Source organism: uncultured Alteromonas sp. (assembly GCF_963976965.1).
Lineage (GTDB): Bacteria > Pseudomonadota > Gammaproteobacteria > Enterobacterales > Alteromonadaceae > Alteromonas > Alteromonas naphthalenivorans.
Genome location: NZ_CAXBMP010000017.1, coordinates 1 through 57,671, shown reverse-complemented (window position 1 = coordinate 57,671; position 57,671 = coordinate 1). Strand labels below are relative to the sequence as shown.

Genomic DNA, 57,671 nt, shown 5'->3' with positions numbered 1-57,671 from the left:
CTTCACAAGCATCTTCTACTGCGTTGCCTGCATCTGTTACAATTTCGTCTAGCTCTTCGCCTGCATCTTCTGCGTTGTTATCACCGCATGCGGCAAGTGTAAGTGCAAATGTACCAGCTGCTAAAAGTTTCAATAATGATTTCTGTGAGATCATGTCCATTCTCCTGTTTCCTAAAAGTATCTAAAAATATCTAAATGTGTGGTAAATCTATGCTCGTGGTGACCGACCGCGTAAGGCATTCGCGACTAGTGAAATGACTAGTAAAGCGATAAACACAAAGAATAAAAATTGTGCGATACCTGTTGCTGCACCTGCGATGCCGCCAAAACCAAAAACTGCTGCAATAATGGCGATAATGAAAAAAGTAATTGCCCAACCTAACATAGCTAAATCCTCTTTTTGCTCCGTTACTGACATAGGTATTAATGCGAACTCCGTGCCTTAATGTTAAGTCTATGATTTATATTTATTTTATATTAAATTCCACTGCTTTTGACCGATAATGTATTCGTTGGCTAAACAAGGTTTACAGAGCATTTGCACTTTTTACATGGCGGGAGGCATAGTAAGCAAGGCAGCATTCCCGATTTGCAAATGCTACTATCAATTTCTAACAATCGTAATTTTAAAGGGCGCAAAATGGCGAAAACTCACTCCGCATTTATAGGTTTGATGCAACGGGCAAGAAACGTGAAACGATGGCCTTTAATGGCACAGTTTCAAGAGGAGATGTTGTCTACACACATCTACGAAGCCTCTATGGTCGCTCACATGTTAGGTGCAATAGCGGCGGATGTGTTCAACGAAGCGGTTGATCCCGATCGAGTCGCTGCCATGGCTATTTTCCATGAAGGTAGCGAGATTGCTGGTATGAGTGATATTCCAAGTCCTGTAAAGTACCACGACCCTGAAACCACTGCAGCCATAAAAAAACTCGAGCGTAGGTTTGAGGCAATGCTGATACAAACCTTGCCTGAGCCCCTACAGAAGCGCTACCAGCCATTAATAGAACAAGATAAAGATGATATTCATGTACGGCTTGCTAAAGCCGCTGACGTGTTATGTGCGTATCTAAAATGTGATTATGAGTTGTCAAAATCCAATTCAGAGTTTTCAAACGCTATGTATGAAATGGAAGTGCAATTGAAACAATACCGAGAGAGGTTTCAGTCAGTAGAGTACTTTTGTAAAGTCTTCTTAGAAGATGCCAAGGGGACCTTGGATGAACAAACCAAAGATCTTGATTGGGTAGAGCGAGCCAACACATTGCATTTAGATTCTGAGCAAAGTTAAATAAAGCAATGTGCGTTGTAAACAAAAATGACCGCCATTTGGCGGTCATTTCATCAAAAATTAATTTTTTGAAGCGCCTACTTAACCTTATCTACTTGGTCAGCGAGAATTTCTGTAACAGATATAGCGTTCTTTCCCAAACTACTTTGGGTATTGCTCATTCTTACCAGAACAGAGAAATAAATGTCGTTAATCTGTGTCTGCGTCACCGTGTTTTGCCCTTGACCCGGTGCAGGTTCTGCCACCTCGGTACATCCTGACATGGTACATTGCTGATTAGTTGCAAATGGTTGGGGCTTATCTGTATTGTGGGTGACTGCTCTGGCCATAACGGGTTTTTTATCCACGTCGGTTTTGATAACAGCCAACCATTCATAGTTATGTTTGTTAGCGAGTTCAGCGGCTCGGCGTAATGCGAATTGCTGAATAATATCTGCTGGAGTGCGATCTGTAGCTTTAAATAATACTCGGTATTCATTGTCGGTTAGTTGAACGCTAGAATACCCATAGCCCTCCTTAGTGACCGCAGATTTGTAGGGTGTGGGCGAGGCGACAGGTGTAGTAGTACAAGCGGTAACAAATAAACTGCATGCTAAAGCCGCTATTTTCATTTTTATTGGTAAGCGCATGGTAATTCCTAGTATTAATTGTAGTGACTATTATTTTAGGAACGAAAGTGCGGTGGTGCGCACAAAAGTCATAATAGCTTGATTTCTTTTGCTCTTTGGAGCGTCAGTATTTATACCTTTGTAAGCCCCAGCAGCAACAATACCCAATAATACTTCAGGTTTGCCCATAAGCAGACGACAATCTCGCTTAGCCTCTTCAAATGATTCTTCAGCATGATGTTTTTGGGCTAAATAATTATGCTGGCACTGCCTGATATCCTCTAAGTTCTTTTTCAGAAAAATATTCATGATAAGTGCTCCTTAGTTTTACGCTGATTGACGGCAATCCCGTAATGAGTTTGCTGCTACTTGGTTAAAGACTGCATTAATGTGGTAAGCCGCTTTAGATTAATAAAACGAAATGCACTCTGTGCATGCATAAATGCAACGACACTTAATATGCTATTAACCAGTAACAATATAACCATAATAAGTAGTGCAGGCATGCCAGCATGGTGCATTGCTAACCCGATGCATGAATTGAGCAAAATCCAGCAAAAACCACCTAATGCAAATGCGGTAAGTGCGCCAAAAATGCTGACAAAAATCGACTTGGTAATGAGTTGAAGTTCAGCGTTAATCAGGTCGATTAATGCAAAGCCCTGATATTTTTTCTGTGCGTAAAGCGTTTTAAAAGAAGCCAGCGCCTCTTCAAAAGTAATGTCTGGGGGAATGTTATTCGACGACTCGGATGTCTCGCCGGTTGTACTTTGCTGAGGAATGCGAAATGTCGCCTGACTTCTTGGAGAAGTCAGGCGAAACGGATTTTCGCTGCTCAGCGTGTATGTGGCACTACGAAAATCTGGTAAAGGTTTCATGCTTTATTTCTTGCGAAATAATGAAGTCACTAACATACCTGCTGCGAATGCCATACCAGCAGTGGCTAATGGGTTCTCGATAGCATACTTTCGTACACCAGACGACTGCCATTTTTGCTCAGCTAAACGTTTTCTTTCAGACATATTGTCCGCAGAGCGACTTGCCGTGTTACGAATATTGTCCTCAGCTACGGCCGCACTATCAGCCAGCTTATCTACTGACGAATGAAGTGTTTCTTTTAACTGATCCGTGACTGGGTGACTAGGCTCGGTTACGCTATTCACTTTCGCTGTTTTTGGCGTAGTAGTTTGTGTTGCCATAGTACTCTCCTTAAATTTGCTAGATTGCACATAGAGAGTTGCAACGCTTATACCAACATGGCCGGATATATAAATTATTGATTTTGTTTGATTTTATTTCGTTTCGTATTTTGGTGAGGAAGCTAAGTTTTAATTAAACGTAAGAGTTGCAAGGTAGGCCGTGTAATAATTTCGTAATCGATAAGAATTCAACAGTTCCTGTGGAGGGAAAGTTAGCTACGAATGGCAGCTAACAATTTCTTTTCGTATTTTTTAGGACACCACACTGATTAAATCTTCTTTACTCACTGGCTTTAATAGCGACTGGCTAACACCTAAATGCTTCATGGTATCTTTATCTGGCTCGTTGCCACTGACAATAACCAGCTTGGCCTTGGGTTGAATTTGATTTAACTCGGCAGCTAAGTCATATCCATGGTAGTCGGGAAGGGTCAAATCCATTAATACATGATCAAATACCACTTCGTTCATACACTCGATAGCATCTGCGCCCGTATTCGCCGTAATAACATCGTGGCCTTGATGTACCAAAAATAATTGTAATAACTCAGCTGCGTCCTCGTCGTCTTCTATCACTAATACTTTTTTAGCCGTCGGTTGAGGTTGAGTACATTGAGTTACCGTTTTAACGGTTTCTATTTTCGACACGGCTGGTCCTTGAGAGCGCACCAAGTACTGGTCTAGCACCTCAGTAAGGGCAGCTCGTTCAATAGGTTTACCAATAACATTATTAAACCCGTCATTCATTAAAGATTGTTTTAACCCTTTGCGACTCGCGGCGGTAACGGCCACAACAGGTACGTTGCTCTTATGCCGTCTTATTGCATGAAGGGCTTCAATACCATTCATAACCGGCATATGAATATCCATTAACACTAAATGAAAGGGCTCGTTATCTTCTTCGGCTTGTAAAACAGCCTCTAACGCTTTAACGCCGTTTTCTGCATAAGCGACAGTAGCGTGACATTGGCTGACTAAATGCCCCGTTAAGCGACGAATCTCACGAATATCATCAACAATCAATACCTTGCCGGTAACCTGTAAATCTAAATTATTAGCTTCAGCTTTGCTAGGTGGCTTAAGCGCAAGTTGAACACGGCTCTGTTCGCTAATGTCACCGGGATCGATAGAAAACGAAAAGCGGCTGCCTTTGCCAAAAACTGAATCTACACTAATGCTTCCGCCTAACTTGGCCACAAGTTCTCGGCTTATTGCCAAACCTAATCCAGCACCGCCATGATTTGCACGCATGATATCTTCGATTTGCTCGAAAGGCTGAAAGATTTTATCTAGCTTATGTGGTGGCATGCCGATGCCGGTGTCTTCAACAATAAAATGTAACCTTTCATTGGCTTTTCCAGGTGCTGGAGGGCGAACTTCTACGGTAACGGTTATGGCGCCAGTATCGGTAAATTTCACAGCGTTACTGACTAAGTTGATTAACACCTGACGCAAACGGGTAGGGTCGGTTTCAATCACTTCCGGTATCTTAGTTTCTGCAATCACATCGAAAACAAGATCTTTATCTTTCGCTGCTAATCGCATTAATGAATGAATATCAGTAAGGAAAGGGCTTAGATGCACTTCTTTGATATTAAGCTCAAGTTTATCCGCCATAATGCGAGACATATCAAGAAGGTCATTTAACAGGCTAAGTAGGTGCTTTCCATTGGAATAAATAATAGACAGCTCTTGGGCTAATGGGTCATTACCTTTGTCGTCTAATAGCAGCTCTGTGTAACCTAAAATAGACGTAAGCGGGGTGCGAAGTTCGTGGCCTAAATGAGCTAGAAATTTATCTTTCGCTTTGTTCTGTTGTTCAACTTTGTGTCTTTCTAATCGCTCGTTTTCTATCTCTCGTCGAACCATGGCGTAGCGAATGGTGCGCATAAAACGGGGTGACTCGATTTCTGTTTTTTGCAGGTAATCGGCTGCACCCGCTCGCATCACCAATTCGTCAACCTGTGAGTCTGATTGACCGGTTAAAATAACAACAGGAAGATTGAATTGGTTTGATTTAAGCACTTCTAATACGTCTACTGCGTTTTCTGCGCCAAGTAGATAGTCGAGCAAACACAAGTCGAAATTTCGACGCTGTAACGCATCTATGGCGTCAGCACTGTTGGTTACCCAGGTAAGCTGGAAACGGGGTTCTTCACATTGAAGTAAATAATCCGATGTTAAAAAATAATCATCTTCGTCATCTTCAATCAGTAAAACCCGGATAACTTCGGTCACTGTGCGCTCCATAAAACATTAGTCGTAACGTAGCGCTAAATAACAAGCGCTTTAACACATAGCGGCACTAATGGTTAGCGCCGTGCAGCATGAGTAATAACTTACTGAGTCCTACATATGGACTCATCTCTACGTAAATTGAATTAATAAGATTCGACTAATCGTGTGGCAATTCTACAAACTCAATCCAGTAGCGACCTAGCGCGCGCATAAGCTCGACAAGTCCCTCGAAATTCACAGGTTTAGTGATATATGAAGCACAGCCTAAGTCGTATCCGCGAAGCATGTCCTCTTCTTCTTTGGATGTCGTTAAGATGACCACTGGGATCCCACGTAATTTAGGATCGGTTTTTAATTCCTGTAACGCTTCTCGGCCATCTTTTCGCGGCATGTTAAGGTCTAACAGAATTAGGCTAGGGCGGGGGGCTTTGCTAGCATCTGTGTATTTACCTTCATGGCGTAAAAATTCAAGCAACTCCACGCCATCTTCAACACAAAATAAGTTGTTTAACACACGGCTTTCTTTTAGTGCGTCTACAGTTAATAGACGATCGTCCTCATCGTCATCTGCCATAAGGATATTAATTGGTTGGGTTTGTTTACGCGTCATGTGCGATATCTCCATGATTATTTAGAGAGCCAAAAGGCTCGCTGTTTGTTGGCAGAAGGATAGTAAAGGTTGCGCCTTCTCCTGGCGAGCTTTTTGCCGAAATTTGACCATTGTGTCGTTCAACAATACGCCGGCATACCGCTAGGCCAATCCCTGTTCCTTTGTATTCGCTTCTTCCGTGCAAGCGTTGAAACGGGGCAAAAATCTTTTCTGCAAAACTTTGTTCAAAGCCAATGCCGTTGTCTGAGATTTGAATTTTGATCCAGTCATACTCGTCAGCTAACAATATGTCTTTCATATCAGCTTCAGTTGGGGTTGTAGCTGTAATTTCAATAAGGGGGTCTTTATCAGCGGTTTGAAATTTTAGCGCGTTGGACAATAAGTTTAGAAACAGCTGATCAATTTGTGATTTGTCTGCGCGAATAGTCGGAATATCCTGCACAACAACATTGGCACCTTTTTCTTCGATAGCTATTTCTAAATCACCTAGTACACCATCGATAACGTCGCCGACATTTACTTGTTCGAAGTCTTTGCCCCGTGTAGAAACCCGAGAAAAAGACAGAAGGTCAGAAATCAACATGGACATACGCTCGGCTGCGTTAAGCATACGGGCAAGAAAGTCTTGTCCACGTTCATCCATCACATCTTTGTAGCCAGAGTCTAATCGGTTACCGAAGGCGCGAATTTTTCTAAGCGGCTCTTGGAGATCGTGAGAGGCCACAAACGCGAAGTCTTCAAGTTCACGGTTGCTGCGAGCTAACTCATCGGCATAAATTCGTAGTTCTTGGGTTCGTTCAGATATTTTATGTTCTAGGTCTTCATTAACGTCTACAAGGGTATCTTTATGCTTCTCATTTTCTCGAATGTTGGCTTTTAACAACAAGAAGATTGAGATAATAAGAAACAGGGTGGTACCTGATGAAATTAGTAGCGTATTCACTGAGTCACGCCTTAGCTTCATCAAACTGGCTAAATGCGTACCTTGAATATCTCTTTCTGAGGAATCAATGCGTTCGAACATGTTTTCAAAGTCGTTGTATAAATCAAGACCTTTATCACTTTCAAGCAACGTGAAGGCTTGATCTAAATCACCCACTCTAACTAGCTCTACAATACGTACCATACCGTTAATTTTAACGCGGGTTAGGGCGAGTAGCTTATCAATCCGTTCTGATTGTTCCGGCAAATCAGACGCAAGCGCGCTCACTTCAACTTCATCGGCAAGGGCAGTGAAGTTATTCAGTGTCTGTGTGTACTCCTCCAGATAAGCTTCATCTTCAGTAAGAAGGAAACCACGTTGACCTGATTCGGCGCGCAATACGGCCACGTGCAACTTGTTCACCGCGCTTATCACGCGGCTAGTGGTAAATAGACGCGCTTCTAAGGCTGATAAGTCATCAAGGGTTTGCACCACATAAAATGAATTCGCAGTGATAATAGCAATCACGAATACCACCATGATTACCCAGCTGTATAGCGAAGAAAAAACTTTGTTTAGCATTACATCAATCCAATAATGTGTCGCCAAAATCTGAAGTCATTTCAGAAAGGGAGTCACTGCAATCTTTAGCACTGGTTATTATCTTATCCAATGCTGCCATCGCTTTTTGGGCGGGAACTTCGCCATTAAGCGCCATTTTTACCAATTCAGCTTGCATAGAAATGCGATTTAGTGGTTTGCGTGCATCGTGTACATAAGTGCTTAATCGGGCAAACTCATCTTCAGTCATAACTTTTGTCCTGCCTTACTAGTCTTCTTTGACCAAATCGCCATACGCGTGAAGTCGGTTGTATAAAGTTTTGGTGCTTATGCCGAGCATGTCAGCGGCCATGGTTTTATTCCCATTTACCTTCTCAAGCGTGGCGTAAATAAGTTCTTTCTCGACATCTTCAATAGTACGTCCCGCTTGAAGTGCTGGCGCTGTACTTTGTTTTTTAGCAAAAGGCGACTCAATCGTTTTAGGAAGCTCTATTACTTGTTTTGTCGGGTCGCTCATAATGGCTGCACGATGGACAAAGTGGCGCAATTCACGAACGTTACCTGGCCAGTCGTAAGCTTGTAATGTATTCAGCTGACTTTCTTGCCAGCTAAATTTAGAGCCGTTGTCTTTATTAAATTCTTCAATAAAGGTTTTCGCTAATAAAGGAATATCTTCTTTGCGCTCGCGCAACGTAGGTATGGTGATTGGAAATACAGCAAGTCTGAAGTAGATATCTTCACGCAACACTTTGCTTTGTGCTATCTCTTCCATGGTTCGGTTGGTGGCTGACACTACGCGGCAATTAACCGGAATAGTTTTAGTACCGCCAACACGGATAACCACTTTGTTTTCCAATACGCGTAGTAGGTTTGGCTGCATATCGATAGGCATTTCGGTGATTTCATCTAAGAATAAACATCCGCCTTCAGCTTGTTCGAAAACACCTTCTTTTCGGCCAACTGCACCCGTAAAGGCACCTTTTTCGTGGCCAAATAGTTCACTACCAATTAATTCTTTTGAAAAGGCACCACAGTTAGTCACTACGTAAGGGCCTTCACTTTGTGACGCGCGGTGAATAGCGGCTGCAACCACCTCTTTACCTACACCACTTTCGCCCAGTAGCATAACGTTGGCACTTGTTCTGCTCACTCTTTCAATTAATTTATAGAGTTCTCTCATTGGCGCAGATTCGCCAATAAGCAAATCGAAATGCTTTTCAATTTTTTCGCTGGTATCTTCAGCGACTTTAGGTTTCCCTGTTAATACTGCTTCAATGTCTTCACGTTGAATAGGTTTAACAAGGTAATCAATATTGGGGCCGCACAGACCTTTAATGACGCCTTTTACCGATGGGTGTCCGGTAATAAGGGTAATACGTGGGCGTTTAGGAAGCGCGTTAAGTTCATCGAACAAGTGTGCACCGCTGCCATCTGGCAACATGAAATCAAGTAATATGTGATCGAAGGTTTCTTTCTTTAACCAGTCACGCGCTTCACCTAATGTGGCAGCAGTTAGCACTTCGTGACCAAGAAACTCAATTATAGTGCAGGCCACCTCGGTAAACTCGGCATCATCATCTACAAGCAAAACAGTTAACACTTGAATATCCCTTTTTTAAGTTATCAATCACTCCCTGATTGCTTATCTCAGCGCACTGGGTGGGTAAATTGATCTGATTTTATAATTATTTGTGCATTATTACATTCAAACGTAGGCATTGTCGCATTCAGACTCAACTTTGGTTGAAAAGCGCAGCAATATCTCTGGGCTGACCTCATAATGCGATCCTCGCATCTCGTAAAAGAGGACTAGCTAAACACAATCCGCACAATGACATATCTTTAGCTAATAAAGCACATATTGTGCCGATAGCTACCCAAAAGCATAAATTTGAACGATGAATAACTTCAGTGGCACAGTTATCGCATTATTTACCGCATAGTCGCTTTGTAACCGAACGCGAAAATTCACCGCTTACGAGAATGCTTCTGAAAATTTATTTCAGATTTACACTGTTGGACAAGCGGAAAATAGAAGCGTTGTACACGGTGATATTGCTGAGTTAATGAAATTTTTGATGGAATACCCAAAGTGTATTGCGCTTCGCTATCACCCAAGACGCATAGGTTTCGATGGAAATAAGGCATTAGTCTTAGCCATAAATAGGGAATGAAAATGTTTAAGGAAACTGGCGCAAGGTCAATGACACTTTATGAGTTGTTGGGAAAAATGCAGCCTAAAGACACCGGCGACGTCATGGCGTTTTCCGAATTCTGGAATGCAATGGAAAAAAGGGGATTTGGACCCATGTTAGCGTTGCCAGCGTTTATTGCGGCAACGCCCATAGGGGCTATTCCTGGGGTACCCACCATCACCGGTGTGACAATTTTACTGATAGCAATGCAAATTTTACTCGGTCGACGTCATCCGTGGCTTCCCGCTACCATTATGAAAATTGAAATGGACGCAGAGCGAATAGAATTTTTGGTAAATAAAATGAAACCAGTGGCGGTGCGATTTGACCGTTTCTTAATGCCGCGCTGGTTTTTTATGCGCCAACCTGTGTTCCGTTCACTTATAGCGCTAAGTTGTGCGGCGTGTGGTTTGTTGATGGTGCCACTAGAGTTAGTACCCTTTATGGGATTAATACCGGCGTTTGCTGTGTTGATTATGGCTATTGGCATGGCAACGGATGACGGCGCTGTAGCACTATTTGGGCTATCTATCGCCTTATTTGGATTTTTATATGGTGGTCAACAGATAGCGCTAGGTATTGGCTAAGACTGCTGAGTTTTTATTTTTATATCAATGTGCTACGTAGAGCTTAGCGATAAGTAAATGACTACTGCTCACGTTACCTTTGTATAGACTCTACGCATTGTTCAAGCATGCCATCAGCAGAAGGAAGCTGCATCGATTGATATCTAAGTTCACCGATAAAGCTTCTTGCTGCTGGTCCCAGGCCGTCGCCATCCTCAAATGTGAGGTAAAGCATTGCGCGGCGTAAACCGCCATTGCTATCAAGAGGTAGTGGCAGCAATAGCCCTTCTTCTAATTCTTTTTTAATAATAGCGATAGGTAGCCAAGCAAATCCAAGTCCTTGAGAAATCATATCTACGGACGTTCTAATATGGCTAACCGTCCAGCGTTGCTCGGCGCCAAGCCAACCAGCATCAACTTTACGCTCAGCTGATGAATCTCTTACCACTATTTGACGATGTGACTTTAAATCTTCTAGTGTTAAAGCACGGTCGAGTGCGTGCAGAGGATGATCAACATGCGCTACAGCAGCAAAGTCTATTTCACATAAATCTTCACTGAATCCGCCGGGGTAGGGGAAGGGAGATATCGCGATATCTACATTGCCACTATCAAGCAAGGAGTTAGCGCCGCTCAACACGGTTTCTTCAATCTCGATACGTAGCAGAGGAAATTCTTCAGACACTTTACTTAATACATTATAAAGTAAATCGGAAGGGAAAATGATATCAACGGCGATACGAAGAAGGGTTTCGGTTCCTGCTTGTAAACTAGCCGCTACCGCTTCTAATTTCTGCGCTTCATTTAATACAAACGCCGCTCGCCGATACATTAACTCCCCTTGAGGAGATAACTTTACTTTACGCCCACTGTTTTCAAACAACACAACGCCAATGGCGTTTTCTAACTTTTGAACCGCGTGATGCACACTAGATTGGCTCTTGTGCACTAATGCGGCTGCTTGATTGAAGCCTCCAGCATCTACCACTGCCTTAAACATGCGCCATTGTTCTAATGTAGATTTTAACATCCGCTAGCTCTAATCGATTATTCTGTCACGGTATAGAGGGGTTATACCACAAGCTCCCAGAGGCTGTCAGCGCTTATGCGTCGGTAGCTTGCTTAATATCGCCTATTGAACAGGTTACCACGCTCACATTCTCATACCCCATGTTCATTAGCTGTTCGGCAGCCAATTTGGCGCGAATGCCTGAAGCGCAATGAATATAGATTGGAAATTTGGCATCTTTACATTTTTCGATAACTTTCATCTCAAGTACGCCACGAGGAATATTTAATGCTGCTTCTACAGGGCTAGATGCTGCCTCTGCGGGTTCACGAACATCAAGTAATAAACCATGATTAGAAGATATTTCCTGCATCGCTTCTTTAGCTGTTATACAACGAAGGGGAAAGGGGATATTGGCAAGTCTCGTAGTGATATCGATTAACATTAAAGCACCTTGAAAATTAATGATGAGTTTACTATATAAGGAAAGCGCTATATTTTCTACCACCTACTTTCATTATATTTTTATAAAAAAATGACATTGAGTTTTGGCGTTCGCCGCCATAGTAGTATACTTTAGTATAAGGTGGCGAGTGGTGGCCTATTTACGTAACTTTATAAGTGAGTTGTTATGACTGATAATTTAGCCGTTGATGATTTATCTGTGAACATGAGCGAAATGGCTCAATATACAATGGAAGCTGAGCTCTATCTTAAGCAGTTGGCAAATAAGACCCGTTTAATGGTGTTGTGTTCTTTAATGGACAAAGAGTTATCTGTTACTCAAATGTTGGACCATGTAGATGTTTCTCAGCCAGTAATTTCACAGCATTTAGCGCTATTGAGAGAATCTAAAATGGTAGCCACACGCCGAGCTGGACAAACCATTTATTATCGATTAGCCGATGAAAGAGTGAAGCAAACTATTGGCTTGCTCCACAAGTTCTTTTGCGCTCAGAACGATTAATTAAGTTTGCTAGAATCTAGCTCAGTAACAAACGGTAAATCACCAAAGCTTAAATAGATTTTCGACCTAACTAGACAAGTTTAGCGTTTGCCACCAATGCCTCTACATATGCAGCGTCATCCAATTTATCAAGATCAACTTCCGGTCTAGCCATCAAACCCTCATGTGTTAGGTCGACAGAGACATTGTGAGAAGACCAATCAATATTCTTGATGTCAGAGGGCAGTACTGCAAGCTTTTTACCACCAGGTAGCCAGTTGTTTGTATCTACCACTAGCATTTGAATTTGCCAGCTTTCAATATCAAACACAAAATCGCTAATGTGCCCAACGTTATCTTCTTGGGTTGCCACTTCGTAGCCACTGACCTCGCCGCAAGCTCTTAAGTGATTTTCAGGTTTATTGTCTAACTCTTCTTTACCCATAGCGGCTAACTCAGGATCCGCTAGCTGATTAGGGTGAGCGAAATCGCCCCACGCACCAGGACCAATCCAGTAATAGCCATAGCCAAAGTAACGAAATAGTGTTTCTTCGAATTCTCTTGAAACCGGTTTGTGTTCGTCAATAGATGGGCTATTTTTAAGCGTGTCTGAGGTCATGGAAACATCAACGGTTTCTTCTTCCTGATCCAATCGGGTGATTGAAATAGGTGATATCACCACTTTCCTGCTAAGTGGAAGCCATGTATTCGTATCGGCAACTACATATCTAATGACAAAATCTTTATCGTCAAAAAGTATATCTCGTACGCCGCCTATGTCCTTATCGGTAGCATGAATTGAAAAATGTTTAATTTGTTTATATGACACCATCATCGCTGCGCCTCCTTTGCCTTCAGGCTTGGGTAATTCATTAGATATTGTTCTACTATTTCTCAACAGCGTGGTTTGCGTAAAATAGCAATTTCACAAAGCTAAGTTATTAATATAGAACCATCTGTTAGAACATTACAAATATGCAAAGATTTGTTCGCGCGCAATCTAGATATGGATCAACAAAGCGGTGAAAAGCGAGGGAAATATCACAAGTAAAAGCAACCAGCACGATTTCCACCGAGCTGGTTATACATAAATCGAACGCAAAATTACGCTACGTCAAATGCTTCGTCACTGTAATCTTCATCGTAGTCTGACTGATTACTCGCAGCGGTGCTATGCAACGTGTAGAAGTGCTTCTTGCCTCGAGATAAGCGTACATACTTGGCCCAGGTGCGCTCAATAGTATTATCAGCATCCACTTTACCACTAACAAAATCTACAAAATGACGCTCATCATCCGTCTCTGGTGTTAACTCTCCGCATTCCAGTGCCAGTAGGGTTTTTCCATAACCGGTTAGTATATCTGCCTCACCAATACTGAAATCGCCAGATTTTCGAAAGCCATAAGGAAATTTTTGTCTATCTATAAAAGGTTTTTGAGAAACGCGAATTGATAAATTTTTCATGGTTGTACCCAGCCTTGAGTTGTCTTCAAGCGAACTTTTAAGACAAAAGAATCAGAACATAAAACAAAACATTTTTTCCTTATCAATAAAAAATTTTGTTGGAAAATGCAAAGTGTAAATATGTACGAATTTATTGGGTGTAAAAAGTGTATTTTTCCAAAGATATTTTCTTCTATTTTCATCTAAGGCCATGAATAAGATGTAATTTTTTATTTTTTGGATTCGGCAGTGAAAAGGTGGCTGGACGTGGGTGAATTGAAGGGATGAAGCGAAATACGTGAATGAAACCCACTATAAAAAATTATTGTCGCAACGATGATAAAAATTCGTTTTCTATTTTTGGTACCAAGACAATAATGACGACGTGGCAATAACCTAGAGATAGACATGAGTAAAGACTATCGTTACCAAAGTGAAGAATTGGACTCGGTAGAAGAGGAAGACTTTCACACCAAGAAGGTGGGCACAAAGCGCCACCAAAGCGTAAAAAACAAACAAAATCGTGACTTACAACGTCGAGAGAAACAGCGCCGTTTAATGCACGAAGGTAGTTAATACGCTTCTTAGTTGAAAATAAATACAACGCACTGCTTTTATAGCAGTGCGTTGCTGTGCTTTTGTGTTTACATGCCGTATCATCTGTGACAGTTTACAATCACTTATTTATCGGTTTTGTAAGAAGCATGGATATACGCTTTCTCACCACATTTATTGAAGTTGCAAAAACCCGACATTTTGGCAAAGCAGCTGAAAATCTCTATTTAACGCAATCTGCGGTAAGTGCGCGGATCAAGTTGCTAGAAGAATACTTTCATACCACGCTTTTCATACGCCAGCGCAACAGTATTCAGCTAACCCAATCCGGTGAAAAGCTGTTGCCGTATGCACGTCAGCTATGCAGCACGTTAAATGAAGCCAAGCAAGAACTGCAAATTCAATCTTCTGAATACGTGGTGTGCGGGGCAACGCAATTGGCCAGTGAATTAATGCTGCCAACCACCTTAAGTCACCTTCACAATACCTTTCCCGACTGGTCTGTTAAAGCAGAAGTACTCTCACTTGATGGGCTGTCTCGTCAATTACACGAACGGGTAACCGATTTGGCGTTTTCAACCGAGCCGCTCAAGTCAGAAGAAGTTAAAAGTGAAGTGTTACTAGAAAACCAATTAGGGTTATACCGAATTGGTGAAGGTAGTAATGTGGTAGACGCGGCAGAGTTTGTCGCTATTGATTGGGGTAGCAAAGCCAGAGATTTGTTACTGACGTTATACCCTCAGCTTCGTGATGCTAAACTGCGTACGAACTCACTCAATTTAGCCCTTAATAACCTACAACATGAAGGTGGTGTTGCTGTACTCCCTGAAGGAGCGGTAAATCAACTTGATCCAACTATCGCAATTTCACTAATACAGCCTTTAGAAGGTATCACCATGAAAGTTTACCTTCACACCATGAAACAAGTTAGGCGTGTAGGGCTTGAAGCCTTAATTACAAGTGTATCGGCCATACACCCAGCCAAATAGCAAAGAGAAAATTATGACGACTCAACACCCATTATTACAAATGAACGCGTTCGAACGCTTAGAAGCCAGCGTTGAACTAATTAAAACTTCGGGCAAACTTTTCATTCTTAAAGATGAACATGGTTGCGTGATGTTAACGACAGACGATGAAGATGGCATTCCTGTATGGCCAGAATCATCTCTTGCTTTGCTGTGGGCAACTGAAGATTGGTCAGACTGTGAAGCGATGGAAATCTCAACTAAAGACTTTCTTACCAAATGGGTGGGCGGCATGACACAAGACAATCTTACGGTTATGATTTGTCCGGTACCAGGAGAAGAAGGCGAAGTGATGGAACCAGAGGAATTTGCACAGCAAATTTAATGATCCCATCATTTGCTTCTAGCGTTTCAATATTAACGGATTATCATGATTGAAGAGGAGCTACCATGTTTACTGAACAACCGACTATGAGCAGTTTGTTTGAACAGTTAGGGCTAGCTAGTAGCGATGAAGCGATAGAAAGTTTTATTGAAACGCACAAAGGCTTAAATAAGAGCCAACATATTTTCGAAGCGCCGTTTTGGTCTGAAAGCCAAGCGGATTTCTTGAAAACGGCTATCGAAGACGACGCTGATTGGGCTGAAATTATTGACCAACTCAACGTACGTTTGCACTAGTCGCCTGATGCTAAATCATTAATTCTCGATTCTAGGTCGGCAAGGGTGGCTTTTACTTGAAGTAGAGCCGCCTTCAGTGTTTCAACGGTATCGGTATTGTCGTCTGTGCTTTCACTGGCACTGTTGTTCTCACCTAGCTGACAAAATGTGTGGTTATAGCGTATCTCTCTTTTACCAGACTCTCTTGGTAATGAGTAAATAAGCGCATCCGGCTGGTAAGCAAGTAAGCTGCTGATGGTTGCCTCTACGTCACTGATGTCAGCAAATTGCGCTATTCGCTGGCACCGCCCTCGCAATTCGCCAGGGGTTTGCGGCCCTCGAAGTAAAAGTTCGGTGATAATGGCTTGCTGATGGTCGCTAAGTTTTATGTCACCGAATTCAGTATTACAAAAACGGTGGGAATATTTGTCTACTCGGCTACCATAGCCAGATGAAGCTTGAACAATTCGTTTACCTTTCAATCCATCAAGTATTTTAATAACTTCGTCTTCAGTTAACTGGGTGACGGGCAATCGGTTACTTTTTTGGTTACATCCATTGGTGAGTGCATTAAGGGACAAAGGGTATTGTTCAGGCGTAGTCACTGACTTTTCAAGTAATACACCAATAACACGTGCTTCCATTTCAGATAACGTCGTGGTCATGATAAATATTCGGTCTTTAAGTATTTACGTATGAAAGTATAGTAACAACTCTCATGGAAGTTTTATATTCTAACCTGAAAGCAGTTAAAGGAGTGGTTAAGGTTTGATAACGCCGAAAAAAGAGGAACTTTGGTTTTTACCCTTAGGGGGAACTGGGGAAATAGGCATGAACCTGAACCTGTATGGGCATGACGGCAAGTGGTTAATGGTAGATTGCGGGGTATCATTCGACGAACCGCTTATTCCGCCTTATCGCTATTCTGGCACAAACAAGCAAACCCATCATAGGGTAGTTGCACCAGATCCCACCTTCATTGCAGCACAAAAAGAAAATATTGCCGGTATTGTTATCACTCATGCGCATGAAGATCACGTGGGCGCATTGCCCTATCTGTGGGCGCGTTTTCAGTGCCCCATTTATACCACCTCTTTTACTGCCGAAGTGTTGCGCCGCAAACTTGCACAAACAAAATTGATCAATAAAGTACCTATAGTAGAGATAGCTTCTGAGCAAACGCTGACACTAGGGCCCTTTGATGTTAGTTGGTTATCGGTAACCCATTCGTTGCCCGAACCATATGCGTTAAAAATAGCCACATCGGCGGGCACGGTTTTACATACTGCCGACTGGAAAATTGACGCCCAGCCAATTACCGGTAAGCCTTTTGATAGTAATACCTATCGCGCCCTAGGGAAGGAGAATATTCTTGCCATGGTGGGAGATTCTACCAATGCAACGAAACCGGGTTTCTCCATCTCTGAACGCAATTGCTACGACGGTTTGTTAAGCACAATTAAACCACTGCAGGGCAGAGTAGTAGTGACGTGTTTTGGGAGTAATATCGCGCGGCTAATTACCCTTGCTAGGGTTGCCCAAAAAACCGGGCGTTACATCGCACTGTACGGTCGCTCACTCATCAATATGTACAGCATTGCCCGCCAAAAGGGCATTTGGCCAGTAGATTTGCCAGTAGCAGATGCGTTTCACTTAGGGTACTTACCACCAAATGAAGTGCTTGCCGTGGCAACGGGTAGTCAGGGCGAGAAAAATACAGCACTTTCTCGAATGGCTAACGACAGCCACCCCCATTTACAGTTAGATAAAGGCGATACCGTCATTTATTCTGCTATTGCTATACCAGGTAACGAAGACAGTATTAAGCGAGTAAACAGTGTGCTTAGTGCTAGAGGTGTTAAAGTAATAATGAGCGAAGACAGCCAACTGCCCATTCATGCAAGCGGTCACCCGTGCGCCGAAGAGCTTAAACTCATGTATCATTGGGTAAAACCTCAAATTGCTATTCCTGTACACGGTGAAGAGGTTCACTTAAAAGCCCACGCGATGATAGCTAAAGAATGTGGGGTGAAAAAACACTACGTGGGGCAAAACGGTGATTTGTATCGCCTAGCACCTCAACCAAGTATTCGGCGGCAAGTTATTAATACTGGGCGAGTTCCTGTCCAACAAGACTAATGAAGTTAAACGGAAGCGAGTCTCAGTAACTTAATGGTACTGGCTGCAATTTACTCAAACATTCTGATACACTATAACAAATAATAATAACGATTCATTCAAACGAGTTGTCATGCGCTGGTACCTAATCTCAGTTTTATTTGCTGTTTGTTTCGTTAGCACTGTTAGCTACGCTGAGTCTCCCCGTCTTTCAAATCCCGTATTTCAATCGCTGTCCACTAAAAATGGGCTTCCACAAGACGTTGTCAACGATATCGCGATAGATGCAGATGGCTTTGTATGGATAGCCACTGATGGCGGCGTAGCACGTTGGGATGGCGTTAGAACAAAAATCATAAAAGGCCCGAACGATCTTTTCGTTAATGCATCTATAAACAAAATTAGTTTAGAAACTGACAAAGCATTATGGATAAGCACGTACGCGTCGGGTGTTTTCCGTCTTGATTTCGACACCCAAGCCATCACCAAACAAGTGGCGTTGCCTTTTTCAACTCAAGAAGATTGGTTTCAGGATGTGAGTCAGTTTTTTTGGCAAAATGAAACCACCTTATTCATTGGTATGCCTGAGCAGGTCGTTCGTTTTGACACTAACACCATGTCTTACGAGACAATCTTCACACTTAGTGACGAACTGATTGCTCAGCGGCATTTTATTCGAGATATTATCGTTGTAGACAACTGGCTGTTACTGGCTACTAGTGATGGATTAGATGCCTTCGATTTATCCAATGCCGATGCAACAGCTATCTCCGTTAGTTACTTAAACGGGATTGAGCCTGACGTGGATAACCTAAACACCAAATTTCTGATGCACGACGCACAAGGTAGAATTTGGCTCGGTACGGTTAATGGGTTATTTCAGACCACGAAAGGTGAGTTGTTGTCGCATGTTGTTAGTGGTAAGCCCTCGGGATTTCAGCGAGTAGTGAGAAGCCGTAACATTTGGACGATGGAACAACGTGACGATAATGCATTTTGGTTTGGCACCAACGAAGGTCTTTTTGAATTACAACTTAGCCAAAACAAGTGGGTGAGTGAACACATCCTTGAGCCACATAACGGCAGAACAGAACTCTCTAATAAACGCATTCTTGATATTGAAACCGATTATTCGGGGAACTTATGGTTAAGTTCGGTCTATGCGGGGGCACTGTATTTTGGTGTGAAAAGCGCCGAAATTTATGCGATTCAAAACAATCGAAATGACAAGAGTACCGCGCTAAGCGACAGTGTGGTTTGGTCTTTAGCGCAAACCGATAAGGACGTCTTGTGGATTGGTACCGAGAATGGGCTGAATCGATTTAACCTAACTACGCGCACATCAGAACAGTTCATTACCTCTGATAGTGAATTCGTCGCCGAGAGAGAGTGGCTAATCGAAAAGTTAGTTCCCGCAGGCGATGGCAGGTTGTTTGTGCAAACATACATGGGTATTCGGTTGTTCGACCCCAGCACAGGGAAATTGACCATACCACCATTGCAATCATCTTTTGATAGCGATGTGTTCAATGCATGGAACTCGAGTATTACCATCGGAGCTGACGGCGACTTATATTTTGTTGGTAATCATTACTACCGCTATAACTTAGACGTGCAAAGGTTAGATATTATCGATTTGGACGAGGATATCTTCGATATCAATTTTTCCATTGGCTTCTTAGGTGCCTCTCCTTATCACAATAATCGTCTGTTTCTCGCCATGGTTGGCGGTTTATGGTTGGTCGACCCAGTTACCCTAGAGCACGAGTTGGTATATCGTTTTTCAGAAAAACAACGAGCGAATGAACGGTCGATAACGTCGTGGGTTATCGATAACACAGGTGTGCTGTGGCTAGCCTTTAGCGGGTATGGGTTATTCGGAGTAGATGCTGATACCTTTGAGCCGCTTTACAATTTAAACGAAAGTAATTTGTTGCTCTCTAATATCGTTTACGGTCTACAAAAAGACAGTAATGGGGACATTTGGTTTAGTTCGCATTCTGGGTTGCACAGATATTCACCAGCCTCAGCCCAAGTGCAAAACTTTATTTATGGCCGCGAATTATCGGTGTCAGAATTTAATCAAGGGGCATCACTTGAGCTCATAGATGGGCGACTCGCCTACGGCTCTACTTCCGGCGTTGTGGTGTTTTCACCCGCTTTGCTGAAACAGATAGGCAACAACTCTAATCTCATTTCAAGACAAACTGCCATTACAGACGTTAGCGTAGATTCCCGGGAATTACGGCTTCCACTGGGTAATCTAAACGGACAGAGTATCACTTTGGATTATCAAGATTACGGAATGACCATTCACTTTTCATCCTTGTCGATGAATGGAGTGGGTAAAGCAAAGTATCACTACACCTTATTGCGCAACAACCAAGTGGTTAGTGATGGTGTGTCAGAAGACGATAAAATTACCTTAACTAACTTAGAGCCAGGTCGTTATCGGTTCACAGTGGGGCCATTGGCCAGCAGTGTGGAATATAACGTTTTACCCGCCACTATAACGTTTGAGATGCCCTATGTCCCGTGGCGGTCGCCCTTTGCTTATGCAGCGTATTTCACCTTAATACTGCTGATGATTATTGCGTACGTGGTTTCACGCCAGCGTCATTTATTTCGACTTCAAAAAGCGCAGCAGCAAGCGTTGCTTTTTAGCGATGCGTTTCGACAAACCCGCGACTGGGTACTTATTTTTGATAAAAATAAGGTGCCTGTAGCTGCAAACCCCGCATTTGAAAACGTATTTAATTTCAACACCAAAGAGTCGCTAGACAAGCAAATAGATAGGCTTTTTACCCGTTATCCTACATTAGAATGGCAGCTATCTGGCAAGCTCTCTGAGCTTAAAGGGGGAGAGTTCTGGAAAGACGAGGCGGTTATTGAAGGTGCTGATACAAAACAGTACGACGTTCTTATAGACATCAGCGCGGTTAAAGGGAACGAAAAAGACGAGCAAGCTGATCATTATCTACTTGTGGTGTCTGATATTACTGAACAGAAAAATGCAGAACGTAAACTATTAAAGTTAGCTAATTACGATAGCCTAACCGGCTTAGTTAACCGCAGCTTACTGTTGGACAGACTAGAACATGCTATTGCTGGAGCGCGTCAACAAAGTGCCCATGTGGCAGTGTTATTTGTCGATTTAGACCGCTTTAAAGGTATTAACGACTCACTTGGTCACGATTATGGCGATAAGCTACTTAAAGTCGTGGCGAATAGAATGCGTAACCTAGCATCTGACGCAGGTACTGTAGCGCGGTTGGGCGGCGACGAGTTTGTAATCGTCATTGAAGACATGAAAACCACGGATGGGCTAACCTCCTTTGTGGCACAATTAATCGAGTCGGTTGAAACACCTATCTCGCTGGCTAACGAAGTGCTTCGGGTGTCATGCAGTGTGGGGATTGCCTTTTACCCCGACGATGCCACAGAGCCCGCCGAGCTTATTAAGCAAGCCGATGTGGCCATGTATTCAGCAAAGAAAGACACGCTAAGTGGCTTCACGTATTTCACAAAAGACATGAACGACAGGGCTAAACAAAGGCTCATCACAGAGAACTTAATAAAACGGGCTTACTCTGAAGACAGTTTTTTCAATTATTACCAGCCAATCATTAATACCCACGAAAAAAACACGGTAGGGGTTGAACTGTTACTTCGTGGCGAGCTTGATGGTAACCCCATTTATCCTGACGTCTTTATTCCTGTACTAGAAGAGCTAAGGTATATTATTGAAGTCACTCGAGCGGCGATGCGCAGGGCTGCCGAAGACCTTGCTACATGGTATGAAAACGGCTTCACAGGGTTCGTATCAATCAATTTATCTGCCCTTCATTTTAAAACCGAATTTGATTTAGAAGGTGTTTTTTCGTTACTAAAAGAATTCAATCTGCCAAAAGAAGCGTTTCGTTTTGAAATTACAGAAGGTGTGTTGATGGATGATAGTGACAATGCGCTGCGTCAAATTGAGCGCTTTGTTGATGCAGGTTTTATTCTAGCGTTAGATGATTTTGGCACTGGCTACTCGTCGCTAAGTTATCTTAAACGTTACCCACTATCGGTACTTAAAATTGATAAAAGCTTCGTTGACGATATGGCGCCAGGCAATGCGAATGATGCTTTGGTAACCACCACTATAACCCTTGCTAGTAGCTTAAATATGCTGAGTGTTGCTGAGGGCGTAGAAACTCAAGAGCAGGCGTTAAGTTTGTCTGAGAAGGGATGTGTTTTACACCAAGGCTACTTTTACGCTAAACCTATGCCTAGCAGCGAACTATTCCCCTACCTGAACAAAAAATGGTGAGTGCATTTTGCTAATCAAGTGCATTGTTAACTTTTAAAGTGATGAGGAGATGCGTGTTTGCTTAAAATTAACGCGTATTAGATCATCATAGAAGTTAAGTCTAAACTATAAGAAATCTAAATTTCAGGCGCTATGCCACGTCATTCATCGCATGAAATGTAAACGTCCGTTTAAAAAGCTTGTTATTCATCTGAAAATAAGGCTTATTAGATATCTGTGAAATGATTGTAAAAATAAGCTACATTATAACAACATATGAGTGACCTATGCCGCTAGACATGACAGCAAATGCAAACAGCACTGAAGTGATTAAATCGCCATTAAGTATGTTGTACCACTGGGAACAAACCAGTGGGGACGACGTTTTCCTTACTCAGCCTGTTAATGGTGAATATCAAAATTATACGTGGAAGCAGGTGGGTAACCTAGCTCGCCGCGTGGCAAAACGCCTTGAAGAAATGGCATTGCCTGCGGGTAGCCGTATTGGTATTTTCTCAAAAAATTGTGCCGAATGGTTCATTACCGATTTAGGTATTATGATGGCAGGGCACGTCTCCGTGCCAATTTTCTCTACTGCTGGCCCTGATACCGTACAATACGTTCTAAAGCACGCCGACGTTCAATTATTATTCGTAGGCAAATTAGATAATACTGCAGAGCAAGTAGCCTCTATTCCAGCTGAATATAATACTGTTGCCTTTCCTTATCCGAATATCGCTACTAAGCAGCAATGGAAAGAGTTTATCGATTGTTCGCCAATAGATGACTCGCCTGTTCAAGATATGAACAGCATCATGACCATTATTTATACGTCAGGCAGTACGGGTCAGCCGAAAGGGGTAGTACATAGTTATTACACTATTTGTTGGGCTGCACAGCAATCGTTAGAGCAACTTAACGTCAACCGTGACGATAGGCTTCTAAGCTATCTTCCTCTTGCTCACATCACCGAACGTGTACTGGTTGAATTGGCAAGTTATTACAGTGGTGGCAAAATTCACTTTGTTGAAACGTTATCGTCGTTCCAACGTGATGTACTTCACTGCGAACCTACCTTGTTTATTTCTGTACCTCGCCTTTGGACTAAGTTTCAGATGGGCGTGTTGGCTAAAATGCCACAGAAAAAGCTCGATACCTTACTGAAAATTCCAATTATCAATAAGCTGGTAGCGAAGAAAGTACGTAAAGGAATTGGTATCGACAGCGCGCGATTATGGGCCAGTGGTTCAGCACCATTAGCGCCTGCCGTTATTGAATGGTTCGCTAAAATTGGTGTGTATATCTCAGAAGGTTGGGGTATGACGGAAAACAGTGCCTACGGTACTAGCAGCGTACCTTTCCGCCACGACAAGATTGGTTGTATCGGTAAAGCTTATGATGGCGTTGATGTTCGCATTTCAGAAGAAGGTGAGATTCAGGTTAAAGCGCCTTGTAATATGCTGGAATACTACTTAGAACCCGATAAAACGGCAGAAGTTTTTACTGAAGATAAGTACCTTCGTACGGGCGATAAAGGTGTTATTGATGCAGACGGTTACGTTAAGATTACTGGCCGATTGAAAGATATTTTCAAAACAGCCAAGGGTAAATATGTAGCGCCAGCGCCTATTGAAGCCAAATTCATGGAAAACCCTATCGTAGAACAAGTTTGTGTAACGGGGAATAACCTTCCTCAGCCTGTCGCCTTATTAGTACTAAGTGAAGATGCACAAAAGCATGATAAATCCAGTGTTGAAGCTAGTCTTAAAAAGACCTTCGAACACATCAATGCGAAACTAGAGAGCCATCAGGTCATGGATCGTGTAGTTATCATGAAAAATGAGTGGAGCATTGAGAACGACTTACTTACCCCTACACTCAAGGTAAAACGTCATGTGCTTGAAGAGCGCTTTGATATTGTTATTCAAGCTGAATACAAAGAAAAATTAGTGTGGGTAGATGCTTAACTTATCAGTTTAGCAGCATCAAAAATAACAAAGCCGAGCACATGACTATGCTCGGCTTTTTTGTAGGTGCTGTTAGGTAAAGCGCAACTAGCACTAAGTCATTTAGGTTACGCAGTGTATCTTGCTTGAAGCCCTTTATACACGTTGTCACTGAAACTGGCGTCAGACAGGTTCAAGTCATTCATGACTTCCACCAAATGTTCGTTATCTTCGCGGCCTTGCCACTCTTTTTTGTATGTGCCTTCTTTATAACCGTTATCTTGACGGAAAAAGTTTAAAACGTTTTTGCCCACGTACTGGCGATAAAGTTCATCGGCATGCATATCGCACTGCTCAACAATTTCCATGAAAAGGGGCACACTAAAACGTTTAGCGGCACAAAGCCCTGTCATCAATTCTAAATTGTCTAGCAGCGACTGTTGTTTGGGGTGGTAGTCTTTGCCGTCGAAAGTAACGGTAACATCACCTAACGCCAATTGCGCGGCAATGCTTTCAGCAGCAGTACTGACTTCACCTTCAGAATCAATGATGCATGCAGATAGAGCGAAGTGCCAAATATCAACCAATTCCATTTGCAGTTGTGGCAAGTCTTTTTGCTGTGCTTTCCACCATTTCCAGCCGTGGTGCTCAATAGCTTCAACGGATTCCACCATGGCTGCTCGCAAGTAACCGTAGCCTGCGTTAATCCAATCGGGATTAACTTTTGTGTTCATTTTGTCTTGTAGCGCAAGCATGGTGGCAAGTTGTTGTTGTGTAAGCATTATTTTTCCTAAAACTAAGTCTTTATCAAATTAAGCACTAGGTTGCGGTATGCGTAATTTCTAATTGAGGAAATTGTACTGCAATGCGAAGAGTCAGTGAATGTTTATTGATGACTTATTTAGCTTAAATTCCGTTGCAGGTTCAGGGTGTCAGTCCCTCGTTTAGTGCTTGATAGAAGCTTTATTCATGGTGCATAAATGGTGCATCTGCACCATTAGTAACCTAAGGAAAGACTTATATAAATTAGAGTTTTAATTAACTCGTTGTTTTAATTGAAAATAAAAGTTGGCACTTAACCTGCAAAATCAATTTTGTTAACTGTGTTATGCAGTAGCGCTAACGTGAATGAGCGCCAGGCAACGTTTATTCACGTTGCTACTGGGTAACCCGTAAACCTTACCCATACAGGTTTTTCGTGTCCTGAGGCCTGTATGGGTTTTTTTCTTTTTATTGTCTGTCCCTATTAGTTATCTACTAAATACCACCCCTTAATAATATCGCTTAAATCTGTCTAATTTCAGCTTACCTATCCAACGAATTACGATACACTCATTATCATAACGCCCGCTGAATACGACAAAGGATTTTCCGATTGCTCGCGCTTTATCCATCGAACAAACTTGAACACCTCAGCTTCCTCCTTACCACGCTAATTAAGCATCAACCCAATGGTGTTTTTACGCCTGAAACCATACTGGTAGAAAGCCCAGGTATGCAGCATTGGGTAAGTATGCAACTTGCTAAAGAGCAGGGCGTGGCGATGAATCTTGATTTTCCTTTGCCGGTTAGATTTATGTGGAACACGGCAAGGCTGGTGTTGGGTAAAGATAAAGTACCTAAGCAATCACCTTATCGACGTGAAGTCCTCGTATGGCGCATTGATGCCCTTTTACTAGAGGCATCGGGACTAGAGGTATCAGGACGAGAGGCATCTCTACAATCTTCGGCAGCGTTCGAGCAAGTTAATAAATACTGGTTACAAGCGGGAAGTGAGCAAGAGCAGGGCGTACAACGGTTGCAATTGGCAACGGCGCTTGCCGATGTGTACGAGCAATATTTGTTATATCGTCCAGATTGGCTGTTTGCATGGGAAGAAAGCCAGCGTAAAAGCAATGATGAATCTGAAATTTGGCAAAGTGAAATATGGCGCCATCTAGTCAAGCAAGAACCTTTACATCCTGCACGACTGCACCAACTTACCCTGACTGCGTTAAATAACGGCGATCATCTAAAAAGTGGTGATAGCGAATTACCTAATCGTATTGTGGTGTTTGCTATAAACACTATGGCGCCGCAGTTGATTGCCTTTTTCGATGCGCTAGCGGCGCACATTGATATTCATATTTTTCATCTGAACCCAAGTGTGAATTATTGGGGCGATGCGAAAAGCGATAGTGAACTAGCAAGGCAGCTGCGCATGGATGGGCTAGAGAAATGGATGCAGCAAGACCAAAGTAACCCGCTGTTAGGCAATTTGGGCCAGCAGGGCAGAGAGCTTTTTAATTTGCTCACCGATTTAGAGACCTTTGAAGTCAGTGCCTTCGACGCACCTATTCCTGCAGATAGCGAAACGGGTGAAACGTTACTATTAAACCAAATTCACAACGACATATTAGAAGCGTTACCCGCTATGCCTTTCGCAAGCATACAGAGCACAGAAGCAGACAACACCGATAACGCTGATGACAGTGTTACCATTATGTGTACGCATTCAGCGCTGCGGGAAGTACAGGTGTTGCACGATCATTTACTGCACTGGTTATCGCAAGACTCATCGCGAACGCCATCCGACGTGCTGGTGATGTGCCCCGCGATAGAAAACTATGCCCCATTTGTTGATACCGTATTTCATAGAGTGGGTACCAAACCGCTAGGGGGCAATGGGCCTGTACGCTTACCATGTTCTATCGCAGATAGAAGCCCCATGGATGCAGAACCTCTTATTGCCGCCTACATGACGCTACTTCATTTGCCAGATAGCCGTTTTGGCGTATCAGATATCGTGGATTACTTACAACTAGATGCGGTACAAAAGCGCTTTAGTATTGCACAAGACGATATTGATCAAATGACGGTATGGCTTAAGCAAGCCCATATTCACTGGGGATTAAATGGTAGCCACAAAGCCAATGTATCGTCAGGGGCCACCCATGAAAACACTTACAGCTGGTGGTGGGGAATTAGGCGTTTATTGTTAGGTATGTTAGCGCCAGATAGTGAAGGTGTTATTGACGACATGCTGACTATTCCTGATGTGGAAGGTCAGTCGACGGTAACGCTTGGTAAGCTTATCCATGTTATTGAGTTACTAGGCAGATTTGCCACTGAGCTTAATACCCCGCGAAGCCCGAATGCATGGGGTGCCGATTTATTGGCCCTGCGTGATACCTGCTTTACGCCAACCAAAGAACAAGAACACAGCTGGGATCTTATTGCTAAAGTTGCCGCTGATTTGTCTGCTCGATGTGAAGAAGCCGATTATACCTACGATTTAAGTTTACGTCAGGTGCGGGAATTACTGTTAAGCCGATTTTCCTCTCCCGATGCGGGTAATCACTTTATGACGGGGCAAGTCACGGTATGCTCCATGCTACCTATGCGTAGTATCCCGTTTAAAAAAGTGTGCATATTAGGGCTTAACGACAGCGAGTTTCCGCGTAAGTCTACACCGTTAGGGCTCGATTTAATGGCGGGGCCTGATAGAAGAGTGGGCGATCGTTCTCGTCGTTTAGAAGACAGGTATCTTTTTTTAGAAGCGATTATTTCGGCCAGAGAAAGCCTATATTTAAGCTACCAAGGTAACGATGTAAAAAATAACAGTGAGCGGCAGCCCAGCCTAGTGTTAGGCGAATTTCTTGATATGTTAGACACGGGCTATCAGGTAAACATTGGTCATTATTTAAAACATGCCCCATTGCACCCGTTTAGTGAAAGTGCTTTTACCGGCACACTTCCAAGCTATGAAACGGGCTGGTTGCGTCTAGCCCAATCACTACGAGACGCCGCTACGGGTGGCCGCAACATTGACACCAGCGAAGAAAGCAGCGAAGAAAGCAGCAAAGAAGCTGGGGAACAAGCACATTCACTCGCGCCTTTGGCGGTAGACAGCTCGCCTGAAAATACCAGCTTTCAGTGTATGCAGGTGGCTCGAGCGTTTAGCGACCCACTAGCGTTCTTTTCTCAGCAGCGATTGGGGGTAAATTTATCCCAATCGGTGACTTTGCTAGACAATAGCGAACCTTTTGAAACCAACGCACTAGTGCGGTACCAAGTACTCGATGCTATGTTTTCTTCCAGTGCTTCATTTGATGATGCCAATGCAGCAACCCTTCAGCACAGCGATAGGGTAGTGCAATTCGCCACGCTTCGTGGTGACATTCCCAATAACCCGGTGGCGCAAGAGGAGCTTGAGCTGTGGAAGGAAAGCGCGGTAGCTCTTACCCAAGCGATGGGACCTCATGATGCCGAACCCAAACGGGCGCAATTTGCAGGCAAACACTTTACGTTTACCGCGAGTGCGCTTGAAGGTGGAAACAGCTTGATGCAGCCGTGCGCAGGCAAGGTGAATGACATTAGAGCGTTAGGTTACTTTATGACACAGCTTGTGTTTAGCGCAAGCGATGAAGTAACACCCTATACACAATACCCGCTAGATATCTTTTACTGCGATTGGGTAAAAGGTGAAACCAAGCTAATGAAGCGTAGCTTTCCGTCAGTAGATAAAACCACAGCCTACCAAATTTTGCTAAGTATTGAATCATTGTTTGTTGAGATATTGAGCGCCCCAACACCCGTATATAGCTCATTAATGAGTGCAGTAGTCAGTGGCACAAAAAAATCCCCCGGAACTCTTCTGGCAAACAAAATCTCCTTACCCACATTTCTGGCTAGCCTTGGCGGCCACGATATAGAAGATAGAGAAAGTGTAGATATACAAGGCGGCGTTGATACTGAAGACACAGATGAATCTTGCAAGTCGCTAATACCGGATATACGTGCATTTTTTGCCAGTGATGATGCCCAGCGCATACTCAAAAATTGGCTTCAGTCATCAGGGCAATTTACTGCTGATATCGCGAGCAACCCTTATGTTAAATGGTTATTTCCTGATGGCGTGAGTTGGCATGATGTGCCAGCCACACACGCATTTTTGTTGTTTGCATTGGTGGCTAACATTTCATCACAGGAGCAGTTATGAGCTTGTCTAAAAGTGCTTCGCAATTGCTAAACGTGCCAGCCATGCCCCTAAACGGCAGGCATTTAATTGAAGCCAGTGCGGGCACGGGTAAAACCTACAACATCACCCGCTTGTACTTACGCTTATTGTTAGAGAAAAAACTTAACGTAAAAGAGATTTTGGTGATGACCTTCACCAAAGCGGCCACCGAAGAAATTAAAGGCCGTGTAGCCAAAACGCTGCGAGAAGCCTCCGCGTTTTGGGAAGCCTGTTTAGACGTTAATGACATTAATACAGCTAGTGCCAGTGCTGGTAATGATAGCGCTAGTATCGACAATGACGATGTAAAGGAAAGCGCTGACCTAGCTGCGCTATTAAACAGTGCCGATCCTGTCTATGCCCACCTCTATAGGGCCTGTTCACCGAAAGACAGTTTGGCCCTGCTAAAAGCTGCGCAATTAGAACTTGATGATGCGTCAGTCTTCACTATTCATGGCTTTTGCCAGCATGTGATTGGGCAATTAGCGTTTAATAGTGGTTTTGCAATGGCGCTGAACTTAAGTAAAGACACTAACGATCTCTATTTGCAAGCAACACAGGATTGGATAAGAAAAGTCTCCCAAAATGAAGACGACTTCATGTTGTTGGCGGAACAAGGCTGGCATGTGCCAGACAACCTATTAAAAGAATTCTCATCAAGCGTAAGAAGTGCGCTTACGCCGGTTTTGCTAGATGAAGAAACCATAGAAAAAGCGTTTATCGCTGGCCTGCACGAAAACGAGAGTACTGCGCCTGCACAGTTTACCTTTCATTATAATAATATTGTGGATAACGAAGCGCTTATTCACGCTCAACTACTTAAAAAACCTGATCATAAAGCGGTGCGTACACCTGAACTTGCTGCGCTCAAATCTTGGCTTGAAAGCGGTGAATATGAGCCGCTACCGGCAGAAGGAGCCGCGTTTCTTGATGGTCGTCGGTTTGGTAGAAATAAGTCTGGGGTAAAAGAAATTCTTGCACCCATTAAAGGCTTTGCCGATGCGATATTAGCAGCATGCAAAGACAAGCAAGATAATCTCGATAAAATTCCCGTTTTTACCCTAATCAACGATGCCATTAGCTTTATTAAAAGCAACGTAGCGGCGCAAAAGCAGCAACTTGGGGTTATCGACTTTGACGACCTTATTCGTATGCTCGCCGATGAAGTGGTTAAGCCTGATAATAGCTTAGTACCTGAGCTTAGAAAGAAATTCCCCGTTGCGTTAATTGATGAATTTCAAGATACCGATGCCAAGCAATACGCTATTTTAGATGCGGTCTATCCCAAAGCATCTATTCACGGTAGTGATGTTAGCGCTAAAGAAGATACGGGTTTCGAAACAGGCGCTGGCAATTCGAAAAGCGAAAACGCGCTTCTGATGATTGGCGATCCCAAACAAGCGATTTACCGCTTCAGGGGCGGCGACATATTTACTTATTTAAAAGCAGGGCAGCAGGCCGATTATCGCTGGGTAATGAACATCAACTGGCGTTCGGTCGCCGGTATGGTGAAGGCCTATAACCGTCTTTTTTATGGCGCGCCGGTTCCGCAAGCCCCCGTTCTACAAGAGCCTGATCTACAAGGGTCTGATCTACAAAAGCTAGGCACACAAGCGCCTAGCCCTAGAGATGTGTTCGGCTTTAATATTCAATACAATCCGGTCGAATTTACACCCAAAGCCGCGGCAGCAACGCATCCACTTAACGATCCTAATGACGAACGTGATGCAATGAATTACGTGAGCTTCAGCTTAGATGAAAAAAGTGATGCGAATACGCTACGCCGTGGTTTAGCGCAATGGATAGCGCAAGAGATTTACCGTTTGTTTAACGAGGTGACTTTTGTAGATGAAAAGGATCCCACTAAACCCGCTAGACCGGTTAAACCTGCCGATATTGCCATACTGGTAAAAAACCGTAATGAAGCTTCCGTCATTAAATATGTATTACAGCAACAGGGTTTAGCCTGCGTTTATTTAAGCGATAGAAGTAATTTATTTGCCACCCCCGAGGCTAAAGATGTGCTGCGCTTACTTAATGGTGTGTGGCACAACACAGATACCAGCAAGGTGGCCTCAAGTTTAGCTTCACCTTTATGGGGGTACACACCGCAAACCCTAGTCAATTTGTTGTATCACGAAGACGATGCGCTATGGGATGAAGCCTATGACAAGGTTACCTCACTACGTGATATGTGGCTTCAAAAAGGCTGCATGAGCGTACTGCTGCACTTAATGCAAGAGAATTACACACCATATGGTTCAGAAGTAGAGCGCGCGCTTACTAATTACCAACATTTAGCGGAAACCTTAGAAAAAGCGGGGGCAACCCATCAGCGCCCCGAGCAATTACTTGATTGGTTACACAAGCAAATTCATCAGCCTGAAAGTGATGAAGAAATGACGCTAAGACTTGAAAGTGACAGCCAGTTAATACGCTTGGTTACCCAGCACGGGTCTAAGGGCTTAGAGTACCCCATTGTGTTTGTTCCCTTTGCTACGGGTTACCGAGACCCAGCGAAAAGTGGAAAGTCGTACTCGCAAATATTCACCTATTACGATGAACAGAGCCAAGAATTGCAGCTGCAATTAGGACGCACTAATACGGCAATTGAACGGGTACGCAAAGAGGGCGACGCTGAAGAAATGCGATTAGCCTATGTAGCCGTTACCCGTGCAGCTCATCGCTGTTATATGGGCGTATTACCACTAGACGGACATGAAAAAACCGCCTTGGCCCAAGCTCTTAACATTAATGACGATGAAGGTCGTGATTGGGGCACCATGCTAGACGCGATTGCTCGTGAACCCGATGCTCACGCTACTCACATTAGTGCTGATTCGATGGCGCATGAGTACTCAAGCTTTGACAGTACAGAAACGGTTGTCCCCTTAAATACGCTAACGTTTGCTGGTACAAGCAGCGAAGATTGGCGGTTATATTCTTTCTCGGCCATTAGCCGCATGACGGTGATGTCAGCAAGCCAAGCAGTAAAAGATGTTAGCCAAACAGTACCCAGCATACCCGTTATGCAAACCGTGCGAGACGAAGAGATAACATCAGATGATGGTTTTGAGGTTAACTCTGCTGAGGTTGTTTCTCAGAACCAAATACGCTTTACCTTACAAAAAGGGGCGAGCGCCGGTAATTTATTGCATGACTTACTCGAGCTAAACGACTTTTCTGCGCCTGATTGGAATGAAAACGGCGCTGAACTTGCCGTTCGATTTGGTTTAGAAGCATCGCGTACAGACGATTTGTATAACTGGTTAGACGAAGTGCTAGCTACGCCATTGGGTACAAAGCAGGCGCCGAGTCATTTAACCTTATCAGACCTTTCACTACCGCAAACCCTTCGGGAAGCGGAGTTTTATTTTCCCATGAACGAAAGTAAATGGAGCGAACTAAAGCACATATTATTCGAACATAGAAAGTCTGTGGCAAAGCAGCTTGCACTAGATAACAGTGGCGAATCTGCCACAATTTTATCTATATCAGAACCTATTCCAGCAGAGCCTGTTCCGTCTTTAATGATGTCGGCCCTTGAAGGCATGATGCACGGTTTTATCGACTTAATATTTACCTATGAAGGTAAGTACTATGTTGCCGATTATAAATCTACGTGGCTAGGCGACAGTGTGTCTCACTATATGCCTCAAGCATTAAACGCTAATAATCAGCACCATCTATATGACTTGCAGTATTTAATCTATTGCTTAGCACTACATAGATACTTAAAGAATGCCATTGTTGACTATACGCCCGAAGCGCATTTTGGAGGCGTGTATTATTTGTATTTGCGAGGCATGCACCCAAGCAATACGAACGGGGAGGGCGTCTTTTTCACGCCCATAGATAGCGCAACGCTACAAGCATTAGATCGCTTATTTACAGGCTCAGAGATTGCACCAGAGATTGCAGACGAAGGCATAGACGTCATCGACGACAAAGAAGAAGAAAAAGAACCTTCAGGAAAAACGGTTTCTAGCGAAGCGCTTTCAAACAAGCAAGGCTTAAATGACCCGTCAGCCGATGCAGTGCAAGGGGAGTTGGACTTATGATAAATAGTCACGAGTACTTAGAACAACTTTTCGGCATTGAAGCTATCGATCGTTTTGTGGCACTGGAGTTTGCGCATTGCGAAAGCCTAACCGACGCTGAACAGGTTATTTGGTTACACCTGTTGGTAACGTTGTCATTTATGCAGCGCAGCGGTCATAGTTGCTTGTTACTCACTGAAGTCGCGGGAGCTCGGTTGTTTGTTGAGCCCCTTCTCGAATCAGAAGCCGAATTAGAAGCCGAATCAGAAGCCGAATTAGAAGCCAAATTAGAAACTGATTCCGAACAGGAACAAGAACGTGAATTAGAAATCGACCCTGATTCACGACCTTGGATCGAATCTGAGCCTCAATCTGCTCAGGTATTGTATGTACAACCTGAACCTACAACATCAGATTCAGTTACGTCATCTCGTAAATTAGGCTACAAATTTCCTGGCCTTACCGAAATGATCAGTGTAATTAAAAAGGCACTGGGCAGTGAAAAGGATGACAAAAATAACAAGATATCCCCGCTATTTGTGTATCAATCAGGCAAATTGTATAGCCGGCGCTACTATAACTTTGAACAAGAGATAGCCGCCAGTATCGCTAATCGAACTCATATCACAGCGCTAAGTGAAGACGGGCTATCACGGGTTAAAGCCTTGTGGCCAGCAATGTTTCCAACCAACACCATTGATGAGCAAGATTGGCAACAAGTTGCGGTGGCCAAAAGTTTAGTGCAACAATTTAGTGTTATTAACGGTGGCCCTGGCACAGGGAAAACCTACACCGTACTCAGGCTGTTATTAGCGCTTCAAGCGTGTAACCAGAATGAACGCATAGTACTAGCCGCCCCAACAGGTAAAGCGCAGCAGCGCATGACCGAGTCTATTGTGAGTAATTTGGAAACCTTACGGGGTAAGGTGGATGACAAATTATTAAATAGTGTACCTACTGATGCTGTCACATTACATAGGTTGTTAGGTCTACGTGAACACACCATCGCCACACGCTATAATCAGCACAACCCGCTTATGCTTGATGTGCTTATAGTGGATGAAGCGTCCATGGTAGATTTGGCACTCATGGCTAGAATTATTCGCGCTCTACCGCCTCGTGCGCGTTTGTATTTTATTGGTGATGCCGATCAACTGCCTGCTGTAGAGTTGGGGAATGTACTTGAGCAACTTGTGCACGATAGCGACGAAGCAGAGTTTGCCGAAATGGGTATATCTGAAAATAACCTAGGCGCAGTGACTAGCGAACTACGTCAGCACATCGCTACCCTCTGTCCACATCTGCCTTTACTTCCGCTCAACGAAAATGCCAAAACCTGGGTACATACCCTTCAAGCCCCTCAGCGATTTAAAGGGCAGGTAGCTGAAGTTGCCACCGCTATTCAGGCAGGAAAAAGCAAGCAGGCGCTTGATGCTATGCATTCAGATGCTGCCACAGAAAAGCTACTCACAGAAAACGCTTCCAGCCAAAAGCCTAAAAACCTAAGCGACAAAAATCGCTGGCTACAAGATGGTGTATTTATACAACCTGAAAGTAAGTTCACAATCAGCGCGTTAAAAAAGTTAGCACAAGAAAGTTACGAACCTGTGTTTCAAGCGCAAAGCGCGAAAGAAGCCCTTAGTTTGCTCAATCGCGTGCGATGGTTGACCCCGATACGAAAAGGCGACATGGGTGTAGAAGGATTAAATGCATTGGTGTTCGATGCGATTAAACACAATATCAAACGCCGCGAAGGTTTTTTCTACCAAGGCCAGCCCATTATGATTGTGAAAAACAATCATCCACAGCGCTTATCAAATGGTGAGGTGGGTATTATCTGGCCTGATTTTAATGGAAAGCTATTGGCTTGGTTTGAAACTCAAGACGGCAACCTACGTTCAATTTCGTTATCTCGGGTTCCTGCGTTTGAAACGGTATTTGCAATGACAATACATAAATCGCAAGGCTCAGAATTTAAATACGTGGTGTTATTACTGCCTAAACCGGAAAGTGAAAAAGCCGCAGGGTTGTTTCATCGGGGCCTAGTGTACACCGGCCTAACGCGGGCGAAAGAAGGATGTTTGATTATCGCGAACACCACCACATTTAGCGCTATGGTAGAACGGCGAGATAAGCGTTTTTCAGGTTTATCAGAAGCGATTAAGATGTGCGTTTTAGAAGGTGAATAACGTGTTGCCGTCTACCGTTAGCGTTCCTAAAGAAACCGAGAATAAGCTGCTGACAACTCGAAAAAAGTAGCGCCAGTAGCTAATAGCGCAGCCTTAGTAAGAAATACCATTTTTGCTGATCTGTCTGCGCGTCGCTTTATGTCTTTAATTATACTGGGGTGAAGTAACATAACCCGTGTTCCTGAATGTCTCTGGGCTTTTTTGCCAGTAGGTATATGCGAAGTGCTGACGTGAAGCGCAGCATGCCATTTTCCGCGCTTATAAATTGTGAAGGTAGCGTGGTTGCATTGCCATTCACGTTATTGACGCCTAGGGGAAGCTGGCCTGAACAAATCGTAAAATAAGCTAGTCCCCCCATATCTACCCATCCTAATAAATTGTCAGGTTTAACAATGAAGCTGTTGTGAGTGAGTAGGTCTGCGTGAAAAGTAATACTCGCACCAAAGACTGGCTTGCTCGCCACCGCAATATCCGCATTAGGGCTTAAGCTAAGTTTATACAAGCCATGATGTTCAGGATGAATGTCGTGGTTTGTATTGCTGTTATTTACTAGCGAGAGCATACACGTAGTCATGTTGGTTTCGGGATAGCTGTAGTGTGGTTTATGTCAGGCAAAATAGCGTTGATATGGATCAAAACGGGTTAAATCTCTGTTTATCGCTTAAGTCGTCATAAATAAACTGTTTAAAAAATGTACAAATTTGGTTGTGTGAGCCATACTTATTTATCTTAATTCGACATGGATGTATGGATTATGCACACAGGCAGACATGAAGCCCTCAAACGTTACAGCCTACTTTTGCTCATTGCTATTTTGGTGGGCTCTGCATACTACTTTCTTCGAATTCAACAGAATGAAATTCAGCAAAACCATGGTTACCTGCGGCAATTAAATGAGGCGGGCAAGAGCCTACAGCAGTCTATTGATATGCTTTTAACAAGCGTGAAAGAGGAGTTTAAGCCTCAAGAAACTAAAAACGAAAGTGGAAATGAGAGCCACAATAGCAATGAAAAAGTCAGTGAGTTTAAAAAGCGTATTAGTTCGAATGAAAACTTTAAACACCTTGTGATAGTGAATAGTACCACTAAAAATGAAGTAGAAAATGATGTTAGTACCGAAGAACCCACTAGGGTCGAAGCAAATAAAGTTAACAGCGAATTTGACGCAAAATCTCGTATTTTTAAAGTTCATGTAGCGCATAACACGGTAACAGTGCCCATCGCTGACCTTATCTCGAATCATTTAAGCCCGTTTCCATTACTGGTGATCAGTGATGAGAATGGAGAGGTCATTGCGGAAAAAAGACATAGTAATTTCGCAAAAGCGCTGTCTGATCTTCGCTTTTCAAACGTAGAAGAATTACTGGGCAAACAAGAAAATAATGAAACGGGTAGTAAAGGTAATCTAAAGGCGAGTGATTCTGTAGATAGGCAAATTGCTGGGCTATACCTTCGGGTTTATCGGCAACCCATTACAATAACTGGCTTAAACACTGGAGGTGAAGACGACGCAACGACGCTCTACCTGCTAGCTTTCGTAGAAAAAAAAGAAGTGGTCCTCAATAACCTTAAAATTGGTAACAATACAGCGTTATGGATAGTACTCTTTTTAACACTGCTCGTTGCTACACTTCCTATTCTTAAAATTCAGTACTGTGCTCCCACCTATAGCTATACGCGTTCTGATGTTACCCAATGTATTTTAGGGTTATTTATTTTAGTTGGAGTTGCCACGATTGCGATAAGCGATCAGCTTTTTTTTAGATATTGGCTTCAACAAAAGACCCTAGATTCCACACATATACACAAAATGATAAGTTCAGATTTCGATAAAGAGTTATCGGAACTGTTGTTATTAGATTCTCGTTATTTTAAGAGAAGCCAAAGTGATGTCATTTCAGGCTGTGTAGATTCAGGCGGTAGCGAGAATAGTGTCAACGTGACTGATTTATTGAATTGCTCGCTTATTAATGAGCAATCAGTAGCTGATACCAGCGCTTATTTTATTGAAAACTGGTTCTTGCTTGGCAAAAGCGGTGTGGTGAGTCGCTATAAAGAGAACAGGCCTGACATGATTTTTCGCCCGCATAAAAACCTTCATAACTTTAAAAAAACACCTCTAAATGAACGTGAGTACTATAAACGAGCGTGGAATGGAGGTCTGTGGCGCCTAGACATACAGCTTGTTGGTAAATTTCACTATAACACTACAAGGCGAAAAGTTTGCTGTGAAAAATTGCTTGAATCAACTAACGCTATACCCCAGCAATTTTTCATTGAACGAATACGCAATATCGATGATGCAAGGTTTAATAGCCAATTGGTTTTCGAACATATCGATAAAGATGGGGAAAATGGCACCGGCGAAATAACCAAGCGTGTAAGCTCTATAGGTACGCTACTGACCAGCTTAAATCAGCGCGTAATGCCGAAAAATATAGGGTATGCCGTTATCGACCAAGTGGGGAAAGTGCTCTACCACAGTAACGAAGAGCGAAGCTTAGTGGAGAATTTCGTGGCTGAAAACGGACACGATTTACAGCTTTTAACGACGCTATCCAACTTACAGAATATAGACATTGACCAGCCCGCGCAGCTCCAGTTAGATTATGGCGGAGAAGAACACAGCATGGTTATTGGGCCATTGCACTCTACCATACCTGAATGGGCGCTTGTGGTGTTCTACAACCAAGAAGAAGCGTCGCAGGTTAATATGCTTCTGGTGTTTCTAGCAGTTATCCTTTACTTAACCCTGTTAATTCCCTTAGTACTAATTAGCCGATACATTAGCTCACAAGGTGTGTGGGCGCGTTTGTTTCATTATCAGTACGATGATGAAAATACCGCTATACCTAACCCAAATAGCACTACACCTAACGCAAATGTCATAGGGGGAGAGCGTAAAACTTATCGCTGGTTGGCCTTATGGATTTGGTCTGCTTGCGCTATGCAAATTTTCACCATTGGCATTATCGATACCGTTATTCCACGGTTGGCCTTTTTGTCTTTTACGTTAACGTTCATGCTCATCATTTTGCAATTTATCTTTGTGCCCGTTGAAATAGAGGGTAAGAAATTATCATTAAAGGCTTTAGCATGGCGATACGTAAGCACGCCTGGTTTATTAGTTCGAATGCCGTTCTTTATTCCGTTGGTTTGCTTCGCCTCGCTGTCATTACTGCTTTTATCGGGAGTTTTCACTAATACTGAAAACAGCCATGTATCTCACTCAAGCTACGATTCGCTGTTTTTTCCGCTATTAGGGATCGGATTATTTTTGTTCTCTACCTGCTTAATGTGGATAAAATCAGTCCGCGAGGGAATTGCTGTTCAATCAGATAAAAAACCCAGTAGTTTGTCTGAGTTGAGTAGTCGCGTGCCGAACAGTTACATTTGGTATTTAGCGGGATGCATTTATCTTGTTACGGTTGTACCTACGGTTCTATTAGTGAATAGCGTAAATAGCTACATGCTAGAAGGGCAGGCAACCTTCCAGAACCAACATCTATTAGAGATGCAGCAACATGTCTCATTGGAAAGCCAGCAGTATCGAGCATTAATGTATCAAGAGCCATTGAGCGCAAGAGACGGGCTACCAGCTGCTAACCCCGAGATCCCCTTCAAGACCATATTCCCGGCATTAGAACGAGAGAATTGGGTAACATTAGATAAAGCTAAAGACTATTCATCGGTATTGAACAACAACACTGATACTTTTATTAACGCTATTGTCAGTAGTTTAGCGTTGCAAACGGATTCTGCAGCCGAGTATCGATTCAAAGCGGGGACTGACATAAAAACAACCAGTAACCATATACTCCATTACTCATCACAACGCTTCATGCGATCATCCAGTGCCTTCTATATTTTACCTGTGCTAATGATTACTGCTGTTTTCGTATTCAGTGTGTTTTGTGCAGCCCTATTGCTTATTAGTCGCAAGCTGTTAGGTGAGCATATTTTTGACAGCTATCGCTTGCGCCCTCCATCTGAAGCAGAAGACAGTGAGTACATTTGGAAACAACTTACACCACAACACTCTGAACGTATGCAGGTTCAGTTTATTAGCCAACTTAGCCAATCTGACTTAGAAAACGCATTTTTAGCCCACGAATATACCATTTTCGAGAATAAAGTGGGTGACATTCAAGATTGGCTCACTCGGGTGAAAGAACCCGATTTTGATAAAATATTAAAAATAGATGAACTTGAAAATACGCCAACCATTATTTTAAAAGGGCTAAACAAAGCACTGCTTGATCACGCCGAACGGGATGCCGCATTTGAGCTTATTCAAACCCTTCAAAAACACAAGTGTCACTTGATATTAGTATCTGAAATGTCACCGATGCAGTTACTTAGCCACGCCGAGAGCTTCCCTGCGTTTGAAACTCAACATTTACCGAGTAAAAACGAGTTATGGCAGTGGAGCAAATTACTTCGCAGTTTTTATATACATTATTATTGGGTAGCCAGTAAGAAAAATACCCTCACCACATCGCCTACCGCCTTTTCGGTACTGGCGCATGAATCTACGTACTGGCCCGATTTACTCGATGTGCAACGGGCGTTTCTCATTTACCATCTAGAAATAAAGCTAAAGCGCTCAGCAGAAAATATTGATGCAGTATTGTCTGCGCTGAATGGCGTTAATGTGGCTCACCTAAAAGAGGTGCAACACGCATTGAAACTGGACAATTACTGGTCTCCTCAGCAAATCGTTGAGTTTTTTGTTCACCACGCCCGGCCTGCTTATCGCATGCGGTGGGAGCAATGCACCACGAATGAACGGCTCATTTTGTTACAGCTTGCCCAAGGTGCCAAGTTAAACCCAGCCAGTGCTGAAATTATTGGTCATTTACAACGAAGGGGACTAATTTATCGAGATTGCGGATGGCACTTGGTGAATGAGAGCTTCAGGCAATTTGTCATGAGCGCAGAGCCTGCGAAGCACATTGAGGTATGGCTTAAAGAAACGCGGTCGAGTATTTGGCATAATTTGCGACCGCCATTATTTATGCTGGTGGGGCTATTATTTCTGTTAGTGATTTTCAGTGCCAACATTGCCTTCGATTCTATTATTACTACATTAGCGGCAGTGCTAGGAGTATTACCCATGTTAATTACGAATTTGTCTAGCCTTAGAACATTAGAGATATTACCTAAAGACTGACCAATAAAAATGCTGAAGGATGATCAGAAAAAGCCGTATTTTTCTAAATCTTCATATGCACCACAATGCACCAACACGTAGCATGATGTTCATCGTATTCGGTGCGCTTTAATGAACTTGGGGGTAAAGCAGCTTAAAAGGGGAAGTATCCAAAAAAGTGTACTACAACTCATGTTTAGGCGCGTCTTTTAAGTCGAAAGATTTTAAAAAAATAGCGTGAGGCTTGTAGTCACGACGATAAAAACATTGCTGCTAAAATAGGCTATTTTCTTTTGATTTCTAAGATAATAGGGTCAAACGTGAACGATGAAAATGCGTCACTAATCCCCTTTCTTGGTAAAAAGCGGACGAAATTCTAGCGTAACAAAACCTTATGCTCCGCTATAGCAAAATATCAGGTTTTCACCGCATTGTATGTGGATTGTCCGAAATCTGATTTAAAGAATAATTAAAATCTCAATGTAGCAGTTAGTAAGAGATGTACATTTTTGAGCATTGCGCGCACTAAATAAGTGCAATAAATTCAGTGGGTTACTAAAAATTCTCTCTTGCATGCCCGCTTGTTACCCATTAATCTAAAGTTCGGTGTACTTATTAGGCATAGTGGCAAATGAAACAAGAATTAAAAAATAATCCATCAGTTAACTCATCACGTCGTAATTGGTTAAAGTCAGTTGGTTTAGGTGCTGGCGCAGTTGCGCTAACAGCATGTGTAGACTCTAGCGTTAAAGAACTTAGCGCAGCAGGAATGAAAACGGATCATTTTCCTTCAGCTACCCCTAATGTGAGTGACGGCCTTGTTCGTTTATCGTCTAATGAAAACGCCTTTGGCCCTTCAGCTAAAGCGGTAGATGCCATGCAAGGTGAATTATTCAACTTAGCACGCTATTCAGATGCAACGGTGGATGTGCTTAAAAGTAAAATTGCTGCACAAGAAGGGGTATCTGAAGATCAAATTATTGTTACCAATGGATCTTCTCCCATCTTATTCGGCTACGCCGATTGGATTACAAAAAACGGTAATAAATTGGTAACGTCTATGGCTACTTACGAGGGTGTACCTCGTGGCGCAGAATTCATGGGCGCCGACGTAACTTACGTTCCGCTAGATGCTGATATGAATTTCGATTTAGACGCGATTGAAGCTGCGGTTACTGAAGACACCACTGCCGTGTATATTTGTAACCCTAATAACCCGACGGGTACCGTGGTAGATGCGGCTAAGCTCACCGCGTTTGCAAAACGGGTATCTAAAAAGGCGCAGGTATTTATCGATGAAGCGTATATCGAAATGTCAGACGCTTATCCCGCTAATGTACAATCAAAGTTAGTGGCCGAAGGGCATGATGTGGTTATTTGCCGCACTTTCTCTAAAATTCATGCCATGGCAGGGCAACGCTTAGGTTATGCCATTCTACCCGCTGAACAAGCAAAGCAATTAGGTGGCATGTTGCGTATGGGGGGGGTGAACTACTTAGCATTAGTAGCAGGTATGGCAAGCATGGAAGATCATGCAAACCTAAATACTATGCGTTCAAGGGTAAAAGTAGAACGTGAGAAGCTAACGGCAGCCGCTGAATCACTAGGCCAGGCTTATGCGAAAAACCCGCAAGGCAACTTTATCTATATGGATACCGGTATGCCACACGACGAGTTTGCAAAGTTAATGAAGGCGCAAGGAATTAAAGTCGTTGGCCGTACATGGCCTGGCTACGACACATGGTCACGAATTAGTGTAGGTATTCCTGAAGAAACGGATGCGTGCGTAAAAGCATTAAAAACGGTTTTAGCATAAGTTTGTAACGGAATATAAAGACTAAATGCTGGTGGTTTTGTTGGTACCTCTATGGGGTACGTCAACAGCAAAACCATCGGCTTTTAACCCTACCTTTACTAATACGCATTAGCATTCAAAATATACTTTCTCTAATAAAGCACCCTCAATGCTGTATCAATGATGTCGTAGCGCATCAATAAGCTCACTTTTACTCATGGTTGAGCGACCTGAAATACCTACTTCTTTAGCTTTGTCGTAAAGCTCTTTCTTGGTACGTTCTTCATATTTTTTACTTTCACCGCCTTTTTTCGAGGGCGATTGCTCATCGTTAGCTTGCGCATTGGCAATTCTGGCTGATTTTTCTTTGCTGTAGCCTTTATCCCGAAGCGCTTCATACGTGTCGTCGTTCTTAATCTGTGCTGCGTGTTGCTTGGCCATGGTAATCTCCTTTGCTTATTTTTCTCATCGGTAGGTAGCAGAAAAGCCGATAAGGTTAATTGAGCCTTACTTTTTATACTTCAACTTGGCAATTTTGGTGCACTGATAGATAAAAGTTAATGAGCTAATACAGAAGCTAATACATAAGCAAATAAGCGGAATAGACCCTACTTATTCTTGGGTCTTAGTACTGCGTCCTTCATCCATAAAGCAAGTAGGGTAAATCCGCGTTCTATACGTTACTCTACAAAGAAAACCTCAGACTGTAGTTCGTCACCAATGTTAGTATTCGCTCGAATCACTTCTGCTAGCGTGGTGCCTTCTACCATTTCAAGCTCGTCATCGGTCAAATATCTTTGATACCAAAACCGATCACCTTCGCGAAGTTCGTCGAATTGCTTAACATTGATAGCAGTAAATAATTCACCTAACTGAGAACCCGTTTCTATTTGAGGATCTTCAGATAACCCGCCTATCCATAGCTCAACATCATCAACCGAATTGTAGGCGTTGGACAGTGCAGTTTGCAGCGTGGTGTTTGAAGTAATGTCACTGAAAAATTCAGCACGCTCTAACCCCATGGCTTCCCGAACATCATTATAGGATGCTAGCCCGTGATCTCGCCCCCGTTGAATATTTAAAGAGATAAGGTCAAAGCCTCCACTGCCAGGCCTACCAAATAAAAAGTTACGTAGTCCATTTACCACTTTAATATCGATAGCTTGATGACGTTGTTTTGCCAGGCCACGAAGAACAGGGTCAATATCATCTTCTTCAACGTACAGCCCTATCCCTGTGAAAAAGGCATCACGAAGCGCCAAACTACCTTCATCTATTGGATTATTGTCGGCATCTAAGCGAAGTATATTGTCACTGACTTCGCTATGACCAAGCCGATAGGCTGCAGTTGAAAACTCATTGTAGGTGGTGGGATTTACGTCATCATCATAACCTTGATAATCAGGCATTGTGTTTTCGCCCAATAAAGCAGGTAGGTACTCGTCGTAGGTAATTATCTGCAACTTGGCAATAACAAGACGCCTAGTTTGTTCGTATATATCTTCGACATCTGATTGGGGCTGTTGCGCCTGTAGAATAGTCGCAATGCGGTTGTGCTCCCTTACCCAAATAGTATGCATAGCGGTAAGCACAGCTTGTTCATTAACCCGAACGTCGCCGCCGAGAAATAACACGCTAGGGTCAGATACAAAGCCATTAGCATTCGGAAATCCGTTAGGGTTTCGTGGCAGTAAGTTATTCTCAGATGTGGCTAAGAAGGGCGATTGATCCCCTTCGCGCAACGCTTCATTACGTTCGGAATCAGAGCCATAAATCATCGAGCCATCTATCCAACTCGTAATTTCATTTTCCTGTTCACGAACGTTATTCGCATCGGTGCCTGTGTCTGGGTCGTAAATTGCACGATTAAATGAAATAGTGACACTCCCTGTACTGTTAGGGTCGAAAAATACATCGCCTGTGGGCACAATGATGTGTTCCGCTTCTAAGGTACTTCCGTCTGTAAGGCTTATATCGTGGTCAATAAACTGTCCCCACTGCCATAAGTAATCACTGGTGTTATAAGTGTTGGGTATACTTTCCCCCTCAGCCTGCATCACCAGCAAGTTGCTGATTTCACGTGCACTTTTTTGTGCTGGACCGGCCATTTCTGACACGCCGTCAGTGTAAAAAGCAGGCGCTATACGTTGCAGGTGACTAAAGGTAACACCCCAATCGGGGTTATCTTGATTGTTACTACTGCCATCATAAGAGCGTATTTCTCTGCCTCCTTGGGTATTGAGAACAAAATCTTCTCTTCCTTCTCTATCCCGACTATTTTGACGTTGTTGGTCTACATCTTCGTCAATTCCCTGTGCAGATCTGCCTCTTTGGTTATTATCAGCATTGTTTCTGTTGTTGTCCGTATTTTCATTGTTGTCGGCGCCATCATTTCCATCGCTGTTTCCATCATTATTTGCATCAGAAATGGTATCCACATCAGGGGATGTTAATGTGGCATTAGTGGATTGCTCATCGTCGTTGTTGTCCGAACCGCAGCCATATAAGCTGCTTAACGTAACGGCTAAAAACGCTAATTTTTTCATAATATGTCCTGTAATTACTAATTTAAAAAACAATCAAGCTCGTTGAAAAAAATGGGGGAGATTGATTGCTATTTGAACCTTCAAATCCTTTGAAGCATTTATAATTACTTTTAATTTCTTCAGACGTTTGCATACCGGGGCAAGGATCGGCGAGGGGGCAGGCATCTTGTTGTTCAAAGATTAGGAGTAAATAATACGAAATCTGTTCAAACCTTTACACTTTGTTGACAATTTTTGCTTTGAGTAACTGAGATGGGCAGAGAGGAAAACAGTAGAAGGGCTGCTTATAAATAAAAACGCCGCGTGCAGAGCGAGCCGCAGCGGCGCTTTAAAAGCTTTTCTTTAAAAAACTTACTTCTCTATGTTAAACGTAAGCCCTGCTTTTTCAGTGAGGCGAGAAATCAACTTATCACCCAATGCAGATGCGGGTGTAAAGAAGCCGCCAGAAAGTGACACATCTTTACAAAGGCAAAGGGCAGATTCTGAAATCATTCTACTGGTTGAGCCATAACCCGGGTCTTTATCTCCGATTACTGATACCGCAAGGGTGTCGCCATTAGTTGCTTCACCGATAAACATAACATCGTAAAACCCATTTTCCCGCTCTTCTTTACTTGGGCCTTCACCCGGCTTAGGGCCACCCTGACCACCTAATGATTTGTCTTGGGCAACATGGTTCGCCATCGCTTCGCCTTTCTCGCCAGGGCCAGTAAGCATCATCTCATCATACTGAAAGGTTTTGCCGTAGGCGAAGTTTGCCAAGTAGTTAGAACGGTGTACGTTCTTGGTATTGATAGCCGCCATAATAAATGGCGCAGCCCACGAACCTAAAGATTCGTCGTAGTATGGCTTGGAGCCGTCTGGCTGTGGGTGACTTTGGCTAGCATCAGCAAGCGAGAACGGATTAATCAGTGCAGACATAATCGATTTGTCTTTATGTGCTGCTACCATAGTGGCTTTTAAGCTGGCTGCTGTGCCACCAGAAAACGTACCCTGCATTTTTCTTACACGGCCTTTTACGTATTCAATCGCGGCGCCGGTTTGCTTTTTAGCGTGTTCTTGTAAGAAGTGAACCCCCAAATCGAAAGGTACAGAGTCGAACCCACACGAAAAAACAATATTGGCACCCGTGTCTTTTGCTTTGGCTTCATATTTGTTGATCATCTGGTGCATCCACGCAGGCTCACCACATAAGTCGGTATAGCCCGTGCCGTTGTCAACGCAGGCAGAGAGTAATTTTTCACCGTAAATTTGATAAGGCCCTACCGTGGTTAATACCACTGATGTGCGCTTAGTCAGCGAATCTAGTGCAGCGTTGTCATCACCATCTGCAATAATACTTACCACATCATCGCTAATACCTAACTCTGCTTTAACATCCGCAAGCTTGGCTTCGTTACGCCCGGCAATAGCCCATTTTACGCTGCTGTCGCTGCCATATTGGCTTTGGAAGTATTCAGCTACCAATTTACCAGTGAAGCCCGTAGCACCAAAAATTACTACATCAAATTCCCGTTGATCACTCATAAATATCGTGTCCTATTTTATTTTTCATGGAAGACTTATGTGCAACCAATATACGCAATCCCTTCAGGTTAAATCATTTTTTTAGGTAATAATTGAGTATTGATTTGGGTGTGAATACACATGTAATTTACCACCCAGTATGCAATGCGCAGTGCTTACCAAAACAAAATAGATAGAGGCGAATAAACAGCGATTAGCGAATATAAGGTTCAACAAATCGTTTCATGCGGGTTAAGCCTTCTTTTAAACGGCTTATCTCTGTGGCAAACGACAACCTTACATAACGAGTAGCATTATGTTCGCCAAAGTCGTCACCGGGTGTTAATGCCACATATTCGGTTTCTAATAAACGGTCACAGAACTCAATGGCGGTAAGGCCAGTAGATTCAATATTGATATACGCGTAAAACGCGCCATCTGGTGTAGCGTCAATACTTAAACCCATGTCTGCAATGGCGTCCAGCACAAACGTAGCACGTGTGCGCAATTGTGCTTTTTTCTGTTCACATTGGGCAAGTGACTCCGGTGTAAAGCACGCTAGCGCAGCTTGCTGGGCTAGGGTAGAGGGGCAAATAAATAGGTTTTGTGCTAATCGCTCCATAACTTGGGTCATACCTTCGGGTACCACACACCAACCTAAGCGCCAGCCTGTCATACCGAAGTATTTGGAAAAGCTATTAATCACAATAGTATTGTTGTGCAAGCGCTCATTCGCCAAAACCGTGTTGAGTGGGGCAGGTTGCTTTGCAGCAGAAGGCGAGCTATCGCGTAAATCTAAGTTGAGATAAATTTCATCAACAATAAGAAATCCATCATTTTGCTTGCAGGTTTCACCAATACTATATAGTTCCTTTTCTGCAATAGCGGTGCCGGTTGGGTTAGCCGGGCTAGCGATAAGCACGCCTTTGGTTTTACTATCCCAATGGTGTGTTACATCGTCATGGGTTAACTGAAATTGTTGCTTGCTAGAAGTCGGCACTAACGTAACTTCGCCGCCAAAGGTGTTTAAAAATCGACGATTACAAGGGTATGAAGGATCGCCAAGTATTACCTTATCGCCGTTCTCAACGAGCGCTGCACTCACCAATAACAACGCCGCTGATGCGCCAGCGGTAACTACAATGCGCGAAGCTGGAATATCAACGTTGTGCTGAGTTTTATAGAACTGAGCAATGGCGCTTCTAAGTTCAGGCAAGCCTAATGCTGAAGTATACGGGTAATCAGCTTGAGACAACGACTGCTTCATGGCCTCAACAACCGGCGTGGGCGCGCCGAAGTCAGGCTCACCCAAGTTTAACCGAATAACATCGTGTCCTTGATTGCTAAGCGCAGTGGCTTTCTCACCATAGGCCATGGCTAAAAAAGGGGATAGGGTGGTGGCTCGAGTAGCGTACTTCAACATGCTTTCTTACAACGTGGGGTAACAATGCCCCGTACTATATCAATTGTGCAAACCTAATTACCAACAAAGTCGCCATATCTAATAGCAAAAGCAGGTAGCGTTAGCCAACTGTAATGACCAATAGCGGTTCTAGTCGCGATTTTTAATAGCAATCAATACCAGCATTTACCATCAGCGACTAGGTTAGCGCTTTACCCATTAAAAATTCACGCAATAGTTAGTGTTTTTCGATGAATAGCCATATGCATAATCAAACACTTACGATAGGGTAGAAGAGGTATAAGTTGAGATGATATAAAAAGTAAAATACAGCGTTTGCGTTATTTAAAAGGAAATCAGTCGTGTTGGTCGAAAACAAACAAAGTAATAAAAAGGCAAGGGGTGAGAGGCGCTTCTCATGCAGCGCTATACGGTGGTTCATGGTTGTTGTTATGTCCGCTGTTTTCGCGACACCTGTGTGGGCAGCGTTACCCACCATTAGTGAATTCACTAAAGAGATGTCCGCCAAAGATGGCCTCATCCCCGTGTATTATGATGATGAAACTGACAAAGTGTATTTATCGATACCCAACGATGAGCGCCAGTTTTTATTTCAAAGCAGCTTACCTTACGGCGTAGGCTCTAACGATATTGGTTTAGATAGAGGCCAGTTAGGGCGCACTCGCTTAATTGCCTTCGAACGCTTTGGCAATAAGCTGATGCTGAAGCAGCTAAATACTAAGTACCGCGCAGCCCATGGTAGCGCAGCTGAAAAGCAAAGTATTAACGAAGCCTTTGCCAGTTCCGTATTAGCCGGCTTTGTTATAGTGGCAAAGAGCGATAGTGCTAATCTAATCGACTACACCCCTTTTTTATTTAGTGATATTCATGGCATCGGTAACCGGCTATCAGCTAAAAAACAAGGCAGCTTTAAAGCAGACAAAAGCCGTAGCGGAGTATATTTACCTCGCACAAAGGGGTTTGAGAAAAACACCGAGCTTGAAGCTTTAGTCACGTTTGCTGGCAGCAAGCCGGGTAACTATTTGACAGATGTCGCGCCAGATGCAGAAAACCTTTCGGTACACCTTCATCATTCATTTGTTGCATTACCTGACGATGGCTATACACCACGGGCTTATCATCCCTACTCAGGTTATTGGAAATTCCGCTATTTCGATTACTCTACGGCAATTAATGAGCCTACGGAGCAGCGCTTTATTACACGCCACCGTCTCGCCAAGGTATCACCACATGCGCCTATGAGCGAAGCGGTTGAACCTATTGTGTATTACCTAGACCCAGGTATTCCAGAACCGGTGATGTCCTCATTAAAAGAAGGCGCCAGCTGGTGGAACCAAGCTTTCGAAGCGGCAGGTTATAAAAATGCCTTTCAGGTGAAAGTGTTGCCCCAAGATGCCGATCCCATGGATGTCCGTTACAACGTGATCAACTGGGTGCATCGGGCTACCCGAGGTTGGTCTTATGGTTCGTCCGTGGTCGACCCTCGCACGGGTGAAATTATTAAAGGCCATGTGACGCTGGGCTCACTGCGTGTTCGCCAAGATTATTTAATCGCACTAGGTCTTACCAGCCCATTTTCTGGTGATAATGCTAGCTCACCTGAACAAGAAGCCATGGCATTAGATCGCATCAAGCAGCTCTCTGCCCATGAAGTAGGGCATACCTTGGGCATAGCACACAATTTTGCGGCCAGTGAAAATGACATGGCTTCCGTGATGGATTATCCACACCCTCGTATTACCCTAAAAGGCGATAAAGTTAGCCTTGAAGGGGCTTACGATAAGGGCATAGGGGCCTGGGATAAACACGCTATTGTTTATGGCTATCAAGAATTCGGTTCGCTCAATGAAGAAGCCGAAGGTTTGGCTAAGCAAATTGTTAAAACTCGTAATCAAGGGCTCGCGTTTAAGTCAGATTCTGATACCCGAAGTTCGCGTCATAGTTCGGCAAATGGACACATGTGGGAAAACGGTGCCGATCCGCTAGATGCTTTCGATGAAATCTCTGCGGTCAGACGCCATGCGCTTGATCAATTGGGAATGGATACTCTGAAACCCAATGCTAGCTTGTCGTCACTAGAAAATGCATTAGTGCCAATTTATTTGCTTCATCGCTTTCAATTAGAAGCGGTAGCAAAACAAGTGGGAGGCTTGATTTACGAATACGAGCGTAAGGGCGATTACACCACGCCACAAGGTCAGCAAGACGTTGCACCACAGGTACAGCAACGTGCCATGCAGCAGCTTATTACTGCCACTACCGTGCCTTATCTAACTATTCCTGAAAGCGTATTAGCACTCATTCCGCCCACTGCGTACGGTGATGATGTTACCCGTGAGCATTTTCAGGGAAAAATGGGGCTTATGCTTGACCCAGTATCAGCAGCTGCCTCTGCCAGCGATTTTGCATTGTCGTTATTACTACACCCAGAGCGTTTGAATCGTTTAGCGTGGCAAAGTAGCCGAACAAAAGAGCTCGTGGGTGTGGAAGGGCTAGTACGCCAGATATTAAACGTACATTGGTATCGCGCTAAACACAAACGCGGGGCTAAAGGCGATTTGGTTGCTTCACGTCTACAGTTAGTTGCATTGAATGCCATAATGAAAGCCGTAACAAACCCAGCATTAGCACCAGAAGCTAAAATGGCGATGCACAGTGCGTTGCTTGAGTTCGATGAATGGCTAGATGATGATAGCGATAGAGACGCTGATGAAGTTTTGCACAAGTACTTCGATACTTACTGGAAATCAGGTCATTGGTCTGGGGCGTTCGAAGTGAAGCCGTTACCACCGGGTTCACCTATATAGTTTTATTTCAACAACGCTGAAATTTAGGTGTGTACTTTTGCTAACGCCTAAAACTCAACAGCTAACACGTAAACATAAATAAAAAGCGGTTAACCTAAAACAGGTTAACCGCTTTTTTTTGTTCCTAGCGTTGTTTGAGTTTGTGTTCTTAAACTTAAGGTTGTTATTGAGCTTGTTGAGGCTCGGTTTTTTCTAAATGTTAGGCTTAAGCTTCTTTTACAAACTGCTCACTTAATACCTGATACAAATACTCAGGCTTAACGGGTTTTACAATATGCGCATTCATGCCCACGGCGAAGCTTTTTTCTATCTCTGTTTGCATGGCGTGTGCTGTCATCGCCACAATTGGAACATCTAGCTTTAACTCTTCTCTGATTTTTTGAGCAGCAGTTAACCCGTCCATCACAGGCATTTGCATATCCATCAAGACAAGATCGAAAACGTTCTCTTGCTCCAACATTTGCAAAGCAATTAAGCCATTTTCTGCAACACTGACCTTGGCCTTAGTATCGGCTAAAAACAGTTTGGCAACTTTACGATTTATCGCATCATCTTCTACCAAAAGGATATTTTTATCAGAAAAATCGGGTGGCGCTTTACCTTCACTTTCTAACGATGCCATTTGAGGTTTGCCCCGAGTAGACATTCTTAGTAAGCAATTCTGCAACGAGCTACTATTAACCGGTTTCTGTAGATAGTACTCTACGCCCACTGGTCGCCCGAGGGTTTTAAGTGATTCAATATCATAAGCTGACAACATCGCAATATTAGGCTTACCTTGACTGAACTCTTGATTAATAATTGAGGCTAACTCGATGCCATCAATGTCCGCCATTTTCCAATCAATAATGATTAAATCATACGGTACATCACTTGCCACAGCGGTACGCAGGTACATAAGCGCTTCTTTACCACCAGTGGCCAAATCTGGGTTGATATTGATGCGCAGTAACGCTTCCGCTATTGCTTGCCTTGAAAGCATAGTATCGTCAACCACCAACACTTTTAAGTCGGCTAATGTTAGGTTTCCTAACGTAGTGGGTTGTGGCAGTTGATTATGCTGCTCAACTAATACAGTGAAAAAGAAAGTAGCGCCTTGACCAAGCTTACTCTCTACCCATATTTCCCCGCCCATTAGCGAAACAAGGTGCTTACAAATTGATAAGCCCAACCCCGTTCCGCCATATTTACGGGTAATGGATTCATCAGCTTGCGTAAAGGCATCGAACAGTGATTCTATCTGATTTGTTGAAAGGCCAATTCCCGTATCTTTTACTGAGAACTCAAGTAAAACGCCGTGTTCAGAGTATTTTTTATTAACCGATACGAATACCATCCCTTCGTCAGTAAACTTAATGGCATTGCTTAGCAGATTATTCAGCACTTGCTCAATACGCAGGGCATCACCAGAGACTTGAAGGGGAACGTCTCTTGCCACGTACTGTAACAATTCAATACGCTTTTCTTTAGCATTTATCCCGTGTAACCGAATGACTTGCTCGACCAGTTTGTCGAGTTCGAAAACCTCAGATTCAATATTAAGTTTTCCCGCTTCAATTTTTGAAAAATCTAGCACATCGTTAATTACCCCTAGTAGGGTTTGTGACGACTGTTCAATTTGGGATAGATTGGTTTTCTGCTCTTCATTTACAACAGATTTTTGCGTTAGCTTTGTAAGCCCCACTATGGCGTTCACTGGTGTTCTAATTTCGTGGCTCATACGGGCTAAAAATTCTGATTTCGCGTCGGTGGCATTTTGTAGGTTTAACGCAAGCTCTCGCAATTCTCGCTTCTGTTTAAGCGTAATAACAAACATAAAAAATAAAAGAATAGCGACGCAGCAAATAGTGACAATGATGTACACCTGAAACGTACTATTTTGTTCTGACAGTTGTTGACTAAGTTCTAATTCAGTAATTTTTTGTATCTTTTGATCGGTTTCTAAACGGGCTCTGTTAAACGCTAGTTGCTCCGATTGGCGGGTATCAAAGACCTGCTGCTTCAATTCTGAATGTTGCAAAAGAAATTGATAGGCATCGCGATATTGGCCCTTAAGTAGCGCAATATTGGCTTGCATCTTTAAGCCTTCATACTGATATTCAGTAATGTCTAAATCTTGTGCAATGGATAAGAGCTTCAAAACCGTTTGGGTGGCTTCATCAATGCGCTCTAATTTGAGTAAAACCTCTGACTGCAATGTCAGCCCCGCTAGCTCACGTTGGCGATGCTTCCCAGCAATTGCATGATCGATAATATTTTCCGTAACCGCAAGCGCTTCTTCATGGTTACCTAATTGCAGGTAAGTTTTTGCCAAATAGAAATTTAAGATTGGCGCGAATTTGTCGGGGTTAGTATTTACTCGGTCAATCAACGACTTCGCTTGCTTTATTTCTCCCTTAGCCAGTAGGCCAGACACAATGAAACCGTAGCCTTGTTCTTCATAATAGGTGTTGCCGCGTTTAATTGATTCGGTTACCAGTTGTTCACCTGTATTTATTAAGTTATCTGCCCATTGATTCGATTTAGCATACAAATTCCCTATAGCTTGTAGCGTGTTTTGTATGTAGGGGGTATCTAAAGACTGATGAATACTCAGGCTATTAAGCAGTAACTCTAGAGATTCACCATATAAATCAAAGAAATAGGTTATTATTCCTTGTCGCCTTAACGCTTCGGCAAGTTGCAATTGGTTATTAGCTTCTGTGGCTAGTTTTTTTGCTTGGGTGGCCATTTCATAAGCCAGCTTATAATTACCCTCAAGAATATACGAATGACTTTTTAGGTTAAGCAAGTGAGCTTCATAGGCTGGAAGGTCTTTGTCTGCTAGATACTTTTCGGCTTGATTAAGGAGCTTCTTTGCGAGCGTGGGGTTAACAAATACATTCTTATCGGCAGTTTGCAATACCTTATCAATATCGACAGTGGCGCCTTGAGAGAACACAGAAAAACTAGGCAGTGCTAAAAGCACTACCCACAAAAGACACCACAATCTCATAAAATTAAATCCATCTAGCCAGTATCAACCTATTTCGAGTGACTGATTTCTAGGTTGTCTGCGCCTTCAGCTTCACATCGGTTTTTTATCGCTGCAACATCGTTTTTTGCGCATATTTGGACATCTTCGTCAGATAGACCAAAAGCTTCAGCAGTCCCCTTAGGATCGCTGACATACTGTTGTTTCAACTTTTCATCTTTATCCATAGCAATCAAAAACTTTACTAACAAATCGTTCATTTTTTATTCCTTTATTTTATGTAGTTAGAAACTTACGTTTTAGCCAAACAACTTTTGTTCAAAAAGGGCAGGGGTTAAATCTAGTTCTGCCATCGATTTCATATCAAAATCTGGTAATCCTTTAGAAGGGATAACCAACGTAGTGATAGGTTTTGGTATTACTGCCGCTAAATCTTTTAGCTCAAGGTATTCTATTCGAGGAGCTGCAATGGGGATGGTAGAGGCTTCATAAACTATAATGGTGTGCTGAGGAGAAAAATATTTCAACAATTCATTTTTAAGCTGCATTAAGCCTGGGTGCGATGTTCGGTGTTTGTTATGCGTGAAATCGGCGATACTGCCAATCTGCCAGATAATCTGCATCATATGAGGGTCTAAGGTGTATTGCCTAAGCAGAAACTGAGTCGCCTCATACGACTGACATCCATAATGTGCGGGATCTAGCCCTAAATCAGCAACCAAGCAGTCTTCGGCAGAAATCCCTGGTAACATTTCGGCATCATAACCTTCATCTTTTAATTGTTTGATGGCCTCATGTGAGGGATTTACAAATACCCCAGGGTGACCATAAAACGCCGCCACCACCTTTTTTCCTGCCTTGACTTCATCAACAATGCGTTGCGTCATTTTTTGGTAGGTGAGTGCCCGAGATTTGCCTTGCTCATAAAGGTGACGTAAACACACCACATTCGCGTTAATCATTTGCAGATTGATTAGCGCCGACTGTGTTACAACGCTCAATACGATATCAGCTGTTTTAAGTAGGCTTTCCGTAATTAAGGTCATTTGGCCAGATACAGTAATACCTGTACCTACAACTACCAAAGATCCTTTTTTATCTACGTTCATTTCATCCCTTTCCATTGAAATTTGGCTATGTATAGCCTTTATTGAATATAAAGGAAAATATACCCATTGTTAATTACTTTGTCATAATAACCGATATGGTTTCGAAGTTGTGAACGAGGGCCTATCAATAAATATTGATAAACTATCGTTGGTGGCCAGGATATGTATCTAAAACAGGGTTATTTCAAAGCGCTTTATCGCCCAATTTAAAAATGATATTGTACTCAAAGAGAACTAAATATTGTATACCAAATTGGTAAATAACGTTAGTTAATTTAGGGGCTTACAATGATTACACACCATGGTGTGACGATAACCGGTTCAGTTACAAGAAGCGCAGCTTTATGGTTAGTGGCACTGGGCGCATTATCCACACTGTCTGCTTGTACTTTTAGTCACGATCCTAGTGCCAAAGCCGAGAAGTCAGTTTGTGTAGCAGTTTTAACGAATTCACTCAATTGCGAAAATGAACCACTGGCTTATAACGAAACCAATCCTCATAGTGAATTTGACCAGCAAATGCTTCCGGTCAATCAGCGTGAAGGCATGCTTGAAAGTGAGTTCGAAGATAACAGACGTAATCGATAGCGCTAATACCGCGTTGCCTTTATCTTTTGATAACATGCAACGCGCTGGGTTAATGTTCAATAATCTACTTATGGCTGATAAGGTAGTGAGGATTGATGCAAAATGATACGAACCTTGCCATCTTCACACTGCTTAAAGACAAAGCTTTTGTTCACAAATATGTGACTGTCGTCATCCCCAATAAAATGAACGTTGCACTGCACAATGGCCAGTTCGCCGTTTAAAATAAAATCTTCTTTGCTGTACCACACTTTAACCCAAGGCTTAAGTTTAAAACCATTGTCGTTGGGGTAATCGCTGTTTCCGCCAACAAAGTAAGAAAGCGCGCCTTCTTTGGTAGGGCGGAACGTGTGCTGGCCAAACGTTAAAGTAGGCTTAAACAAAACATGGCCATTATCATAATCATAGCTGTCAGAGAGCACTTGAAGAGAAAACGCTTGAACGTCTCCACCTTCGGTATGTACTTTCCCAACTTTTACAACATTATCGCACCACGTTTGTAGCGCCGAATGCACCATCTCTTTAGTAAACATAATGTATACCTCTGCGTTAAAATATCGTTTGTTAGTTTTAAAGCTGGTTAGCAAATTTTAAAATGGTTTCGTCTTTTGCGCAAAACGCCAGCAACGTTTCTTCACGTTGTAAAATTATAAACGAAACACATAAATGCGTTAACAAACAGATACTGTAATACAAACCGCCCTTTTTGTTATGTGATATCATCACGCTAATAGCTTAAATAATTGGCTACAGTTAGCAATAGTAATTGGAGATAGCTTTTATCTATCAAGTGGAAATTCACTCGAATTTTTTACTGCGTATTAATTGCATAAATGTAGTCTGTGATTATTCTAACTTATCTACCGCCCGCAATATCAATAAATGAACCTGTTACGTAAGATGCTTCATCTGATAATAACCATGCGATAGCATCTGCCACTTCCTGTGTATTGCCTCCGCGTCCCATCGGAATTTGTGAGCTTAGGCGATTTACGCGATCGGGTTCACCTCCGTCTGCATGTATATCGGTGGCAATAAAGCCAGGGCGCACGCTATTGACTCTAATATTTTGGCTAGCAAGTTCTAACGACATACCTGTGGTAAGCGTATCCATAGCGCCTTTTGATGCAGCATAATCAACGTATTCAAACGGGGCCCCTGTACGAGATGCAACCGAAGACACGTTCACAATGGCGCCATCACTTTGAATTTGTTTCATAAAAGCTTTCGCGCAAAGAAAGGCGCTAAGTACATTTGTAGTCAGTATTGTTGTGAAGCGCTCGGCACTGATGTCAGAAAATGGGGTTTTGGTAAATAGTACGCCCACATTGTTGACTAGATGCGTGACGGTGCCGAACTCAGCGTTAACTTTGTTAAACATGCTTTGAACTTCTGCCTCTTCTGAGACATCCGCTTTATGAGTAATTGCAACGCCGCCACTGGTGTTAATTGAAGTGCATAAAGCTTTCGCAAGCTTTTCATTTTTCAGGTAGTTGATGCAAACATGGTAACCCTTTTTAGATAGCGTAAAAGCGGTAGCGGCACCAATACCCCTACTAGCCCCCGTTATAATCGCAACTTTTTTCAACTTTCAGTCCCTGTTTGTCTAGCTCGCCACTGTAGCGTATTTGAATTGGATTGAACCAACCCTAGGTCGATTTAGAGAATTATTCTTTATTGTTTGCCGGCGATGCTGTTTACAAAGTGTTTATACAAGTCTTCTGAGGCGTTAAGCATCTTGTAATCTAACAGATGGTCTAGTTCTGGGTAATCAATGTGCTTACAACGAGACCGTTCATTTTCTATCATACGTTCGCAGATTGAAGCCGCCATAGAAGAGGACGGCCATATTTCATCCATTCCCCCCGAATAAAGCACAACATTTCCGCGAATATTTTCAACAGGGATTGTCGCACTTCCTCCATCCGTTCTATTTTGTAAAGATTGGGTATATAGGTCTAACAATCCTTCAACAGGTCCGGTTGGATTGAAGGCAACAAAGGGTAATCCCTTTTTGTTGTGACTCCAGCTTGAGCCCGGTACCGTTTGCCAATCATCTAGAATGCCTGCCCACACCACTGAGCTTGGTGCAATCGCGATTACTCTATCGAATGCGTTGTCGCGAGAAGCAAGCAGCAACGCCAACTCGGCGCCTTTAGACCATCCGATGAGCGTGATATGTTTTTGTGCAGGGTGTTTTTGTTTTAGCCAAGCTGTCGCTTTTTCGAAATAGGAGAGGGGAATTTCTTCTAATTCTTTGGGAAGCATATCGGCTTTGAAATAAGCAATGGCTAACGTAGGGTGACCATTATTGGCGATGACCTTAGCAAGCTTCGTAGGAATGCCGCCCTCTGAACCAGGGTGAGATCGTGAATATTTATTGACCAGTTGGCGGAAACTAAACGATCAGT

45 protein-coding genes (1 of these 45 running past the window's edge) are annotated in these 57,671 nt (G+C 43.1%); 17 read left to right on the top strand and 28 right to left on the bottom strand.

The features are described 5' to 3' along the window. A protein-coding gene (locus AAC006_RS13645; RefSeq protein WP_083820183.1) for a hypothetical protein crosses the window boundary here: on the bottom strand, positions 1 to 154 show its 5' portion. 41 nt of this gene lie to the left of the window's left edge; the window shows 154 of its 195 coding nt (coding positions 1-154); it begins with the start codon at positions 152 to 154; its stop codon lies off the left edge, out of view. Positions 155 to 208: 54 nt separating this feature from the next. Then, a complete protein-coding gene (locus AAC006_RS13640; RefSeq protein ID WP_041452796.1) occupies positions 209 to 385 on the bottom strand; it encodes a DUF1328 family protein in 177 nt (58 codons plus the stop codon). Positions 386 to 640: 255 nt separating this feature from the next. On the opposite strand from AAC006_RS13640, the gene yfbR reads away from it, so the two are divergent. Further along, positions 641 to 1,294 (top strand): 5'-deoxynucleotidase, encoded by a 654-nt coding sequence (gene yfbR / locus AAC006_RS13635; RefSeq protein WP_041452797.1) that lies wholly within the window; start codon positions 641 to 643, stop codon positions 1,292 to 1,294. A 77-nt stretch (positions 1,295 to 1,371) separates the two neighbouring features. Here the strand turns inward: yfbR and AAC006_RS13630 are convergent, their stop codons facing one another. The 9 genes from AAC006_RS13630 to AAC006_RS13590 form a co-directional block, all read right to left on the bottom strand. Further along, positions 1,372 to 1,923: a hypothetical protein gene (locus AAC006_RS13630; RefSeq protein WP_013783663.1), complete on the bottom strand. Its 552-nt coding sequence runs from the start codon at positions 1,921 to 1,923 to the stop codon at positions 1,372 to 1,374. Positions 1,924 to 1,953: 30 nt separating this feature from the next. Next, a complete protein-coding gene (locus AAC006_RS13625; RefSeq protein ID WP_013783664.1) occupies positions 1,954 to 2,211 on the bottom strand; it encodes a hypothetical protein in 258 nt (85 codons plus the stop codon). A gap of 56 nt (positions 2,212 to 2,267) precedes the next feature. Next, a complete protein-coding gene (locus AAC006_RS13620; protein WP_126873405.1) occupies positions 2,268 to 2,780 on the bottom strand; it encodes a hypothetical protein in 513 nt (170 codons plus the stop codon). A 3-nt stretch (positions 2,781 to 2,783) separates the two neighbouring features. Continuing rightward, positions 2,784 to 3,101 carry a hypothetical protein gene (locus AAC006_RS13615; protein WP_013783666.1) on the bottom strand — a complete coding sequence of 106 codons (318 nt, stop codon included), beginning with the start codon at positions 3,099 to 3,101 and terminating at the stop codon, positions 2,784 to 2,786. A 252-nt stretch (positions 3,102 to 3,353) separates the two neighbouring features. Beyond that, positions 3,354 to 5,339 carry a response regulator gene (locus tag AAC006_RS13610; RefSeq protein WP_126873404.1) on the bottom strand — a complete coding sequence of 662 codons (1,986 nt, stop codon included), beginning with the start codon at positions 5,337 to 5,339 and terminating at the stop codon, positions 3,354 to 3,356. A gap of 157 nt (positions 5,340 to 5,496) precedes the next feature. After that, positions 5,497 to 5,949, bottom strand: a complete 453-nt coding sequence (locus AAC006_RS13605; protein WP_013783668.1) for a response regulator — start codon at positions 5,947 to 5,949, stop codon at positions 5,497 to 5,499. Continuing rightward, the gene (locus tag AAC006_RS13600; protein ID WP_339891660.1) at positions 5,939 to 7,453 is read right to left on the bottom strand and encodes an ATP-binding protein; all 1,515 of its coding nucleotides are present in this window, start codon (positions 7,451 to 7,453) and stop codon (positions 5,939 to 5,941) included. Before AAC006_RS13600 ends, AAC006_RS13605 begins: the two co-directional genes overlap by 11 nt. A gap of 4 nt (positions 7,454 to 7,457) precedes the next feature. After that, entirely contained in the window at positions 7,458 to 7,682 is a 225-nt protein-coding gene (locus AAC006_RS13595; protein ID WP_126873402.1) for a hypothetical protein, read from the bottom strand. Positions 7,683 to 7,700: 18 nt separating this feature from the next. Then, entirely contained in the window at positions 7,701 to 9,032 is a 1,332-nt protein-coding gene (locus tag AAC006_RS13590; RefSeq protein ID WP_126873401.1) for a sigma-54 dependent transcriptional regulator, read from the bottom strand. A gap of 576 nt (positions 9,033 to 9,608) precedes the next feature. On the opposite strand from AAC006_RS13590, the gene AAC006_RS13585 reads away from it, so the two are divergent. After that, the gene (locus tag AAC006_RS13585; protein WP_126873400.1) at positions 9,609 to 10,214 is read left to right on the top strand and encodes an exopolysaccharide biosynthesis protein; all 606 of its coding nucleotides are present in this window, start codon (positions 9,609 to 9,611) and stop codon (positions 10,212 to 10,214) included. Between the two features lie 73 nt (positions 10,215 to 10,287). Here the strand turns inward: AAC006_RS13585 and AAC006_RS13580 are convergent, their stop codons facing one another. Further along, entirely contained in the window at positions 10,288 to 11,223 is a 936-nt protein-coding gene (locus AAC006_RS13580) for a LysR family transcriptional regulator (RefSeq protein ID WP_126873399.1), read from the bottom strand. A 73-nt stretch (positions 11,224 to 11,296) separates the two neighbouring features. After that, a complete protein-coding gene (locus tag AAC006_RS13575; RefSeq protein ID WP_041452502.1) occupies positions 11,297 to 11,647 on the bottom strand; it encodes a rhodanese-like domain-containing protein in 351 nt (116 codons plus the stop codon). 186 nt (positions 11,648 to 11,833) lie between these two features. On the opposite strand from AAC006_RS13575, the gene AAC006_RS13570 reads away from it, so the two are divergent. Beyond that, a complete protein-coding gene (locus AAC006_RS13570) occupies positions 11,834 to 12,169 on the top strand; it encodes a metalloregulator ArsR/SmtB family transcription factor (RefSeq protein ID WP_013783676.1) in 336 nt (111 codons plus the stop codon). 70 nt (positions 12,170 to 12,239) lie between these two features. Here the strand turns inward: AAC006_RS13570 and AAC006_RS13565 are convergent, their stop codons facing one another. Continuing rightward, positions 12,240 to 12,983: a PRC-barrel domain-containing protein gene (locus AAC006_RS13565; protein WP_126873398.1), complete on the bottom strand. Its 744-nt coding sequence runs from the start codon at positions 12,981 to 12,983 to the stop codon at positions 12,240 to 12,242. A 269-nt stretch (positions 12,984 to 13,252) separates the two neighbouring features. After that, complete coding sequence (locus tag AAC006_RS13560; RefSeq protein ID WP_126873397.1) at positions 13,253 to 13,612, bottom strand: DUF413 domain-containing protein; 360 nt, start codon at positions 13,610 to 13,612, stop codon at positions 13,253 to 13,255. A 387-nt stretch (positions 13,613 to 13,999) separates the two neighbouring features. Here AAC006_RS13560 and AAC006_RS13555 point away from each other — a divergent pair, with 387 nt between their 5' ends. The 4 genes from AAC006_RS13555 to AAC006_RS13540 all read left to right on the top strand — a co-directional run bounded on the left by AAC006_RS13555 (position 14,000) and on the right by AAC006_RS13540 (position 15,795). Next, positions 14,000 to 14,167 carry a hypothetical protein gene (locus tag AAC006_RS13555; RefSeq protein ID WP_172602882.1) on the top strand — a complete coding sequence of 56 codons (168 nt, stop codon included), beginning with the start codon at positions 14,000 to 14,002 and terminating at the stop codon, positions 14,165 to 14,167. A 128-nt stretch (positions 14,168 to 14,295) separates the two neighbouring features. Further along, complete coding sequence (locus tag AAC006_RS13550) at positions 14,296 to 15,135, top strand: LysR family transcriptional regulator (protein ID WP_126873396.1); 840 nt, start codon at positions 14,296 to 14,298, stop codon at positions 15,133 to 15,135. Positions 15,136 to 15,148: 13 nt separating this feature from the next. After that, on the top strand, positions 15,149 to 15,499 hold the full coding sequence (locus AAC006_RS13545) for a DUF2750 domain-containing protein (RefSeq protein ID WP_013783681.1): 351 nt from the start codon (positions 15,149 to 15,151) through the stop codon (positions 15,497 to 15,499). 65 nt (positions 15,500 to 15,564) lie between these two features. After that, positions 15,565 to 15,795 carry a DUF2789 domain-containing protein gene (locus tag AAC006_RS13540; protein ID WP_013783682.1) on the top strand — a complete coding sequence of 77 codons (231 nt, stop codon included), beginning with the start codon at positions 15,565 to 15,567 and terminating at the stop codon, positions 15,793 to 15,795. Here AAC006_RS13540 and AAC006_RS13535 read toward each other — a convergent pair. Continuing rightward, positions 15,792 to 16,439 carry a DUF480 domain-containing protein gene (locus tag AAC006_RS13535; protein ID WP_126873395.1) on the bottom strand — a complete coding sequence of 216 codons (648 nt, stop codon included), beginning with the start codon at positions 16,437 to 16,439 and terminating at the stop codon, positions 15,792 to 15,794. The two genes, AAC006_RS13540 and AAC006_RS13535, sit on opposite strands and share 4 nt — an antisense overlap. 103 nt (positions 16,440 to 16,542) lie before the next feature. Here AAC006_RS13535 and AAC006_RS13530 point away from each other — a divergent pair, with 103 nt between their 5' ends. The 3 genes from AAC006_RS13530 (at position 16,543) to AAC006_RS13520 (ending at position 24,153) form a co-directional block, all read left to right on the top strand. Next, positions 16,543 to 17,913 (top strand): ribonuclease J, encoded by a 1,371-nt coding sequence (locus tag AAC006_RS13530; protein ID WP_126873394.1) that lies wholly within the window; start codon positions 16,543 to 16,545, stop codon positions 17,911 to 17,913. A gap of 112 nt (positions 17,914 to 18,025) precedes the next feature. Continuing rightward, a complete protein-coding gene (locus tag AAC006_RS13525) occupies positions 18,026 to 22,207 on the top strand; it encodes an EAL domain-containing protein (protein WP_338456145.1) in 4,182 nt (1,393 codons plus the stop codon). Positions 22,208 to 22,473: 266 nt separating this feature from the next. Beyond that, the gene (locus AAC006_RS13520; protein ID WP_339891657.1) at positions 22,474 to 24,153 is read left to right on the top strand and encodes an AMP-binding protein; all 1,680 of its coding nucleotides are present in this window, start codon (positions 22,474 to 22,476) and stop codon (positions 24,151 to 24,153) included. Between the two features lie 107 nt (positions 24,154 to 24,260). Here AAC006_RS13520 and AAC006_RS13515 read toward each other — a convergent pair whose 3' ends face one another. Next, entirely contained in the window at positions 24,261 to 24,914 is a 654-nt protein-coding gene (locus tag AAC006_RS13515) for a dUTP diphosphatase (RefSeq protein ID WP_126873391.1), read from the bottom strand. Positions 24,915 to 25,507: 593 nt separating this feature from the next. Between AAC006_RS13515 and recC the strand changes: the two genes are divergently transcribed. From recC to recD, 3 genes are read left to right on the top strand one after another with little or no spacing between them, the layout of a single operon-like run. Beyond that, the gene (recC, locus tag AAC006_RS13510; RefSeq protein WP_339891655.1) at positions 25,508 to 29,113 is read left to right on the top strand and encodes an exodeoxyribonuclease V subunit gamma; all 3,606 of its coding nucleotides are present in this window, start codon (positions 25,508 to 25,510) and stop codon (positions 29,111 to 29,113) included. Next, positions 29,110 to 33,192: an exodeoxyribonuclease V subunit beta gene (gene recB, locus AAC006_RS13505; RefSeq protein ID WP_339891654.1), complete on the top strand. Its 4,083-nt coding sequence runs from the start codon at positions 29,110 to 29,112 to the stop codon at positions 33,190 to 33,192. Before recC ends, recB begins: the two co-directional genes overlap by 4 nt. Continuing rightward, positions 33,189 to 35,360, top strand: a complete 2,172-nt coding sequence (gene recD, locus AAC006_RS13500) for an exodeoxyribonuclease V subunit alpha (RefSeq protein WP_339891653.1) — start codon at positions 33,189 to 33,191, stop codon at positions 35,358 to 35,360. Before recB ends, recD begins: the two co-directional genes overlap by 4 nt. Before the next feature lie 148 nt (positions 35,361 to 35,508). Here the strand turns inward: recD and AAC006_RS13495 are convergent, their stop codons facing one another. Beyond that, the gene (locus tag AAC006_RS13495) at positions 35,509 to 35,934 is read right to left on the bottom strand and encodes a hypothetical protein (protein WP_232363195.1); all 426 of its coding nucleotides are present in this window, start codon (positions 35,932 to 35,934) and stop codon (positions 35,509 to 35,511) included. A 180-nt stretch (positions 35,935 to 36,114) separates the two neighbouring features. On the opposite strand from AAC006_RS13495, the gene AAC006_RS13490 reads away from it, so the two are divergent. Both AAC006_RS13490 and AAC006_RS13485 read left to right on the top strand, forming a co-directional pair. Continuing rightward, positions 36,115 to 40,533: a hypothetical protein gene (locus tag AAC006_RS13490; RefSeq protein WP_126873387.1), complete on the top strand. Its 4,419-nt coding sequence runs from the start codon at positions 36,115 to 36,117 to the stop codon at positions 40,531 to 40,533. Positions 40,534 to 41,143: 610 nt separating this feature from the next. Next, positions 41,144 to 42,328: a histidinol-phosphate transaminase gene (locus AAC006_RS13485; protein WP_013783694.1), complete on the top strand. Its 1,185-nt coding sequence runs from the start codon at positions 41,144 to 41,146 to the stop codon at positions 42,326 to 42,328. Positions 42,329 to 42,484: 156 nt separating this feature from the next. Here AAC006_RS13485 and AAC006_RS13480 read toward each other — a convergent pair whose 3' ends face one another. The 4 genes from AAC006_RS13480 to AAC006_RS13465 all read right to left on the bottom strand — a co-directional run bounded on the left by AAC006_RS13480 (position 42,485) and on the right by AAC006_RS13465 (position 47,779). After that, positions 42,485 to 42,748: a Rho termination factor N-terminal domain-containing protein gene (locus AAC006_RS13480; RefSeq protein ID WP_013783695.1), complete on the bottom strand. Its 264-nt coding sequence runs from the start codon at positions 42,746 to 42,748 to the stop codon at positions 42,485 to 42,487. 239 nt (positions 42,749 to 42,987) lie between these two features. Beyond that, the gene (locus AAC006_RS13475; RefSeq protein WP_013783696.1) at positions 42,988 to 44,853 is read right to left on the bottom strand and encodes a peroxidase family protein; all 1,866 of its coding nucleotides are present in this window, start codon (positions 44,851 to 44,853) and stop codon (positions 42,988 to 42,990) included. Between the two features lie 351 nt (positions 44,854 to 45,204). Continuing rightward, positions 45,205 to 46,380, bottom strand: coding sequence for a saccharopine dehydrogenase NADP-binding domain-containing protein (locus AAC006_RS13470; protein WP_339891650.1), 1,176 nt, complete (start codon positions 46,378 to 46,380; stop codon positions 45,205 to 45,207). Between the two features lie 193 nt (positions 46,381 to 46,573). Further along, on the bottom strand, positions 46,574 to 47,779 hold the full coding sequence (locus AAC006_RS13465; RefSeq protein WP_041452802.1) for an aminotransferase class I/II-fold pyridoxal phosphate-dependent enzyme: 1,206 nt from the start codon (positions 47,777 to 47,779) through the stop codon (positions 46,574 to 46,576). Positions 47,780 to 48,213: 434 nt separating this feature from the next. Between AAC006_RS13465 and AAC006_RS13460 the strand changes: the two genes are divergently transcribed. Further along, positions 48,214 to 50,589, top strand: a complete 2,376-nt coding sequence (locus tag AAC006_RS13460) for a zinc-dependent metalloprotease (protein WP_339891649.1) — start codon at positions 48,214 to 48,216, stop codon at positions 50,587 to 50,589. A gap of 205 nt (positions 50,590 to 50,794) precedes the next feature. On the opposite strand, the gene AAC006_RS13455 is transcribed toward AAC006_RS13460, so the two are convergent. Genes AAC006_RS13455 through AAC006_RS13445 form a run of 3 tightly spaced genes read right to left on the bottom strand, consistent with a single transcriptional unit; the run spans position 50,795 to position 54,672 of the window. Then, the gene (locus tag AAC006_RS13455) at positions 50,795 to 53,584 is read right to left on the bottom strand and encodes a response regulator (protein ID WP_339891648.1); all 2,790 of its coding nucleotides are present in this window, start codon (positions 53,582 to 53,584) and stop codon (positions 50,795 to 50,797) included. Between the two features lie 29 nt (positions 53,585 to 53,613). Further along, on the bottom strand, positions 53,614 to 53,823 hold the full coding sequence (locus AAC006_RS13450; RefSeq protein ID WP_013783701.1) for a hypothetical protein: 210 nt from the start codon (positions 53,821 to 53,823) through the stop codon (positions 53,614 to 53,616). Between the two features lie 39 nt (positions 53,824 to 53,862). Then, the gene (locus AAC006_RS13445; RefSeq protein ID WP_126873228.1) at positions 53,863 to 54,672 is read right to left on the bottom strand and encodes an SAM-dependent methyltransferase; all 810 of its coding nucleotides are present in this window, start codon (positions 54,670 to 54,672) and stop codon (positions 53,863 to 53,865) included. A 288-nt stretch (positions 54,673 to 54,960) separates the two neighbouring features. Between AAC006_RS13445 and AAC006_RS13440 the strand changes: the two genes are divergently transcribed. Beyond that, positions 54,961 to 55,260: a hypothetical protein gene (locus tag AAC006_RS13440; RefSeq protein ID WP_013783703.1), complete on the top strand. Its 300-nt coding sequence runs from the start codon at positions 54,961 to 54,963 to the stop codon at positions 55,258 to 55,260. Between the two features lie 68 nt (positions 55,261 to 55,328). Here AAC006_RS13440 and AAC006_RS13435 read toward each other — a convergent pair whose 3' ends face one another. The 3 genes from AAC006_RS13435 to AAC006_RS13425 all read right to left on the bottom strand — a co-directional run bounded on the left by AAC006_RS13435 (position 55,329) and on the right by AAC006_RS13425 (position 57,528). After that, positions 55,329 to 55,793: a hypothetical protein gene (locus AAC006_RS13435; protein WP_159531509.1), complete on the bottom strand. Its 465-nt coding sequence runs from the start codon at positions 55,791 to 55,793 to the stop codon at positions 55,329 to 55,331. Between the two features lie 323 nt (positions 55,794 to 56,116). Next, positions 56,117 to 56,848, bottom strand: coding sequence for an SDR family oxidoreductase (locus AAC006_RS13430; RefSeq protein ID WP_159531507.1), 732 nt, complete (start codon positions 56,846 to 56,848; stop codon positions 56,117 to 56,119). Positions 56,849 to 56,934: 86 nt separating this feature from the next. After that, positions 56,935 to 57,528, bottom strand: coding sequence for an acyl-CoA thioester hydrolase/BAAT C-terminal domain-containing protein (locus AAC006_RS13425; protein WP_339891646.1), 594 nt, complete (start codon positions 57,526 to 57,528; stop codon positions 56,935 to 56,937). Positions 57,529 to 57,671 lie beyond the last annotated feature (143 nt).

Bases quoted from the DNA above. Each gene is read 5' to 3' on its own strand.
- AAC006_RS13640 (WP_041452796.1), bottom strand. From the start codon at position 385: ATGTTAGGTTGGGCAATTACTTTTTTCATTATCGCCATTATTGCAGCA.
- yfbR (WP_041452797.1), top strand. From the start codon at position 641: ATGGCGAAAACTCACTCCGCATTTATAGGTTTGATGCAACGGGCAAGA.
- AAC006_RS13630 (WP_013783663.1), bottom strand. From the start codon at position 1,923: ATGCGCTTACCAATAAAAATGAAAATAGCGGCTTTAGCATGCAGTTTA.
- AAC006_RS13625 (WP_013783664.1), bottom strand. From the start codon at position 2,211: ATGAATATTTTTCTGAAAAAGAACTTAGAGGATATCAGGCAGTGCCAG.
- AAC006_RS13620 (WP_126873405.1), bottom strand. From the start codon at position 2,780: ATGAAACCTTTACCAGATTTTCGTAGTGCCACATACACGCTGAGCAGC.
- AAC006_RS13615 (WP_013783666.1), bottom strand. From the start codon at position 3,101: ATGGCAACACAAACTACTACGCCAAAAACAGCGAAAGTGAATAGCGTA.
- AAC006_RS13605 (WP_013783668.1), bottom strand. From the start codon at position 5,949: ATGACGCGTAAACAAACCCAACCAATTAATATCCTTATGGCAGATGAC.
- AAC006_RS13600 (WP_339891660.1), bottom strand. From the start codon at position 7,453: ATGCTAAACAAAGTTTTTTCTTCGCTATACAGCTGGGTAATCATGGTG.
- AAC006_RS13595 (WP_126873402.1), bottom strand. From the start codon at position 7,682: ATGACTGAAGATGAGTTTGCCCGATTAAGCACTTATGTACACGATGCA.
- AAC006_RS13585 (WP_126873400.1), top strand. From the start codon at position 9,609: ATGTTTAAGGAAACTGGCGCAAGGTCAATGACACTTTATGAGTTGTTG.
- AAC006_RS13580 (WP_126873399.1), bottom strand. From the start codon at position 11,223: ATGTTAAAATCTACATTAGAACAATGGCGCATGTTTAAGGCAGTGGTA.
- AAC006_RS13575 (WP_041452502.1), bottom strand. From the start codon at position 11,647: ATGTTAATCGATATCACTACGAGACTTGCCAATATCCCCTTTCCCCTT.
- AAC006_RS13570 (WP_013783676.1), top strand. From the start codon at position 11,834: ATGACTGATAATTTAGCCGTTGATGATTTATCTGTGAACATGAGCGAA.
- AAC006_RS13565 (WP_126873398.1), bottom strand. From the start codon at position 12,983: ATGATGGTGTCATATAAACAAATTAAACATTTTTCAATTCATGCTACC.
- AAC006_RS13560 (WP_126873397.1), bottom strand. From the start codon at position 13,612: ATGAAAAATTTATCAATTCGCGTTTCTCAAAAACCTTTTATAGATAGA.
- AAC006_RS13555 (WP_172602882.1), top strand. From the start codon at position 14,000: ATGAGTAAAGACTATCGTTACCAAAGTGAAGAATTGGACTCGGTAGAA.
- AAC006_RS13550 (WP_126873396.1), top strand. From the start codon at position 14,296: ATGGATATACGCTTTCTCACCACATTTATTGAAGTTGCAAAAACCCGA.
- AAC006_RS13545 (WP_013783681.1), top strand. From the start codon at position 15,149: ATGACGACTCAACACCCATTATTACAAATGAACGCGTTCGAACGCTTA.
- AAC006_RS13540 (WP_013783682.1), top strand. From the start codon at position 15,565: ATGTTTACTGAACAACCGACTATGAGCAGTTTGTTTGAACAGTTAGGG.
- AAC006_RS13535 (WP_126873395.1), bottom strand. From the start codon at position 16,439: ATGACCACGACGTTATCTGAAATGGAAGCACGTGTTATTGGTGTATTA.
- AAC006_RS13525 (WP_338456145.1), top strand. From the start codon at position 18,026: ATGCGCTGGTACCTAATCTCAGTTTTATTTGCTGTTTGTTTCGTTAGC.
- AAC006_RS13520 (WP_339891657.1), top strand. From the start codon at position 22,474: ATGCCGCTAGACATGACAGCAAATGCAAACAGCACTGAAGTGATTAAA.
- AAC006_RS13515 (WP_126873391.1), bottom strand. From the start codon at position 24,914: ATGCTTACACAACAACAACTTGCCACCATGCTTGCGCTACAAGACAAA.
- recB (WP_339891654.1), top strand. From the start codon at position 29,110: ATGAGCTTGTCTAAAAGTGCTTCGCAATTGCTAAACGTGCCAGCCATG.
- recD (WP_339891653.1), top strand. From the start codon at position 33,189: ATGATAAATAGTCACGAGTACTTAGAACAACTTTTCGGCATTGAAGCT.
- AAC006_RS13495 (WP_232363195.1), bottom strand. From the start codon at position 35,934: ATGACTACGTGTATGCTCTCGCTAGTAAATAACAGCAATACAAACCAC.
- AAC006_RS13490 (WP_126873387.1), top strand. From the start codon at position 36,115: ATGCACACAGGCAGACATGAAGCCCTCAAACGTTACAGCCTACTTTTG.
- AAC006_RS13485 (WP_013783694.1), top strand. From the start codon at position 41,144: ATGAAACAAGAATTAAAAAATAATCCATCAGTTAACTCATCACGTCGT.
- AAC006_RS13480 (WP_013783695.1), bottom strand. From the start codon at position 42,748: ATGGCCAAGCAACACGCAGCACAGATTAAGAACGACGACACGTATGAA.
- AAC006_RS13475 (WP_013783696.1), bottom strand. From the start codon at position 44,853: ATGAAAAAATTAGCGTTTTTAGCCGTTACGTTAAGCAGCTTATATGGC.
- AAC006_RS13470 (WP_339891650.1), bottom strand. From the start codon at position 46,380: ATGAGTGATCAACGGGAATTTGATGTAGTAATTTTTGGTGCTACGGGC.
- AAC006_RS13460 (WP_339891649.1), top strand. From the start codon at position 48,214: ATGTCCGCTGTTTTCGCGACACCTGTGTGGGCAGCGTTACCCACCATT.
- AAC006_RS13455 (WP_339891648.1), bottom strand. From the start codon at position 53,584: ATGAGATTGTGGTGTCTTTTGTGGGTAGTGCTTTTAGCACTGCCTAGT.
- AAC006_RS13450 (WP_013783701.1), bottom strand. From the start codon at position 53,823: ATGAACGATTTGTTAGTAAAGTTTTTGATTGCTATGGATAAAGATGAA.
- AAC006_RS13445 (WP_126873228.1), bottom strand. From the start codon at position 54,672: ATGAACGTAGATAAAAAAGGATCTTTGGTAGTTGTAGGTACAGGTATT.
- AAC006_RS13440 (WP_013783703.1), top strand. From the start codon at position 54,961: ATGATTACACACCATGGTGTGACGATAACCGGTTCAGTTACAAGAAGC.
- AAC006_RS13435 (WP_159531509.1), bottom strand. From the start codon at position 55,793: ATGTTTACTAAAGAGATGGTGCATTCGGCGCTACAAACGTGGTGCGAT.
- AAC006_RS13425 (WP_339891646.1), bottom strand. From the start codon at position 57,528: ATGCTTCCCAAAGAATTAGAAGAAATTCCCCTCTCCTATTTCGAAAAA.